This is a genomic window from Streptomyces marinisediminis, from assembly GCF_026262575.1.
In the GTDB taxonomy this organism is placed as follows: domain Bacteria; phylum Actinomycetota; class Actinomycetes; order Streptomycetales; family Streptomycetaceae; genus Streptomyces; species Streptomyces marinisediminis.
Map to the genome: position 1 here is coordinate 1 of NZ_JAPKFL010000031.1, position 57,671 is coordinate 57,671.

A 57,671-nucleotide genomic window follows, 5' to 3' on the forward strand; every position below is an offset into this window, starting at 1 on the left:
GCCAGGGGCCCCGGACTTCAGTCCGGGGCCCCTGGCTTTTCTGCGTTCCTTCACCGGCCGTTCATGTCGGGTAGCGAGCATCGTGCCCATGGGAACCTCAGAGTTGGCCGCGGCCGGCGTCGGCGCCGGGGACGAGGTCGTGCTGCCGTCGTTCGGCGGCTCACGGGTGGCCGACGCCGTGCTGGCGCTGGGTGCCGTCCCGGTCTTCGCGGACATCGAGCCCGTCGGCTTCTGCCTGGACCCGGCGGCCGCGGAGCGCGCCGTGACCGCGCGCACGGCCGCCGTCGTCCCCCTCGCGCTCTTCGGGCAGGTTCCCGACCGGCCGGGCTTCGCTGAGCTGTCCCGCCGGCGGCAGGTGCCGGTGGTCGAGCTGGGGGCGGAGCCCGGGGCGGCGTCGCTCGCGGCCGCGCGCCGCCGTCGCCTCGCCGCGCACCTCGGTGCCCGCCTCACCGGGCTCGTCACCCCGGAGCCGCTGCCGGGACGGGAGCACACCTACGCGCGGTACGTGGTGCGGGTGCCCGGCAACGGCCGTCCGGACCGGGACGCCTTCCGCCGGGCGCTGCGTGCCCGGGGCATCGCCGCCGAGGTGCCGGTGCCCGTCCCCGCGCACCGCGTCGGCCCCCGGCGCAGCGGGGCGTGGCTGCCGGAGACGGAGCGGGCCGCCGCCGAGGCGCTGGCGCTGCCGCTGCACGAGGCCATGACGCGGCGCGAGGTGCACCGGCTCGTCTCGGCCTGCCGCGCGCTGGGCGGCCTGGTGCTGGAACCGGCCTGCTGAACCGCGCGGACCGGCGCCCGCGGCCCGGCGGGCGGTGGTCCGCGCGGGCCCCGGCATCGGGTATGATCGACTCCGTCGACGCGCCCCAATAGCTCAGTCGGCAGAGCGTCTCCATGGTAAGGAGAAGGTCAACGGTTCGATTCCGTTTTGGGGCTCCACACACGCCGAAGGGCCCGACCGCGCATGCGGTCGGGCCCTTCGGCGTGTGTCACCGCCGCGGTGGAGGCACCGCGGCGGCGAGCTCACTCCGGGACGCGCATCGCGAGGATGGCCATGTCGTCCGAGGGGGCGTCGGCGGCGAAGCGCTCCACCGCGCGCATGACGCGCGCGGCGACGGCGCCGGCGTTCAACCCGGTGCAGGTGGTCAGGCACTCGGCGAGCCCGTCGTCCCCGAGCATGCGGGTGCCCTCGCGGCGCTCGGTGACGCCGTCGGTCACGCACAGCAGGACGTCGCCCGGGTCGAGGGTGAACGTCTGCTCGTGGAGTTCGAGGTCCTCCATGACGCCGAGCAGGGGCTGCGGTTCGGCGGCCGGTTCCACGCTGCCGTCCTGGCGCAGTCGCAGCGGCAGCGGGTGCCCGGCGCACACGACTTTGAGCAGGGCGCCGCCCTCCGCCTGCGGCCACAGCTCGCCGTACAGGAGCGTGAGGAAGCGGCTGCGGGCGCCCTCGTCGAGGATCGCGGCGTTGAGGCGTTCCAGGACGGCGGGCCCGGTGAACCCCTCGCGGGCGAGCAGGCGCAGGGCGTGCCGGGCCAGACCGGTGACGGCGGCGGCCTCCGGACCGGTGCCGCAGACGTCGCCGATCGCGAAGCCGTAGGCGCCCTCGCGGATGGGGAAGAGGTCGTAGAAGTCGCCGCCGACCTCGTTGCCCTCGCCGGCCGCGCGGTAGATGACCTCCACCTCCACGCCGGGCACCTCGGGCAGCTCCGGTGGCAGCAGGCTGCGCTGCAGGGACTGGCTGATCGCGGTGCGCTCGGAGTACAGCCGCGCGTTGTCCAGGGCGAGCGCGGCGCGGCGGGAGAGGTCTTCGGCCAGCTCCAGGATCTCCTGCCGGAACCGCTCGTCGGTCGGCTTGCCGAGGGTGAGCATGCCGATGACGCGGTTGCGGGCCACCAGCGGCAGGACGACGGTCTCCCCGCCGACGGCGAACGCGGTGGCCAGGGTGGCGCCGGGCGCGGCCACGGTGTCGTCGCCGAGCAGGAGGCTGCGCATCGAGGTGCGCATGGCGCTGGAGTGGGCGGCGTCGGCCGGAGCCGACCAGCCGCGGGCGCCGGGGGCGAGCACGGGCTCGGGCGGGGAGACCTTGGTGAGCAGTGCCTTCAGGTCGTCGATGCGGTCCTCGTCCTCGTGCAGCACGTAGGAGAGCTCGGGCTCGGCGTTCGGCTCGGCGATGGTGTAGACGGCGCACCAGGTGGCGAGCGTGGGGACCGTCATCTGCGCCATGAGGGCCAGCGTCTGGTCCCGGTCGAGCGTGCCGGCGAGCAGGTCGGAGGCTTCCACGAGGAAGGAGAGCGAGCCGCGCCGCAGCCGCTCCAGCTCGGTGAGGCGGGCGGACTCGACGGCCAGGGCGATGCGGTCGGCGGCGAACTGGAGCCGCAGCGCCTCTTCGTTGCTGTAGCGGCCCGGGGTCTCGGCGGCGACGCCGAGCGAGCCGGTGAGGCGGCCCTCGACCTTCAGCGGCACGGTGACCACCGCGCGCATGCCGGTGTCGTCCAGCAGGGGCGCAGCGCCGGGCACGGCGGTGACGTCGTCGTGGACGGACGGCAGCCGGGCGCTGCCGTAGCGGCCGCTGCCCGCCTCGACGGGGACGCGGGCGAAGCGCTGCCGGGCGGCGGGCAGCCCGGTGGAGGCGCGGACCTCCAGCTCCGTCTCGTCGTCGGTGGCCAGCAGCAGGAACGCCGCGTCGCCGTCGAGCATGTCGCGGGCCCGCTCGACGGTGCGCTGGAGCAGCCCGTCCAGGTCCTCGGGGGCGGGGGAGCCGATGAAGGTCTCGAAGGCGTCGGCGGTGCGCTCGCGGCTCTCGGCAGCGCCGGTCTTCGGGCCCTGGCCGGAGTCGGTGGACGGGCGCAGCGGGCTCTGCAGGACGGCGCGCTCGTGGTCGCGCACGAGCAAGCAGACCGTGGAGGGCTCGCCCTCGGCGTCCCGGATGCGCAGGTGCGAGGCGTAGACGGGGAGGGTGCGGCCGTCGGCGCCGCGCAGCCCGTAGGTGCCCTCCCAGCGCGAGAGGAGCAGTGCCTCGGCGATGCCGGTCCCGGTGCCGGGGGTGTGCGGCCAGGCGACGAAGTCGGTCAGCGGCCGGCCGGTGACCCGCTCGGGCGGCCGGCCGGTCAGGGCCGCCGCGTCGTCGTTCCACGCGGCGACGCGCCCGGCGCTGTCGACCTGGACGACGGCCACGCGCACCCGCCGGTCGGCGACGGGCAGCGCCTCGTCGGGCAGCGCGGGCCCGGCGGCCCGGGTGCCCACGGGGCGCTCGGGCAGGTCGAGGCGGAACCACACGCGCTTGTCCCCCGCGGTGTAGTCCACACCCCAGCGGGCGGCCAGCGCCGCGCACAGCAGCAGGCCGCGGCCGCCCTCGCGGTCCGGTCCGGGCGGCGCGTGGGTCTCGTCGCGCAGGGGCACCTCGCGGTCGGGGTAGCGGTCGACGACCTCGACGCGGACGCCGCCGGTGTCGCGCAGGCAGCGCACCTCGGCGGAGGTCCCGGCGTGCACGACGGCGTTGGTGACCAGTTCGCTGGTGAGGACCACGGCGTCGTCGACGACGTCGGACAGGCCCCAGCCCTGGAGGGTGTCGCGCACGAAGGCGCGGGCGGCAGCGACCGACCGTCCGACCGGCTCGAAGGTGGCTGCGGCCCGTGCCGTGATCACTGCGCTCCCCAGGGGTTGGTCGGTGTGGCCGGCCCGCGACGGGCCGCTGCCGGGGCTTCGCTGCGGCCCGACGTGCGCGGTCCGCCCCGGCCTGGTGCTCTGCTGATCCACCCCGGCCCTTCCTGTACCCGTCTTCGTGCCCGTCATCGTGCCCGCCGAACTCGCTCGGCCGCCGGAGGCAAGGGTACTGACGTTGGCCGGTCGCGCGGGGGCCGGTCGCGCGTGTTTCCCCCGCCGGAGGGGGCGGCGGGGGACGCGTCCCCTCGCGGGCCGGTCGGCGCGGGGTGTGCGATGCTGCCGAACTGTTATCGCCACCTCGGGGCGAGGTGAAACACTAGGGAAGTTGGCCCAGGCAGCCGGGCGGTATGTCGACCCTGCAGGAGGGACGCGGTGGACTCTGGCGGAGCGGTGCGCGCGAGCGCCGGTACGCGACCGAAGGGCGGACGGACCCGCAGGAGCGGGACCGTCGAAGTGGACAGGGCTGCCCTGGACCGGCTCCGTGTCGCGTTGGTGGCGATGCGGGACGGCAACTTCCGCAAGCGGCTCACCGTCGCGGGCGAGGGGCCGATGGCGGAGATCTCGGCGATCTTCAACGAGGTCGCCGACCGGAACCTGCACCTGACGAACGAGCTGTCGCGGGTGCGCCGGGTCGTCGGCCGGGAGGGCAAGCTGACCGAGCGGCTGGAGGCCGGGGCCTGCGAGGGCTCCTGGGCGGCCGCCGTGGACGCCTCGAACGCGCTGGTGGAGGACCTGGTGCGGCCGGTGTCCGAGGTGGGGCGGGTGCTGACCGCCGTCGCCGAGGGCGACCTGGGCCAGCGCATGGACCTGCGGGTGCAGGGCACGGACGGGTCGCCGCCGCACGCGCTGCGCGGGGAGTTCCTGAAGGTCGCCCGCACGGTGAACGGGCTGGTGGACCAGCTCTCGGTGTTCACCGACGAGGTGACGCGGGTGGCCAGCGAGGTCGGCACCGAGGGCAAGCTCGGCGGCCAGGCCAAGGTGCGCGGCATGTCCGGGTCCTGGAAGGACCTGACGGACTCCGTGAACACCATGGCGTCCCGGCTGACGGCCCAGGTGCGCGACATCGCGCTGGTGACGACGGCGGTCGCCAAGGGCGACCTGTCGCGCAAGGTCACGGTGCACGTGGCCGGGGAGATGCTGGAGCTCAAGAACACCGTCAACACGATGGTGGACCAGCTCTCCTCCTTCCAGTCCGAGGTGACGCGCGTCGCCCGCGAGGTGGGCACCGAGGGCGAGCTGGGCGGCCAGGCGCGGGTCGAGGGCGTCGGCGGCGTGTGGCAGGACCTCACGGACTCCGTCAACCTCATGGCGGGCAACCTCACCTCGCAGGTGCGTGAGATCGCCCGGGTGACGACCGCGGTCGCCAACGGCGACCTGTCGCAGAAGGTGATCGTCAACGCGCGCGGCGAGGTCGCCCAGCTCGCCGAGACGATCAACACGATGACCGAGACGCTGCGCACGTTCGCCGACGAGGTGACGCGCGCGGCCAGCGAGGTGGGCACCGAGGGCATCCTGGGCGGCCAGGCGCAGGTGCCCGGCGTCGCGGGGACGTGGAAGGACCTCACCGACTCGGTCAACACCGCGTTCCGCAACCTGACGGCACAGGTCCGGGACATCGCGCAGGTGACGACGGCGGTGGCCAACGGTGACCTGTCGCAGAAGGTGACGGTGGACGTCTCCGGCGAGATGCTGGAGCTGAAGAACACCGTGAACACGATGGTGGGCCAGCTCTCGGCCTTCGGCGCCGAGGTGACGCGGGTGGCCCGCGAGATCGGCGTCGAGGGCACCCTGGGCGGCCAGGCGCAGGTGCCCGGGGCGGCGGGGACGTGGAAGGACCTCACGGACTCCGTCAACACCGCGTTCCGCAACCTCACCGGGCAGGTCCGCAACATCGCGCAGGTGACGACGGCGGTGGCCAACGGTGACCTGTCGCAGAAGGTGACGGTGGACGTCTCCGGCGAGATGCTGGAGCTGAAGAACACCGTGAACACCATGGTCGACCAGCTCTCCGCCTTCGCCGAGCAGGTCACCCGGATGGCCCGGGACGTGGGCACCGAGGGCCGCCTCGGCGGCCAGGCCCGGGTGGACGGCGTCTCCGGCACGTGGAAGGACCTCACCGACTCCGTCAACTCCATGGCGAGCAACCTCACCGATCAGGTGCGGCAGATCGCGCAGGTGACGACGGCGGTGGCCCGCGGCGACCTGTCGCAGAAGATCCAGGTCGACGCGCGCGGGGAGATCCTGGAGCTGAAGAACACGATCAACACGATGGTCGACCAGCTCTCGTCGTTCGCGGACCAGGTCACCCAGGTCGCCGTGGAGGTCGGCAACGAGGGCCGGCTCGGTGGCCAGGCGCAGGTGCCCGGGGTCGCGGGCGTGTGGCGCGAGCTGACCGACTCGGTGAACGGCATGGCCGGGAACCTCACCTCGCAGGTGCGCAACATCTCGCAGGTGGCGACCGCCGTCGCGCGCGGCGACCTCTCCCAGAAGATCGCGGTCGACGCGCGTGGGGAGATCCTGGAGCTGAAGACGACGATCAACACGATGGTCGACCAGCTCTCCTCGTTCGCGGAGCAGGTCACGCGGGTGGCGCGCGAGGTGGGCACCGAGGGCATCCTCGGCGGCCAGGCCGAGGTCAAGGGGCTCGCGGGCACCTGGAAGGACCTCACCCAGTCGGTGAACGGGATGGCGAACAACCTCACCTCCCAGGTCCGCAACATCGCCGAGGTCACCACCGCGGTCGCCCAGGGCGACCTGTCGAAGAAGATCACCGTGGACGCCAAGGGCGAGATCCTGGCGCTGGTCACCACGGTGAACACGATGGTGGACCAGCTCTCGTCGTTCGCCGAGCAGGTGACGCGGGTTGCGCGCGAGGTGGGCACCGAGGGGCAGCTCGGCGGCCAGGCGCAGGTGCGCGACGTCTCCGGCATCTGGAAGAACCTCACCGACAACGTCAACCTCATGGCCAACAACCTCACCGGCCAGGTGCGCAACATCTCCGAGGTGGCCACGGCGGTCGCCAACGGCGACCTGACCAAGAAGGTGACGGTCGAGGCGAGCGGCGAGGTCGCCCAGCTCGCGGACACCGTCAACACGATGGTGACGACGCTGTCGTCCTTCGCCGCCGAGGTCACCCGCGTCGCCCGCGAGGTGGGCACGGACGGCATCCTGGGCGGTCAGGCGCGCGTGCCGGGGGTCTCGGGCACGTGGAAGGACCTCACCGAGTCCGTCAACATGATGGCCAACAACCTCACCGGCCAGGTGCGCAACATCGCGCAGGTGACGACGGCGATCGCCAAGGGCGACCTCACCAAGAAGATCGACATCGAGGCGCGCGGCGAGATCCTCGCGCTGAAGACGACGATCAACACGATGGTGGACCAGCTCTCCTCCTTCGCGGAGCAGGTGACGCGGGTCGCCCGCGAGGTGGGCACCGACGGCATCCTCGGCGGCCAGGCCCGCGTGCGCGACGTGGCCGGTACGTGGAAGGACCTCACCGAGTCGGTGAACGAGATGGCCGGGAACCTGACGCGCCAGGTCCGCGCCATCGCCGAGGTGGCCACGGCCGTCACCCGCGGCGACCACGGCGTGAAGATCGACGTGGACGCCGCCGGGGAGATCCTGGAGCTGCAGGGCTTCATCAACGAGATGATCCGCAACCTGCGCGAGACCACGCTCGCCAACCGCGAGCAGGACTGGCTCAAGGGCAACCTGGCCCGCATCTCCGGGCTGATGCAGGGGCGCCGCGACCTCAAGGACGTCGCGCAGCTCATCATGAGCGAGCTGGCCCCGGCCGTCTCCGCGCAGCACGGCGCGTTCTTCCTGGCGGTGCCCACCGGCGGCGCGGCCGAGACGGCCGGCGTCGGCGAGGGCGACGGCGCCTACGAGCTGCGGCTGCTGGGCCAGTACGGCTACGCGCCGGGCAACATGCCCGCCGTCTTCGCGCCCGGGGAGTCCCTGGTGGGCACGGCGGCGGCGGAGAAGCGGCCGATCATGATGGAGTCCGTCCCGCCCGGCTACCTGCAGATCACCTCCGGGCTCGGGCAGGCGCCGCCGGCCGACGTGATCCTCATCCCGGTCGTCTTCGAGGGCCAGACGCTGGGCGTGGTGGAGCTGGCGGCCTTCCAGCCGTTCACGCAGATCCAGAAGGACTTCCTCAGCCAGATCGCCGAGATGATCGCCACGAGCGTCAACACGATCAGCGTCAACACCCGCACCGAGATGCTGCTCAAGCAGTCCCAGGAGCTGACCGAACAGCTCCAGGACCGCTCGGTGGAGCTGGAGAACCGGCAGCGGGCGCTGGAGAACTCCAACGCGCAGTTGGAGGAGAAGGCCGAGCAGCTCGCGCAGACCAACCAGGACATCGAGATCAAGAACACCGAGATCGAGCAGGCCCGGCAGGTGCTGGAGGAGCGCGCCGAGCAGCTCGCGGTCTCGATGCGCTACAAGTCGGAGTTCCTGGCGAACATGTCGCACGAGCTGCGCACGCCGCTGAACTCGCTGCTGATCCTCGCCAAGCTGCTGGCCGACAACGGCGAGGGGAATCTCAGCCCGAAGCAGGTGGAGTTCGCCGAGACGATCCACGGGGCGGGCTCGGACCTGCTCCAGCTCATCAACGACATCCTCGATCTGTCCAAGGTCGAGGCGGGCAAGATGGACGTCAGCCCCACGCGCATCGCGCTGGTGCAGCTCGTGGACTACGTCGAGGCGCACTTCCGGCCGCTGACGGCGGAGAAGAACCTCGACTTCTCGGTGCGCGTCTCGCCCGAGCTGCCGCCCACCCTGCACACCGACGAGCAGCGGCTCCTGCAGGTGCTGCGCAACCTGCTGTCCAACGCGGTGAAGTTCACCGACAGCGGCGCGGTGGAGCTGGTGATCCGCCCCGCGCGGGCCGACGTGCCGGTGGCCATCCGGCAGCAGATGCTGGAGCAGGGCGCCCTGCGGGACGCCGACGCCGAGCTGATCGCGTTCTCGGTGACGGACACCGGCATCGGCATCGCGCAGAGCAAGATGCGGGTCATCTTCGAGGCGTTCAAGCAGGCCGACGGGACGACCAGCCGCAAGTACGGCGGCACCGGCCTGGGCCTGTCCATCAGCCGGGAGATCGCGCGGCTGCTCGGCGGCGAGATCGGCGCGGTCAGCGAGTCGGGACGCGGCTCGACGTTCACCCTGTACCTGCCGCTGAACCCGACGGAGCTGCCGCCGCCGGGCTTCGAACAGCCGGACGGGGCCCCGCTGGCCCTGCCGGGCGTCTCCGAGCCGGGCCACGCCACCCAGGCCGCCGTGCCGCCCGCGCTCCCGCAGGCCCCGGCGGCCCCGCACACCCCGCAGCTCGCCCCGGCCCCGGCCAAGGAGCCGGACCCGCGGACGGACCCGGAGGCGGACGCGCGGACGGCCGCCGAGCCGCGACCCGAGTCCGAGGCGCGGGCGGAGCCGGCGGCGGAGCCCGCGGCGCCCGCGGGGCCGACGGGGGCCGTGGACGGCACCGCCCGCCCGGCCGAGCCGGCCGAGGCCCGGGAGCGGCCCGCCGCGCCGGCCTCCGAGGGTGCCGTGCCGCCGGACCGCAGCACCTTCCAGGGCCGCAAGGTGCTGATCGTCGACGACGACGTCCGCAACGTGTTCGCGCTGACCAGCGTGCTGGAGCAGAACGGGCTCCAGGTGCTGTACGCGGAGAACGGGCGCGAGGGCATCGAGGTGCTGGAGCAGCACGACGACGTCGCCCTGGTGCTGATGGACATCATGATGCCGGAGATGGACGGCTACGCCACGACGCAGACGATCCGCAGGATGCCGCAGTTCGCCGGGCTGCCGATCATCGCCCTCACCGCGAAGGCGATGAAGGGCGACCGGGAGAAGAGCATCCAGGCCGGCGCCTCGGACCACGTGACGAAGCCGGTCGAGCCGAACCACCTGCTGACGGTGATGTCCCAGTGGATGCGGCGGGGGTGAGGCGCGGCGGGGCCGGAACGCGGCGCCGGGAGGCGGCGGGGCCGAGCCGCGGCAGGGCTGATATGTGCGGCTTCCCCGAAGGGATGTATGTTGACTGACTGTGGCCGGTTCCGGGTGGAACCGCGGTGTTCGGGGAACCTCGTGGTTCCCCGGAGCGTTCTCGCAGTGGCACAGTGACATCCCGGTGACAGGGTGTGGCGGTCCGCGGCGTGCGGCTACCATGACCGGCACAGGAACGGGCGGCGCAAGAGAGAGACGTCCCCACACGAGGCGCCTTCGGGCGCCACCGGGGCGAGGAGGACGGGCCATGGTGCAGAAGGCCAAGATCCTCCTGGTCGATGACCGGCCGGAGAATCTGCTGGCGCTGGAGGCGATCCTCTCCGCGCTCGATCAGACGCTGGTGCGGGCATCGTCAGGGGAGGAAGCGCTCAAGGCATTGCTCACGGACGACTTCGCCGTGATCCTGCTGGATGTCCAGATGCCGGGCATGGACGGTTTCGAGACGGCCGCGCACATCAAGCGCCGTGAGCGGACCCGGGACATCCCGATCATCTTCCTCACCGCGATCAACCACGGCCCGCACCACACCTTCCGCGGCTACGCGGCCGGCGCGGTCGACTACATCTCCAAGCCGTTCGACCCCTGGGTGCTGCGCGCCAAGGTGTCGGTCTTCGTCGAGCTGTACATGAAGAACGTCCAGCTCCGGGAGCAGGCCGCGCTGCTGCGGCTCCAGCTCGAGAACGGCGCGGGCGCCGAGGAGCGGCAGGACCCGGCGGGTGTCCTGGCCGAGCTGTCCGCCCGCCTGGCGGCCGTGGAGGAGCAGGCCGAGGCGCTGTCCAAGCAGCTCGGTGACCACGCGGACGCCGGCGCCGTGGCGACCGCGGCCCACCTGGAGCGCAAGCTCTCCGGGCTGCGCCGCGCACTTGACGCCCTGGAGCCGGGCACGGACGGGAGCCCGGCCTCGGTGCCGTCCCAGCAGTGACTGACGCCCCGCCGCCCTGAGCGGGCGTCAGGCCCGGCCCGTGCACCCGCGGCCGGGCGCCGTGTCCCGGCGCCCGCCGGTCCGTCCGTGCCTCGCGCGGCGTACGGCGGTAACCTCACCACCATGGCCTCACGTACGTCCGGCAGCAGTGCCGCGGGAAAGGTGCCCGCCAAGAAGGCGGCCGCGAGGCCGCCCGCGAAGAAGGCCACGCAGCGCAAGCCGCCCGCGAAGAAGGCGCCCGCCAGGAAGGCGCCGCCCAAGCCCGCGCCGTCCCCGACGGGCGGCATCTTCCGCCTGGTGCGCGCGATCTGGCTGGGCGTCGCCCACGCCGTCGGCGCCGTGCTCCGCGCGATAGTGGGCGGGGCCAGGGGGCTCGACCCGGCCCACCGCAAGGACGGGCTCGCGCTGCTGCTGCTGGGCCTGGCCATCGTCATCGCCGCCGGCACGTGGTCGGACCTGCGCGGCCCGGTGGGCGAGCTGATCACGATGCTGGTCACCGGCGCGTTCGGCCGGCTCGACCTGCTGGTGCCGGTGCTGCTGGGCGCGCTCGCCGTCCGGCTGATCCGCCACCCCGAGCGGCCGGAGGCCAACGGGCGCATCGTCATCGGCATGTCCGCGCTCGTCGTCGGCGTGCTGGGGCTGGTGCACATCGCCTGCGGAGCGCCCGGCCGCAGCGAGGGCGACGACGCGCTGCGCGACGCGGGCGGACTCATCGGCTGGGCCGCGTCCAAGCCGCTGATCCTCACCGTCACCGAGGTGCTCGCCATCCCCCTGCTCGTCCTGCTGACGGTCTTCGGCCTGCTGGTGGTGACGGCCACCCCGGTCAACGCGATCCCGCAGCGGCTGCGCCGGCTCGGCGTGCGCCTGGGCGTCGTCGCCGAGCCGGAGCCGGACGCGGAGTCCGGCGGGGCGCCGCCGCGGCAGCGCCGGGCCGATCTGCGCAAGGACACCAGCGCCGAGGAGGCGGAGAAGGCGGCCCTGGACGGGCGCCGCCGCGGCCGCCGCGCCGCGGGCGGGTCCGAGCGCCCCGCCGCACGGCCCGCGTTCGGCGCGGAGGGCGGGACGCGCCGCGACGGCAGCTCGCTGGACGCCGTCGACCTGGCCGCCGCGGCCGCCGCCGACCTCGACGGCGCCCTCCTGCACGGCGTGCAGCCCTCGCCCCTGGTGGCCGGGCTCAGCTCCACCGTCTCGGCCGAGCGCCACGACGACGCCGAGCACTCCGGCGACCTCGCCGGGGCGCCGGGAGCACGCGGGCCGAGCACCGGGGCGAGCGGCGCGGTGCCCGACCTGACCAAGCCCGCGCCCGACTCCGCCGACCGCCTGCCGCCGCGCGCGGAGCAGCTCCAGCTCGCCGGGGACATCACCTACGCCCTGCCCTCGCTGGACCTGCTGGAGCGCGGCGGCCCGGGGCGCACCCGCAGCGCCGCCAACGACGCCGTGGTCGACTCGCTGACCACCGTCTTCACCGAGTTCAAGGTGGACGCCTCGGTCACCGGCTTCACCCGCGGACCCACCGTCACCCGCTACGTGGTCGAGCTCGGGCCCGCGGTGAAGGTGGAGAAGATCACCGCGCTGACGAAGAACATCGCCTACGCCGTCGCCAGTCCCGACGTGCGCATCATCTCCCCGATCCCGGGGAAGTCCGCCGTGGGCATCGAGATCCCCAACACCGACCGGGAGATGGTCAACGTCGGGGACGTGCTGCGCTCGGCGCAGGCCCAGGGCGAGGAGCACCCGATGCTCGTCGCGCTCGGCAAGGACGTCGAGGGCGGCTACGTCAACGCCAACCTCACCCGCATGCCGCACATCCTCATCGCGGGTGCCACCGGCTCCGGCAAGTCCTCCTGCATCAACTGCCTGATCACCTCCGTCCTGATGCGGGCGACCCCCGAGGACGTGCGCATGGTCCTGGTCGACCCCAAGCGGGTGGAGCTGACCGCCTACGAGGGCATCCCGCACCTGATCACCCCGATCATCACCAACCCCAAGAAGGCCGCCGAGGCCCTGCAGTGGGTGGTGCGCGAGATGGACCTGCGCTACGACGACCTGGCCGCCTACGGCTTCCGGCACATCGACGACTTCAACGCCGCCGTCCGCGCCGGGAAGATCAACGCGCCCGAGGGCAGCGAACGGGAGCTGGCGCCCTACCCGTACCTGGTGGTCATCGTGGACGAGCTGGCCGACCTGATGATGGTGGCCCCGCGCGACGTGGAGGACGCCGTCGTGCGCATCACCCAACTGGCCCGGGCCGCGGGCATCCACCTCGTGCTCGCCACCCAGCGCCCGTCCGTGGACGTCGTCACCGGTCTGATCAAGGCGAACGTCCCCTCCCGGCTCGCGTTCGCCACCTCCTCCCTGGCCGACAGCCGCGTCATTCTCGACCAGGCGGGCGCCGAGAAGCTCATCGGCAAGGGCGACGGGCTGTTCCTGCCCATGGGGGCGGGCAAACCCACCCGCATGCAGGGCTCCTTCGTCACCGAGGACGAGATCCGCGCCGTCGTCGGACACTGCAAGGAGCAGATGGCCCCCGTCTTCCGGGAGGACGTGACGACGGGGCAGAAGCAGAAGAAGGAGATCGACGAGGAGATCGGCGACGACCTGGACCTGCTGTGCCAGGCCGCCGAGCTGGTCGTCTCCACCCAGTTCGGCTCCACCTCCATGCTCCAGCGCAAGCTGCGGGTGGGGTTCGCCAAGGCCGGGCGGCTGATGGACCTGATGGAGAGCCGCGACATCGTCGGTCCGAGCGAGGGGTCCAAGGCCCGCGACGTGCTCGTCAAGCCGGAGGACCTGGACGGCGTCATCGCCACCATCCGCGGGGAGGCGTGAGGCAGCGCCCTCCGCGGGGAGGCGTGAGGCACCGTCATCCGCGGGAGGCGTGAGGCCCCGCGGGCCGCGCCGGTGCGGGGCGGGCGGTGCCCGGGGCGGGCGGTGCCCGGGGCGCGCGGCGTTGCTCCGGGAGGGTGGAATCCGGGTGGGACCGGGGCGGAGATCCGGGGGGAACCCGGGGAATCCGAAAGAAAGGACCTGGTCGGAGCGGTACGCGCGGCCGGGCCCGCCGTCGGCGAGTCCGAGCCGTGACCGGGGCGACGCTCATCCGTAAGGAGCACACGGGCAACCGTTTCGTTATGCCTCACGTCCCGTTAGGCGGGTAAGCGGAACATCACCCGTGCCGTCGCGGCGGTGCGGGCCCGTGGGCCCGTGGGCGGTCGGCCATCCTGATGGCGTACAAACCCCTCCCGCCCGCTTGCCCGCCCCTCTCCTGACCCCCCTAGACTGAATGTCCAGCAGGTGGCTACACGCTCGAAAGGCGCCCTCGTGTCCATCGGCACTCCCGGAAGCCCCGGCAACTCCCCCGAAGAGGACCGCACTTCAGCCCTGCCCGACGAGGAACGGCCGCCGCTCGGCCGGGTTCTCCGCCAGGCCCGCCTCGACGCGGGCCTGACCGTCGAACAGGTCAGCACCGCGACCCGCGTGCGCACCCCGATCGTGCAGGCGATCGAACAGGACGACTTCTCCCGCTGCGGCGGCGACGTGTACGCCCGCGGCCACATCCGGGCTCTCGCCAAGGCGGTCGGGGTGGACCCGCAGGCCCTGGTGGCCCAGTACGACGCCGAGCACGGCGGGCGGCCGAAGCCCACGGAGGCCGCACCGCTGTTCGAGGCCGAGCGCCTCCGGCCCGAGCGCCGCCGCCCGAACTGGACGGCGGCGATGGTCGCGGCCATCGTCGTGGTCGTCGGCTTCGTCGGCTTCACCTTCCTCGGCGGCGATGACGAGGGCGGCCGCGACACCGTGGCCACCGACCAGGGCACCCCGCAGGCCTCGCCGAGCCCCACCGCCTCCGCGGCGCCCGCGCCCGAGCCGTCCGACAGCGCCATCGCGGCGGCCCCGGCGGACAAGGTCACCGTCAAGCTCGTCGCCAACGGCGGGAACAGTTGGATCTCCGCCCAGGACCACACCGGCCGCCTGCTGCACGAAGGGGTGCTGAAGGACGGCGGGAGCGAGACCTTCACCGACGACGAGAAGATCGACCTGGTGCTCGGCAACCCGAGCGCCATCGACGTCTTCGTCAACGGCAAGCGGGTCGACACCGTGGGGGAGGTCGACCAGGTCCAGCGCCTGACCTACACCAAGGGAGACCCGGCACAGGGCTGATCCGCACCGCCGCGTCCCGCACGCCGGGCCCGCCTGCCCGGCAGGGCCCGGCTCTCGGTGCGCGCGCGACGAAGTAGGGTGAGCCCATGCCCGATCGCCGTACCGTCGCCCTGGTCACCCTCGGCTGCGCCCGTAACGAAGTGGATTCCGAGGAGCTGGCGGGCCGTCTGGCAGCGGACGGCTGGCAGCTCGTCCCCGACGCCGCCGAGGCCGACGTCGCCGTCGTCAACACCTGCGGTTTCGTGGAGGCCGCCAAGAAGGACTCCGTCGACGCCCTGCTGGAAGCCGGGGACCTCAAGGGTCAGGCCCGCACCCAGGCCGTCGTCGCCGTCGGCTGCATGGCCGAGCGGTACGGCAAGGAGCTGGCCGAGGCCCTCCCCGAAGCCGACGGCGTCCTCGGTTTCGACGACTACGCCGACATCTCCGACCGGCTGCGGACCATCCTCTCCGGCGGCGTGCACGCCCCCCACGTCCCGCGCGACCGACGCAAGCTGCTCCCCGTCAGCCCCGCCGAACGGCAGGGCGCGGGCGTGGCGCTGCCCGGCCACGGGGACGCCGGGCACGCGGCCGCCGGCCCGGGGGAGGCCGCCGACCCGGCGGCCGGCGCCCCGGCCGACCTGCCCGCCGGGGTCGCGCCCGCCTCCGGGCCGCGCGCCCCGCTGCGCCGCCGCCTGGGCGGTGGCCCCGTCGCGTCCGTCAAGCTCGCCTCCGGCTGCGACCGGCGCTGCACCTTCTGCGCCATCCCGGCCTTCCGCGGCTCCTTCGTCTCCCGCCGCCCCGCCGACGTGCTGGGCGAGACCCGCTGGCTGGCCGAGCAGGGGGTGAAAGAGGTCATGCTGGTCTCGGAGAACAACACCTCCTACGGCAAGGACCTCGGTGACCTGCGGCTGCTGGAGACGCTGCTGCCGGAGCTGGCCGCCGTCGACGGCATCGAACGCGTCCGCGTCAGCTACCTGCAACCCGCCGAACTGCGGCCCGGCCTGATCGACGTGCTCGCCGGCACCGAGAACGTCGCGCCCTACTTCGACCTGTCCTTCCAGCACGCCGCCCCCACGGTGCTGCGCGCCATGCGCCGCTTCGGGGACACCGAGCGGTTCTGGGAGCTGCTGGAGACGATCCGGGCCAAGGCGCCGCACGCCGGGGTGCGCTCCAACTTCATCGTCGGCTTCCCCGGCGAGCGCGAGGCCGACTTCGCGGAGCTGGAGCGCTTCCTGACCGGGGCGCGGCTGGACGCCATAGGCGTGTTCGGCTATTCCGACGAGGACGGCACCGAGGCCGCCGGATACGACGGCAAGCTGGACCCGGAGGCCGTCGCCGAGCGGCTGGCCCACCTGACCCCGCTGGCCGAGGAGCTGACCGCGCAGCGCGCCGAGGAGCGGGTGGGCGAGCGGCTGTCGGTTCTGGTGGAGAGCGTCGACGAGGGTGAGGGCGTCCTCGGCCGGGCCGCCCACCAGGCGCCCGAGACCGACGGGCTGGTGCGGCTGACCGGTCCCGGCTGCGCCGATCTCGTCCCCGGACGTATGGTCGAGGCGAGGGCGGTGGCGGCCGAAGGAGTCGATCTGGTCGCCGAGCCGGCGACCGTCGAGGAGGCGTCCCCATGACAGGCATCCCGGCCTCCACGGCCGGGAGCGGTCCGCGGGCGGGGCGCCGGACCGCAGCCCGGCACGTGAGTCTGTGGAACATCGCCAACATCCTCACCATGCTCCGGCTGGCCCTGGTGCCCGGCTTCGTGCTGCTGATGGTCGCCGACGGCGGGCACGACCCGGGCTGGCGCTCGCTGGCCTGGGCGGCGTTCACCGTCGCCATGATCACCGACCTGTTCGACGGCGAGCTGGCCCGCCGCCGCGACATCGTCACCGACTTCGGCAAGATCGCCGACCCCATCGCGGACAAGGCCATCATGGGCGCGGCCCTGGTCAGCCTCTCCGTGCTGGGCGACCTGCCCTGGTGGGTGACGGGCGTCATCGTGGGCCGCGAACTGGCCATCACACTCCTGCGCTTCTGGGTCATCCGCTACGGGGTGATCCCCGCCTCGCGCGGCGGCAAGCTCAAGACGCTCACCCAGGGCGTCGCCGTGGGCATGTACATCCTCGCGCTCGACGGACCGCTGGCCAGCCTGCGCTGGTGGGTCATGGCCGTCGCCGTGCTGCTGACCGCCCTCAGCGCGGTGGACTACGTCCGCCAGGCCGTGGTGCTGCGCCGGGCGGGCCGGACGCGCGCAAGGGCGTCGTGACGGAGGAGACCGTGGCCGACCCCCCGCCCGACTCGGCCACCGACGCGGTCTCCCGGCTGGTCGAGCGCGGCGAGACGGTGAGCGCGGCCGAGTCCCTGACCGGGGGCCTGGTGGCCGCCGCCCTCACCGCCGCCCCCGGGGCCTCGCGGGCCTTCGCCGGCTCGGTGACCGCCTACGCCACCGAGCTGAAGCGGCGCGTGCTGGGCGTGGACGGGGAGCTGCTGGCCGCCCGCGGCGCGGTGGACGCCGAAGTCGCGCGGCAGATGGCGTGTGGGGTCCGGGAGCTGCTGGGTACCCACTGGGGCGTGGCCACCACCGGGGTCGCCGGACCCGAACCACAGGACGGGCAGCCGGTCGGCCGGGTGTACGTGGCCGTCGCCGGCCCGAGCGGTGAGCCGACCGCCCGCCGCCTGGACCTGGACGGCGACCGCGCGGAGATCCGGCGCGAGAGCGTCCAGGCCGTTCTCCGCCTGCTGTGCGGGGAACTTCTGGAGAAGGCCGGGGGACAGAGTACGGAACACCGTGGGGAAGAAGGATGTTTACAGCCCTGAGTGAACACGACATAGCTCCCCGCACGGCCACGGTTGTAGGCGGTACGGTGGGGCATGAAGGACTCAGGTTCACGGTCCGAGGAGGGAGCCACCGATGATTCTGCTCCGTCGCCTGTTGGGTGACGTGCTGCGTCGGCAGCGCCAGCGTCAGGGCCGTACCCTGCGCGAAGTCTCCGCATCCGCGCGCGTCTCGCTCGGCTACCTGTCCGAGGTGGAACGGGGGCAGAAGGAGGCTTCCTCCGAACTGCTGTCGTCGATCTGCGACGCGCTGGACGTCCCGATGTCCGAGCTGATGCGCGAGGTCAGTGACGAGCTGGCCCTGGCCGAGCTGGCCCAGTCGGCCGCGAGCGACGCGGTACCGGCGCCGATGCGGCCCATGCTCAACCCGGTGTCGGTCACCTCCGTCACCGGCCGTCCGGACGAACGCGTGACGATCAAGCGGCCGCAGGAGGCCGTGGACGTCGTCGCCGCCTGACGCCCGTCCGCACCACGCGATCCGGTGCCGAGGCCCTCGCGGCCTCGGCACCGCGCGTTTCGCGGCCCCGGGCAGGCAGGACGACGGCGGCGCCCGCCCGGCGGGGGTCAGCGTTCCGGCTGGCAGCGGGGGCACCAGTACAGCGGCCGGGGCGCGGTGCCGCGCGGGCCCGGCGCCTCGGCGCGGCGTACCGGCGTGCCGCAGCGCAGGCACGGCTTGCCGCCGCGGCCGTAGACCCACAGCATGCGGCCGCGGCGCCGGTCGCCGGTCGTGCAGCGCTCGACGCGGGCCTTGTTCGCGTCCAGCAGGCGCCGCGCCAGCGCCAGGAGGCGGTCGGGGTGGGGCACCCGGCCCACCGGTGTCCACGGGGGCAGGCGGGCCATGAAGCACAGCTCGGAGCGGTAGACGTTGCCCACCCCGGCGAGGTTGCGCTGGTCCAGCAGGGCTTCGCCGATCTCCCGGTCGGCCGCCGCCCGCAGCCGCCGCAGGGCCTCGGCCGCGTCCCAGTCGGGCCCCAGCAGGTCCGGCCCGAGGTGGCCCACGACGCCGTCCTCGGCCGAGGTCGGCAGCAGCGCGAGCACCGGCAGCCGGTAGCCGACCGCCGCGCGTCCGGCCGACGCCAGCACCGCCCGGATCTCGTGGCCCGGGCCGCCCGTCCAGCGCCCGTCCGCCGGATACACCCGCCAGGCGCCGTCCATCCGCAGGTGCGAGTGGAGCGTCAGCCCGCCGTCGAACCGGGTCAGCAGGTGCTTGCCGCGCGGTACCGTCTCCAGCACCTCGCGGCCCGCCAGCTCGGCGGTGGCGAACTCCGGCACCCGCAGCTCGCCCCGGACCAGCCGCGCACCGGACAGCGCGGCGTGCAGCCGCCGCGCGGTGCGCCAGACGGTGTCTCCCTCGGGCATACCACCAGCCTCTCAGCCGCCCGCGCCGGCGCTCACGGCCGCAGCCGCAGCCCACGCGGCGTGGCGTGGAAGCCCGCCGCCTCCAGCGCGCGGCCCAGCGGCGCCGTCAGCACCGGGGCGCCGTTGGCCCGCTCCACGGTCAGCGAGCCCAGCGTCCCGGCGCGGGCCGCCTCGGCCAGCGCCGCCGTGGCCGCCTCCAGCGCCGTGCCCTCGCCCCACGCCAGCAGGGACTTGCCGCCCCGCTCCAGGTACAGCACCAGCTCGCCGTCCACCAGCACCACCACCGCACCGGCCTTGCGGCCCGGCTTGTGCCCGGCCGACTCGGGCGGCTCCGGCCAGGGCAGCGCGGCCCCGTAGGCGTTCGCCGGGTCGGCCGCCGCGAGCACCACGGCCCGCGGTGCGCGCTCGCGCTCCCGCGCCGTGCTGACCGCCCGCAGCCGGTCCACGGCGCCGTCCACGGCGAACTGCGCGGCGCCCAGATGCTCGACCACGTACCCCCGCCGCGCCTGCCCGCTCTCCTCGAACGCCGACAGCACCCGGTAGACGGCCGCGAAACCGCCCGGCACCCCCTCGGCGGCGACCGCCCCCCGGGTGACCACGCCGTGCCGGTCCAGCAGTGTGCGGGCGGTGGCGTGGGCGCGCCGGGTGGCGTCCTCCGCCCCGGTGGCGCGCGGCGGCAGCAGGGACCAGCGCCCGGACACCGTGGGCGGGCCGTTCCGCGACACCGCCTGGCCGCCGGAGCCACCGGCGCGCAGCGCGAGCGAGCCGTAGCGGCCGCGCGGCGGGGCGCGGCGGGCCCGGTGCGCCGTCGAGCCCGCCGTCCGGCCCGAGCCGAGCAGGCTGCGCAGCGGGGCGAGGCTGTCGTTGGTCAGCCGCCCGGACCAGGCCAGTTCCCACAGGGCGTCGGCGAGCCGGGCGTCCGACGACTCCCCGAGCGCCGCGCGCACCCGTTCGGCGATCTGGCGGAAGAACAGTCCGTACCCGCCGGCCAGCGCGTCCAGCACGGCCTGGTGCAATTCGGTGAGCTCCAGCGGGTGCGGCTCGGGCAGCAGCAGCGGCGCCGTGTCGGCCGGGTACAGCGCGACCCAGCCGTCCTTGCCGGGAAGGGCGCCCGCCCCGGCCCACACCACCTCGCCCGTGGTGGTCAGCTCGTCCAGCAGCGCCGGGGTGTAGTCCGCCACCCGGCCGGGCAGCACCAGGCGCTCCAGCGCGGAGGCGGGTACGGCCGCGCCCTGGAGCTGCTCGACGGCCCTGGCCAGCCCGTCGACCCCGCGCAGCCCGCCGCCGTCCACGTGCTGCCAGCGGGGCAGGAACGCCGCCAGCGCGGGGGCGGGGACGGGCTCCAGCTCCTCGCGCAGCGCCGCCAGCGACCGCCGGCGCAGCCTGCGCAGGACCACCGGGTCACACCACTCCTGCCCGGCGCCCGCGGGGTGGAACTCGCCCTGCACCAGTCGGCCCTCGGCCGCCAGGCGGTGCAGGGTGGCGTCCGCCACGGCCTGGCCCAGACCGAACCGGGCCGCCGCCTGCTGGGTGGTGAACGGGCCGTGGGTGCGGGCGTAGCGCGCCAGCAGGTCACCCAGCGGGTCGGGCACCGGCTCGGTGAACGCCTCGGGGACGCCGACGGGCAGCGCCGCCCCCAGCGCGTCCCGCAACCGCCCCGCGTCCTCGATCGCCGCCCAGTGCTCGACGCCGCCGACGCGCACGGTGATGGCCCGCCGGGCGGCCGCGAGCTCCGCCGCCCAGCCCGGCTCGGCCCCGCGCTCGGTCAGCTCCGCCTCCGTGAGCGGGCCGAGCACGCGCAGCGCGTCGGCCACCGCCTCGACGTCCTTGACGCGGCGCTCCTGGGTGCGCCACTGGAGCTCGGCCTCCAGGCCGGCCAGCACCTCGGCGTCCAGCAGCTCGCGCAGCTCCGCACGGCCCAGCAGCTCCGCGAGCAGCCGCGAGTCCAGCGACAGCGCGGCGGCCCGGCGCTCGGCCAGCGGCGTGTCGCCCTCGTAGAGGAACTGCGCGACGTACCCGAACAGCAGGGAGCGGGCGAAGGGCGAGGGTTCGCGCGTGGTGACCTCCACCAGCCGCACCCGGCGCGCGGCCACGTCCCCCATCAGCTCGGCGAGCCCGGGGACGTCGAACACGTCCTGCAGGCACTCGCGCACCGCCTCCAGGACGATGGGGAACGAGCCGAACTCGGCGGCCACCTCCAAAAGCTGGGACGCCCGGCGGCGCTGCTGCCACAGCGGCGTGCGCCGCCCCGGGTCCCGGCGGGGCAGCAGCAGCGCCCGGGCGGCGCACTCGCGGAAGCGGGCGGCGAACAGCGCGGAGCCGCCCACCTGGTCGGTGACGATCTGGTCGACCTCGCCCTGCTCGTAGAGCACGTCCTGCGCGCCCACCGGCGCCCGCTCCGCGTCGAAGGCCCCGCCCGGCCCCACCGGCGCGGGCGGCCCCGACAGGCCCTCCGCGCCGGTCGGGCCGTCCGGGCCGTCCGGACCGTCCAGGCCCAGCAGGTCGGCGTCGGGCAGGCGCAGCACGATGCCGTCGTCGGCGTGCATCACCTGGGCGTCCAGCCCGTACCGCTCGGTCAGCCGCGCGCCCAGCGCCAGCGCCCAGGGGGCGTGCACCTGCGCGCCGAAGGGGGAGTGGACCACCACGCGCCAGTCGCCCAGCTCGTCGCGGAAGCGCTCCACGACGATCGTGCGGTCGTCCGGCACGTGGCCGCACGCCTGGCGCTGCTCGGCCAGGTACGCCAGCAGGTTGCGCACGGCCAGCTCGTCCAGGCCCGCGGCGGTCAGCCGGGCGGCGGCGGCGTCGGCGGCCAGGGCGCCCACCTCGCGCACGAACGCGCCCAGCGCGCGGCCCAGCTCCAGCGGGCGCCCGAGCTGGTCGCCCTTCCAGAACGGCAGCCGACCGGGCACCCCCGGGGCGGGCGAGACGAGCACCCGGTCGCGCGTGATGTCCTCGATGCGCCACGACGTGGTGCCCAGCGTGAAGACGTCCCCCACCCGCGACTCGTACACCATCTCCTCGTCCAGCTCCCCGACACGGCCGCCGCCGCGCTGGGGATCGGCCCCGGCGAGGAAGACGCCGAACAGACCGCGGTCGGGAATGGTGCCGCCGGAGGTGACGGCGAGCCGCTGCGCGCCGGGGCGCGCGCTGACCGTGTGCGCCACCCGGTCCCACACCACGCGCGGGCGCAGCTCCGCGAAGGCGTCGGACGGGTAGCGTCCGGCCAGCATGTCCAGCACGCCGGTGTAGGCGGACTCCGGCAGCGCGGCGAAGGGCGCGGCCCGGCGCACCAGCGTCAGCAGCTCCGTCACGTCCCAGGTGTCCATGGCGGTGATCGCCACGAGCTGCTGGGCCAGCACGTCCAGCGGGTTCGCCGGAACGCGCAGCGCCTCGATGGCCCCCTGGCGCATCCGCTCCGTCACCACGGCGGACTGCACGAGGTCGCCGCGGTACTTGGGGAAGACCACGCCCGCCGAGACCGCGCCCACCTGGTGCCCGGCCCGGCCCACCCGCTGCAGGCCCGAGGCGACCGACGGCGGCGACTCCACCTGCACGACCAGGTCCACCGCGCCCATGTCGATGCCCAGCTCCAGGCTGGAGGTGGCGACGACGGCCTGGAGCCGCCCCGCCTTCAGGTCCTCCTCCACCTGGGCGCGCTGCTCCTTGGACACGGAGCCGTGGTGGGCCCTGGCCAGCACCGGCGGGGCGCCCTCGGCCGCCCCCGAGCCACCCATCAGCTCGGCGGGGGAGTGGTGCTCGGGCAGCGGCTCGCCCGTCGCCCGTTCGTAGGCGATCTCGTTCAGCCGGTTGCACAGCCGCTCGGCCAGGCGCCGGGAGTTGACGAAGACGATGGTGGAGCGGTGGGCCTGCACCAGATCGGTGATGCGCTCCTCGACCGACGGCCAGATGGAGGGCTTGGCGGTGACCTCGTCGGCGTCGGGCACCGGGGAGCCGCCCAGCTCGCCCATGTCCTCCACCGGGACGACGACCCGGAGCGCGAACTCCTTCTCGGCCGGAGGCTGGACGATCTTCACCGGCCGCTGCGGGGAGAGGAAGCGGGCGACCTCCTCCACGGGCCGCACCGTCGCGGACAGGCCGACGCGGCGGGCCGGGGCGTCCAGCAGCGCGTCCAGGCGCTCCAGGGAGAGGGCCAGGTGGGCCCCGCGCTTGGTGCCCGCCACGGCGTGCACCTCGTCCAGGATCACCGTCTCCACGCCGCTCAGCGCCTCGCGGGCCTGCGAGGTGAGCATGAGGAACAGCGACTCGGGCGTGGTGATCAAAATGTCGGGCGGGCGGCGCGCGAGGGCGCGGCGCTCGGTGGCGGGCGTGTCCCCGGAGCGGATCGCCACCCGCACGTCCGGCTCGGGCAGGCCCTGCCGGAGCGACTCGTGGCGGATGCCCGTCAGGGGGCTGCGCAGGTTCCGCTCGACGTCCACCGCGAGCGCCTTCAGCGGCGAGACGTAGAGCACGCGGCAGCGCTTGAGCGGCTCCGCGGGCGGCGGCACGGCCGTCAGCCGGTCCAGCGAGGCGAGGAAGGCGGCCAGCGTCTTGCCCGAACCCGTGGGCGCCACCACCAGGGCGTCCGCGCCTTGCCGCAGGGCCTGCCAGGCGCCGACCTGGGCGGCCGTGGGCGCGCGGAACGCCCCCGCGAACCACGCGCGGGTCGCGGGGGAGAAGCCGTCCAGGGCGGGGTGAGCCGTCGGGTGACCCATGCCCCCATCGTGCACCGGGCCACTGACAACGGCTTCCGCAAGGCCCGGGCGTGGGGGCGGGAGCGGCGTGCGCGTGGGGGCGGCGTGCGCGTTGCGCGCGGCGCGTGCGCCGGGGTGGGACAGGGGCGGTGGGGGCGAGGGTGGGCGTACGGGTGTGCGAGGGGGGCGGAGGCGGCGCGCACAATGGACGGGTGAGCGGACGGGAGTGGGCACGGCACTGGCAGTACGAGGCGCTGCCGGGGCTCGACCTGCTGTCCGCGCACTACGTGCGGCACACGTTCGCGCGGCACGCGCACGACGGCTACGTGGTCTGCGCCGTCACCGGCGGCGTCGAGGAGGTCGGGCTGCCGGGCGGTACCGTGCGCGCCGGGCGCGGCGGCGTCGTCATGATCAATCCCGAGGTGCCGCACACCGCCCGCGCGGGCCGCCCGGAGGGGTGGACCTACCGCACGCTCTACCCGTCGGCCGGGCTCGTCGCGGAGATCGCCGCGGAGACGACCCGGCTGCGCGGCACGCCCTCCTTCGCCGCCCCCGACGCCGTGGACGCGCGCGCCTGGGCGCTGATCGCGGGCGTCCACCGGGCCGCCGAGGCGGGGAACGCGCTGGCCGCCGACAGTCTGCTGCGGCACGCCGTCGCGCGGCTGCTGCGGCTGCACGGCGCCCCCGCCGCGCTCCGTGCGCCCGCCGGCGCGGGGGCGCGGACGGCGCGGCGGGCCCGGGACGTGCTGGTCGAGCGGATGGCCGATCCGCCGACGCTCGCCCGGCTCGCCGCGGAGCTGGGCACCAGCCCGTTCGCGCTGAGCCGGGCCTTCCAGGACGCCTACGGGATGCCGCCGCACGCCTGGCTCACCGATGCCCGCGTGCGGCGTGCCCGGCGGCTGCTGGAAGACGGCGTGCCGCCCGCCGAGGCGGCGGTGGCCTGCGGCTTCACCGATCAGCCGCACCTGGGCAGGCACTTCAGGCGCATCGTCGGAGTCCCGCCGGGCGCGTACCAGCGGGCACGCGGTCGCACGCCCGGCACGCGGGCTGACTTACCGGGCGCGCGAGCCGGGCAGGGGAGCGTCGTGCGCCCGGCGCGCGGGCGGCGCGCGCCCCGGGCGGCAGCGTGCGCCGCGCCTGCGTGTACCGCGCAAGAACGTACAAGACGGCTGTCATAACGGATGGCTAGCGTGCGGGCGTGACCCAGGACCTTCCCGTCCGGAACCCGGACCCGCCCGAGCCCACCGTGCCCCCGCCCGACGCGCCGCACCGCTCCCGCGCCGACCGGGCCGTCGTCCGCGACGCCCTCGGCGTGGGCACCGCCGTCGGCCTGTCGGGCTTCGCCTTCGGCGTGACGGCGGCGGGCGCCGGCCTCAGCCTCCCGATGGCGTGCGCGCTCAGCCTGCTGGTCTTCACCGGCGCCTCGCAGTTCGCCCTCGTCGGCGCGCTCGCCGGCGGGGGAGCCCCGGCCACCGCCGCGGCGGGGGCGCTCTTCCTCGGGGTGCGCAACGCCTTCTACGGCCTGCGGCTGTCCGGCCTGCTGCGGCTGCCCGGGCGGCTGCGCCCGCTGGCCGCGCACTGGGTGATCGACGAGACCGCCGCCGTCTCCCTGGCCCAGCCGGACCGGCGCTCCGCGCGCCTCGGCTTCGCCGTCACCGGGGTCACCCTGTACCTGCTGTGGAACCTCACCACGCTGCTGGGCCACCTGGGCGCCGCCGCGCTCGGCGACCCGGCCGCCTGGGGTCTGGACGCCGCGGGGCCCGCCGTGTTCCTCGCCCTGCTCGCACCGATGCTGCGCACCGCCGGCGAGCGCGCGGTGGCCGTGCTGGCCGTGGCGCTGGCCCTGGCCACCCACCCGGTGCTGCCGGCCGGAGTGCCGGTGCTGGCCGCGGGGCTCGCGGCGCCACTGGTGCTGTGCGTCACCCGGCGGGGAGGCGGGCGATGAGCGTGTGGTGGGCGATCGCCGTGACGGCGGCCGGGTGCTACCTGGTGAAACTGCTCGGCCTGTCCGTCCCGGCCGGAGCGCTGGAGCGGCCGCTCGTGCGGCGGCTGGCGGCGCTGTTGCCCGTCGCCCTGCTGGCCGCCCTCACCGGGTTGCAGACCTTCGGCGGCCAGGCCGGGGCGCTCGCGCTGGACGCCCGCGCCGCCGGGCTCGGAGCCGCCGCGCTGGCGCTGCTGCTGCGGGCGCCGTTCCTGGTGGTGATCGGCGCGGCGGTCGTCGTGACCGCCGGGGCGCGGGCGCTGGGCGGCTGACGGGCGCGCGGGCGGTGGAGCGGGTCGCGGGGGCCGCGTGGGCCACGCGGGACGCGCGGGGCGCGCGGGACGCGTGCCCGTGGGCCGCGCGGGCGGGTATGGGCGGTGTGGGGGTGCGGGGCGGCGACGTGGGCGGTGTGGGCGGAGTGAGTGGCCGCCCGGGGGATCGCCGCGGTCGCGCGGGCAAGAGCCTTGTCAATGCCGTCGCGGCCGTCGCGGCCGTCGCGGCTGCGGGGTACTGCCGGAGTACCGCGGGGTACCGCGGAGTACTGAGCGATACTGGGGGCATGCGGCTGACGGACTTCTGGGAGCGGATGGCGGCGCACTTCGGCGGTGCGTACGCGGACTCCTTCGCGCGGGACCACGTGATGTCCGAACTCGGCGGCCGCACGGTGCACGAGGCGCTGGACGCGGGGTGGAACGCGAAGGACGTGTGGCGGGGGGTCTGCGCGGCGATGGACGTCCCCGCGGAGCTGCGCTGATTCCCTACGCGCCCCCTCTGACCAGGGCTTTTTCCGTTCTCCACACGGGCGGCGCGGCAACTTGACACGAAAATCGAACATCGATTCCCATGGGTGGCGGCGGACGGGCCGGGGCTGCCCGGACCGATTGTCAGTGGCAGCCGCTAGCGTCGGCGGACGTGAAGCGATCGAATCAGAAACCGGTGGGACCCATGGCAGGAACCGACCGCGACAAGGCGCTCGACGCCGCGCTCGCGCAGATTGAACGCCAGTTCGGCAAGGGCGCCGTGATGCGCCTGGGCGAGCGGCCGAACGAACCCATCGAGGTCATCCCCACCGGGTCGACCGCGCTGGACGTGGCCCTCGGCGTCGGCGGGCTGCCCCGGGGGCGGGTGGTGGAGGTCTACGGCCCGGAGTCCTCGGGTAAGACGACGCTCACGCTGCACGCGGTGGCCAACGCCCAGAAGGCGGGCGGCACGGTCGCCTTCGTCGACGCCGAGCACGCGCTCGACCCGGAGTACGCCAAGAAGCTCGGGGTGGACGTCGACCAGCTCATCCTGTCCCAGCCGGACAACGGCGAGCAGGCGCTGGAGATCACCGACATGCTCATCCGGTCCGGCGCGCTGGACCTCATCGTGGTCGACTCCGTCGCGGCCCTGGTGCCCCGTGCCGAGATCGAGGGCGAGATGGGCGACTCCCACGTCGGCCTCCAGGCCCGGCTGATGAGCCAGGCGCTCCGCAAGATCACCGGCGCGCTGAGCCAGTCCAAGACGACGGCGGTCTTCATCAACCAGCTCCGCGAGAAGGTCGGCGTCATGTTCGGCTCGCCGGAGACGACGACCGGTGGCCGGGCCCTGAAGTTCTACTCCTCGGTGCGGCTGGACATCCGCCGCATCGAGACGCTGAAGGACGGCACGGACGCGGTGGGCAACCGCACCCGGGTGAAGGTCGTCAAGAACAAGGTCGCCCCGCCCTTCAAGCAGGCGGAGTTCGACATCCTCTACGGCGTGGGCATCAGCCGCGAGGGCGGCCTGATCGACATGGGCGTGGAGAACGGCTTCATCCGCAAGTCCGGTGCCTGGTACACGTACGAGGGCGACCAGCTCGGCCAGGGCAAGGAGAACGCCCGCAACTTCCTGCGGGACAACCCGGACCTGGCCAACGAGATCGAGAAGAAGATCAAGGACAAGCTGGGCATCGGCGTGCGGGTGCAGGAGCCCGCGGGCGAGCCGGGTCCGGACGCCGCCGACGGCGCGCCCGCACCCGCTCCCACCGCGGAGCCCGCGGCCAAGGCCGCGGCGGTCGCCGCCAAGGGGAGGGCCGCCAAGGCCGCCAGCGCGGCGAAGAGCTGACCCGGGCGCGGCATGACACGGCGTACGGACTGGCCGGACAGCAGCCCGCCACCCCAGGACGGTGGTGCCGCCTCCTCGTCGAGGGCCGAGGAGGCGGTACCACCTGAGTACGCGAAGGCCGCAGGGGCGGGACCGGCTGAGCCGCGAGACCCGGTCGAGCGGGCCCGGGCGATCTGCCTGCGGCTGCTCACGGGCACGCCCCGCACCCGGGCCCAGCTCGCGGACGCCCTGCGCAAGCGGGACGTCCCGGCCGAGGCGGCCGAGGAGGTACTCGCCCGCTTCGAGGACGTCGGGCTCATCGACGACGCGAGCTTCGCCGACGCGTGGGTGGACTCCCGGCACCACAGCCGTGGTCTGGCCCGGCGGGCCCTGGCCCGGGAGCTGCGGACGCGCGGGGTGGAGCCGGCGGTCATCGACGGCGCTCTGGAGCGACTCGATCCGGGCCAGGAGGAGGAGACCGCCCGCGCCCTGGTGGACCGCAAGCTGCGCACCACCCGGGGCCTGCCGCCGGACAAGCGCCTGCGGCGCCTGGCCGGCCTCCTCGCCCGCCGCGGCTATCCCGAGGGCGTGGCGCTCCGCGTCGTCCGGCAGGCGCTGGAGGCCGAGGACGCGCGGTGCGCGGAGACGCTGGAGGAGTACCTGCCGGACGGCTAGCGGCCCGGCAGGCGGGCGGACGGCTCGGTGGTGCCCTCCGGGGCCGTACGGGGGAGGGTGAGGGTCACCCGCAGCCCGTCGGGGACGCCGGGAGCGAAGGCGAGGGTCGCGTCACCGGCGGCCAGGAGGGCGCGGGCGATGGACAGGCCCAGCCCCGAACCGGAGACGTTCTGGTGGCGGCTACTGCGCCAGAAGCGGTCGCCGACGCGCTCCAGCTCCTCGGCGGTGAGCCCCGGCCCGCCGTCGGCCACCTCGATGGTGACCCGGTCACCGGCGGCCGCGACGGTCACGGTGACGGTCGCGCCCTCGGGGGAGAACTTCACCGCGTTGTCCACCACGGCGTCCAGGGCGCTGGAGAGGGAGACGGGGTCGGCCCAGGCGGTGGCGGCGGCGAGCCCCCGGGAGGCCAGCGTCACGCCCTTGCGCTCGGCCACGGGACGCCAGGCGGCCACGCGCTCGGCGGCCACCTCGCCCACGTCGGTCAGCCGCAGGTCCGCGCGGCTGTGCTCGGCCGTCGCCAGGCCGAGCAGATCGTCCAGTACCCGGGCCAGCCGTTTGCCCTCCCCCTGCACGGCGGCGAAGTCCGCGCTGCCCGCTGGCAGCTCCAGGCCGAGCAGCTCGATGCGCAGCAGCAGCGCCGACAGCGGATTGCGTAGCTGGTGCGAGGCGTCGGCGACGAACGCCCGCTGCTGTTCCAGGATGTCCTCGACGTGGTCGGCCATCTCGTTGAAGGAGTGCGCCAGCCGCCGCAGCTCCGGCGGGCCGCCCGCGGCGGCCACCCGCGAGGTGAGCCGCCCGGTGCTGATGTCGTGGGCCGCCTTGTCCAGATCGCGCACCGGCCGCAGCACCCACCCCGCCAGCCGCGAGGCCGCGCCCAGCGCGAGCAGCATCGCGGCCGCCTCACCCGCCGCCAGCGGCACCCAGTCGCGCAGGATGCGGGAGCGCAGCGGCCCGGTGGGGGAGTCGGTCAGCACCACGGCGACCACGTCCCCGTCCCGGATGACCGGGGAGGCGACGGCGATGCGGCTGTCCTGCCACGGCCACACCTGCGGCGGGTCGTGGCTGCGCCGCCCGGCCAGCGCCTCCGCGAAGGCCGCGGCCCCCTCCCCGCCGGACGGCTTGCGCCACCCGTCGGGCGCGGCGGCCATCGCCCGCCCGTCGCGGTAGAAGACGCCCGCCCGGATGCCGTACAGCTCGTGGTACCGGGCGAGCTCCTCGGTCAGCGTGGCCAACCGGCCGTCCGGCCTGCTCTCGGCCACGCGGGCCTCGGCGCCCGGCTGGCCGACCGGGGCGGGCCGCTCGGTCACGAACTGCGCGAGCGCGGCGAAGCGCGCGGTGTCGTCGATCCGGTCCACCACGACGTGCTGCTGCTCGGCCGAGGCCATGCTGACGGCGAGCGGGAATCCGAGGGCCAGCAGCACACCGGCCATCAGGACGATGAGCAGCGGCAGCAGGCGGGTGCGCACCGCGGAAGGCTACCGGCTCACGCGGCCGCGGCGGCCAGCCGGTAGCCGACGCCGCGCACGGTCTCTATCAGCGCGGGCTGCCCGAGCTTGGCGCGCAGCGAGGCCACGTGCACTTCCAGGGTGCGCCCGGTGCCCTCCCAGCTCGTCCGCCACACCTCGCTGATGATCTGCTCGCGCCGGTAGACCACGCCGGGGCGCTGCGCGAGCAGGGCGAGAAGGTCGAACTCCTTGCGGGTCAGCGCCACCGGCTCGCCGTGGACGCGCACCTGGCGGCTGGCGGGTTCGATCAGCACCGGACCGAGGCGCAGCCCCGGCGCCGCGGATGCCTCGCCGCCGGCCGCTCCCGGAGCGGGGGCGGCGCTCGCCACCGGTGCTCCCGCCGCCCGCGCGCCGGCCGCCCCGGCCCCGGCCGGGTGCGCTCCCGCCGCGTCGTCGCGCCCGGTCCGGCCCGGGCCGCCCGCACCGCCCGGGCCGGCGACCGCGCGCGGGGCCCCGGCCGCGTCACCGGGGAGTGCGCGCCGGCTGACGGCGTGGATGCGGGCCAGCAGCTCACCGGTGTCGTAGGGCTTGACCACGTAGTCGTCCGCGCCGAGGTTGAGCCCGTGGATGCGGGAGCGGACGTCGGCCCGCGCGGTGACCATGATCACCGGGGTGCCGCTCTGGCGCCGGATGCGGCCGCACACCTCGAAGCCGCTCTGGTCGGGCAGGCCGATGTCGAGCAGCACGACGGCGAAGGGCGCCCCGCTGTCGTCGGGCAGCAACTGCTCCAGCGCCTCCTCGCCGGTGCGGGCGTGCACCACCCGGAAGCCGTGGCGGGCGAGCACGGCGGTCAGCGCGGCGGCGACGTGCTCGTCGTCCTCCACCAGCAGCAACCGCATGCCGCCTCCCGTCCGCGGGCACCGTGCCCGCCGCCGTCCCGATCCGTTCCCCGCCGGTTCCCATGCCGCTCACCGGCATGCCGTACGCAGCATCCACGCCGATCCGGCCGCCGCCCGTCAAGGGCGCCCGGGCGCCCTCGGCCCACCGTTATTCAGCCGGAACGCGCGCGACCGAGGGGTGTCACGCAACGTGGCCGTAGGTGTCCGGATCGTTATGCTCAATTTCCCCTCAGATGTGGTGACGTGGGTTCACGGCCGTCACTAAGGTCCCCTCAACCGACGAGGACGGAGCGAGTGACGCCGATGAGCGCAGTATCGGTGACGAAGGACGAGGACACCGCACCCGCGGCGGAGCCGCTGGTCGTCCTGGACAACGTCAACAAGCACTTCGGTGCCCTGCACGTGCTCCAGGACATCGACCTGAGCATCGCCCCCGGCGAGGTGGTCGTCGTGATCGGCCCCTCGGGGTCGGGCAAGTCCACGTTGTGCCGCACCATCAACCGGCTGGAGACGATCGACTCCGGCAGCATCTCCATCGACGGCAGGCCGCTGCCCGCCGAGGGCAGGGAGCTGGCCAGGCTCCGTGTCGACGTGGGCATGGTCTTCCAGTCCTTCAACCTGTTCGCGCACAAGACCGTGCTGGAGAACGTGACGCTCGGCCAGCTCAAGGTGCGCCGGAAGGGCAAGGCGGAGGCCGAGGAGCGCGCCCGCGCACTGCTGGACCGGGTCGGCGTGGCCAACCAGGCCGACAAGTACCCCGCGCAGCTCTCCGGCGGCCAGCAGCAGCGCGTGGCCATCGCCCGCGCGCTCGCCATGGAACCCAAGGTCATGCTCTTCGACGAGCCGACCTCCGCGCTGGACCCGGAGATGATCAACGAGGTCCTGGAGGTCATGCAGCAGTTGGCCCGCGACGGCATGACGATGGTCGTCGTCACGCACGAGATGGGCTTCGCCCGCTCCGCCGCGAACCGGGTCGTCTTCATGGCCGACGGCCGCATCGTCGAAGAGGCCACGCCGGAACAGTTCTTCAGCAACCCGCGCAGCGACCGGGCCAAGGACTTCCTGTCGAAGATCCTCGCGCACTGACCCCGCCCGCGGGCACCGGTCTCCGGGCCTCCGCTCCGCCGGCCGGCCCCCGGGCCCGCCGCCCCGGCGGCACCGCCCCAGCACCGTCGTCTCCGGCGCCGTACCACGGACGCCGCCCACCACGTCAGCAAGGGAACCCATCATGAGACTTCGCACCACCGGCGCCGCGGCCGCGGCCGTCCTCGCCCTGTCCCTCACCGCCACCGCGTGCGGCGGCGGCGGTGACAGCGGTGGCGAGGGCGGCGACGGCGAGAAGATCGCCATCGGGATCAAGTTCGACCAGCCGGGTCTGGGCCTGAAGGCCAAGGACGGTGGCTTCGAGGGGTTCGACGTCGACGTGGCCACCTACGTCGCCGGTGAGCTGGGCTACGAGCCCGACCAGATCGACTGGGTCGAGGCCCCCAGCGCCGAGCGCGAGAACATGATCTCCCGGGGCGACGTGGACTTCATCGCCGCCACGTACTCGATCACCGACGCCCGCAAGGAGAAGGTCGACTTCGCCGGGCCGTACATGATCGCCCACCAGGACCTGCTGATCCGCGCGGACGAGTCCGAGATCAGCGAGGCGACGGACCTCAACGAGAAGCAGCTGTGCTCCGTCTCCGGCTCCACCTCCGCGCAGAACGTCAAGGACGAGCTGGCCCCCAAGGCCAACCTCCAGACCTACGGCACCTACTCCGAGTGCCTGTCCGGCCTGACCAACGGGGTCGTCGACGCGCTCACCACCGACGACGCGATCCTGGCCGGCTACGCGGCGCAGCCCCAGCACGAGGGCAAGTTCAAGCTCGCCGGGCTGAGCCTGAGCGACGAGCACTACGGCATCGGTCTGAAGAAGGGCGACACCGAGCTGCGGGCGGACATCAACGCCGCCCTGGAGAAGATGGTCGAGGAAGGCGCCTGGACGGAGTCGGTGGAGAAGCACTTCGGCCCGGCCGGCTACGACCCGGGCGAGGCTCCGGAGATCACCGAGAAGAGCTGACCCACGGGCGGTTGACGGCCACCGGGCGCGCCGGGCCACCGGGCGCGCCCGCTTTCCTTGAGGTGAGAGCGCGGTAGACAGTGTTCGATTTTCTTGATCTGGAGCGGTACGACCTCGTCGGGGCGTTCTGGGTGACGGTGCAGCTCACCGTCTTCTCCGGGATCGGCGCCCTGGTGTGGGGCACCGTCCTGGCCAGCATGCGGGTCAGCCCCGTGCCGGTGATGCGCGCCTTCGGGGCCGCCTACGTCAACGTCGTGCGGAACACGCCGCTGACGCTGATCATCGTGTTCTGTTCCCTGGGGCTGCACCAGACCCTGGGCGTCGCGCTGATGGGCGGCCGGGACTTCGACACGATCAACTTCCGCCTGGCCATCCTCGGTCTGGCCGCCTACACCGCGAGCTTCGTCTGCGAGGCGATCCGCTCCGGCATCAACACCGTGCCCGTCGGCCAGGCGGAGGCCGCACGCGCCCTGGGGCTCAGCTTCACGCAGGTGCTGCGGCTGATCGTGCTGCCGCAGGCGTTCCGTTCGGTCGTGGCGCCCCTGGCGAACGTCCTGATCGCCCTCACCAAGAACACCACGGTCGCGGCAGCCATCGGAGTGGGGGAGGCCGCGCTGCTGATGAAGGACATGATCGAAAATGAGTCGGACGCGGTGCTGCTGGTCTTCGGCACCTTCGCCCTGGTCTTCATCCTCCTCACCCTGCCGACGGGCCTGCTCCTCGGCCGGGTGGGCAAGCGCGTGGCGGTGAAGCGATGACCTCCCTCCTCTACGACGCCCCCGGTCCCCTCGCACGCCTGCGCAACGTCCTCTACACGGTGGCCTTCCTGGCCCTGGCAGCCGGGGTGCTGTGGTGGGTGCTGGCCATGATGGCGGACAAGGGGCAGCTCGAAGCCGACAAGTGGCTGCCCTTCGTCGAGGACTCCCGGGTGTGGACCACCTACTTCCTCCCCGGCCTGGTCAACACCCTCAAGGCCGCCGCGCTGGCCATGGTCATCGCCCTGCCGCTGGGCGCGGTTTTGGGCGTCGCGCGCCTGTCGGACCACGCCTGGGTGCGCGGCGTCGCGGGGACGGTCGTGGAGTTCTTCCGCGCCATCCCGGTGCTGCTGCTGATGTTCTTCGCGAACACCGGCTACGCGATGTGGACCGACATCGACCGCGAGGTGCGTCCGCTGTACGCGGTCGTCACCGGTCTGGTGCTCTACAACGCCTCGGTGCTCGCCGAGGTGGTGCGGGCGGGCATCCTCTCGCTGCCCCACGGCCAGACCGACGCCGCCAAGGCCATCGGCATGCGCAAGAGCCAGGTCCTGGCCTTCGTGCTGCTGCCGCAGGCGGTCACCGCGATGCTCCCGGCCATCGTCAGCCAGCTCGTCGTCATCGTGAAGGACACCGCGCTCGGCGGCGTGCTGCTCGGGTTCAGCGAGCTGCTGCGCTCCGCCGGTCTGATCAGCGCCAACTACGGCAACACCATCCCCGCCTACCTCGTCTGCGCGGTGCTGTTCGTCGCCTTGAACTTCCTGCTCACCACGGTGGCGAACCGGCTGGAGAGCCGCCTGCGCCGGGGCAAGCGCTCCGGTGGCGCCGTCGTCGGCACCGAGCGGCTGGAGGAGCTGGACGAGGCGGGCCCGGACCGGCCGGTGACCAAGGCGGGTGGTGGCCGGGTCCGCGGGACCTGAGGGGCCGGCGTCCGGGCGCGCCCCGGGCACCCGTCGGCGGGGCGGGCGTCACTTGACGGGTGACCGACCAGTGGGTTGCATACCGGTGTGATCAAGCACCACGTCCGGACGCCCGGCCCCACCGTCCGATCCAGCGGGGCCCGTCGGCCGGACGCGGGGAGCCGGAGCCCGGTGTCGTGGAGCCGGTGATCGTGGTCGGCGCGGGCCCCGTCGGGCTCGCGCTGGCGCTCGCCCTCGCCCGGCACGAGGTGCCCTCGGTCCTGCTGGACGGCGGTGACGGCACGGCCGTGCCCCGCCCCGCGCGCACCTGTGTGCTGCGCCCGGACACCGCGGCGCTGGCCCAGCGCCTGGCGGGTGCGGCCGAGCTGTCCGGCACCCACTGGCGGGTGTGGCGCACGCTGCGCCGGCGGCAGACCGTCCACCAGGTGGACTTCGCCCCCGGCGCCGCCCCCTTCCACCTCGCCCAGCACACCCTCACCGCCGCCCTGGCCGACGCCGCGCGCCGCAGCGAGCTGATCGAGGTGGTGCCCGGTCAGCGGCTGACGGAGCTGGAGCAGCTCCCCGGGGGCGTGCGGGCGCGCACGGCGGGCGGGCCCGGCGCCACCTGGTCGGGCAGCTACCTGGTCGGCTGCGACGGCGCCCGCTCCACCGTCCGCAAGCTGCTCGGCGTCCGCTTCCCCGGGCGGACGTCCGTCGAACGCCGGGCGGTGGCCACCGTGCGCACCGCGCTGCCCTGGCCACAGGAGGCGCTGCTCCACCGCGACCTGCCCGGCGTCGGGGGCGAGGTGTCCGCCCGCTCGCTGCCCGGCGACCGCTGGCGGCTGGACTGGCGGCTGCCGCCGCGCGGCGACCTGGTCACCCCGGACGCCCTGATCGACCGCGTCCAGCGCACCCTGTCCGCCTGGTCGGACGCCGCGCCGGGCGCGTACGAGCTGCTCGACACCGGCGTGCACACCGCGCACCAGCGCATCGCCCGGCACTGGCGGGCCGGGCGGGCCTTCCTGGCAGGAGACGCGGCCCGGCTGCTGGGGGCCCTGGGCACCCAGAGCGTCGAGGAGGGGCTGCGCGACGCCGACAACCTCGCCTGGAAGCTGGCCCTGGTCTGGCGCGGCACCGCGCCCGAGGCCCTGCTCGACAGCTACGAGGCCGAGCGGCGCGGCGCCTCCGTGGCCCGGCTGCGCGCGCTCGACCAGGCGCTGCCGCTGGTCCAGGGCGGCGGCGCGCTGCGCTCGCTGCTACCCGGCGGCCGGGGCCCGCTCGGACTGCTGACCGACGGGCACGTGGGCACGGGCCCGCTCGGCGCACCCGGCGCCTACTCCCGCTCGCCGCTCACCCCCGGGCGGGCGGTCGCCGGGATCGGCACCGCGCCGGGCGCCGTCGTCGACGACGTGCCCGTGACCCCGCCGGGCGGCGCGCGCCAGCGGTTGCGCCAGCGGCTGGGCCGGGGGCTGCTGGTCGTGCTCGTCGCACCGGGGGCCGGGGTGTGGGAGAGCCGCCACTGGATGCACGCGGGCGTGATGCCGCGGCTCGCGGCGGCCGTGCGGGGGCTGCCGCTGCCGGCCGAGCTGCTGGTGGCGGAGGCCTACCCGGGGGCCGTCGCGCACACCTGCCTGCTCGTCCGCCCCGACGGGCACCTGGCCGCCGCGCTGCCCGGCGTCGACCCGGACGCGCTGCACGCCTGCGCCACCGCCGTGGCCGCGCTGGACGCCCCGGACCCGGACGCGGACGCGGACCCCGCGCCGAGCCAGGCCCCGGACACTTCGAACGCCACGGCGGCGGACGGGGCCGGGGACACCGTGGGCGCGCGCCGCCCCCCGCCGGACTGAGCACCGCCCGCGGCCGTCAGGGCTTGACGTCGCGGTAGTAGCGCCGGGCGCCCTCGTGCAGCGGGAGCGGGTCGGTGTAGATGGCGGTGCGCAGGTCCACCCGCTGGGCGGCGTGCACCTGGCGGGCGATGCCGTCCCGGCTGTTGATCAGCACCCGGGTCAGCCCCTCGGCGACGTCGGCGTCCACCCGTCGCGCCGTCACCAGCAGGTTGGCCACCGCCACCGACTCCACGCCCTCGCCGCGCTGCACGGCGGGGTAGGCGTCGGCGGGCATCACCGCGGCCCGGTAGTGCCGGGCGGCCCGGTCCTGCCCGTGCAGCGCGGGCACCAGGTCCCCGAGTTCGACCAGCCGGACGTCGGTGCGCGCCGCGAGCTGCTGGATGGCCGCCGTGGGCAGTCCGCCCGTCCAGAAGAAGGCGTCCAGCTCGCCCGACTCCAGCAGGCCCGGCATGGTGTCGATGCCCTCCCGCACGGTGGTCACGTCCGCGTCCGGGTCCAGGCCGGCCGCGCGCAGCAGCCGCCGCGCGATCGGCCGCACCCCGGACTGGAGCTCGCCGACGCCCACCCGCAGGCCGGCCAGGTCGCCCGCCGTGCGCACGGGGGAGTCGGCGGGGACGACGAGGTGCACGTAGTCGTCGTAGAGCCGCGCGCAGGCCCGCAGTGTTCCGGCCTGCGCCCCGGAGTCGGCCAGGCGGGCGGCCACCGCGTCGGCCTGCGCGATGGTGAAGTCCGCCTCACCCGACAGCACGCGGTCGATGTTCTCGACCGAGCCCTGGCTCGGCCACAACTCCACCTCCACCTCCGGCAGTTGGTCGGCGGCTCGCTCCCGCAGCAGCGCCCCGTACCGCTCGTAGACGCCGGTGGAGGTGCCGGTGGAGAACGTGACGCGGCCGCTGGGGCGGGGCCCGGCGTCGGCCAGCGCCAGCCAGCCCAGCAGGGCGAGCGTCAGGGCGAGGGCCGCGGTGGCGCCGAACGCGCGGCGCCCGCCGGGGCGGTCGCCGGACCGGGTGCCGCGGACGGAGGACATGCGCCGATCCTGCCACCCGGGCACCGCGGTGCGGGAGGGGCGCCGCGCACCCCCGCGCGGAGCGCGTACCCTGGTCGACTGAGATGACTGCGAAGACTTATGAGCTGCGCACCTTCGGCTGCCAGATGAACGTCCACGACTCCGAGCGGATGGCCGGGCTGCTGGAGCAGGCCGGGTACGTGCGCGCGCCCGACGACGCCGACGGCGCCGACGTCGTCGTCTTCAACACCTGTGCGGTGCGCGAGAACGCCGACAACCGGCTCTACGGCAACCTCGGCCAGCTCGCGCCGAAGAAGGCGGCCCGGCCCGGCATGCAGATCGCGGTGGGCGGCTGCCTGGCGCAGAAGGACCGGGACACGATCGTCGAGAAGGCGCCCTGGGTCGACGTGGTCTTCGGCACGCACAACGTGGGCAAGCTGCCGGTGCTGCTGGAGCGGGCGCGCGTGCGCAGCGAGGCCCAGGTGGAGATCGCGGAGTCGCTGGAGGCGTTCCCCTCCACCCTGCCGACCCGGCGCGAGTCCGCCTACGCCGCCTGGGTGTCGGTCTCCGTGGGCTGCAACAACACCTGCACCTTCTGCATCGTCCCGCAGCTCCGCGGCAAGGAGAAGGACCGCAGGAGCGGAGACGTCCTCGCCGAGATCGAGGCGCTCGTCGCCGAGGGCGTCATCGAGATCACCCTGCTCGGCCAGAACGTCAACGCCTACGGCAGTGACATCGGCGACCGGCAGGCGTTCGGCAAGCTGCTGCGCGCCTGCGGCCGGATCGAGGGCCTGGAGCGGGTGCGCTTCACCTCCCCCCACCCCCGGGACTTCACCGACGACGTCATCGCCGCGATGGCCGAGACGCCCAACGTCATGCCGCAGCTCCACATGCCGCTGCAGTCCGGCTCCTCGCGGGTGCTCAAGGAGATGCGCCGCTCCTACCGGCAGGAGCGCTTCCTGTCCATCATCGACAAGGTGCGCGCCGCGCTGCCCGAGGCCGCGATCTCCACCGACATCATCGTCGGCTTCCCCGGCGAGACGGAGGAGGACTTCCAGGAGACCCTGCACGTCGTGCGCGAGGCGCGCTTCGCGCAGGCCTTCACCTTCCAGTACTCCAAGCGCCCCGGCACGCCGGCCGCCGAGATGCCCGACCAGATCCCGAAGGCCGTGGTGCAGGAGCGCTACGAGCGGCTCGTCGCGCTCCAGGAGGAGATCTCCTGGGCCGAGAACAAGCGGCAGGTCGGCCGCACGCTGGAGGTGCTGGTGGCCGAGGGCGAGGGGCGCAAGGACGACGCCACGCGCCGCCTGTCCGGCCGTGCGCCCGACAACCGCCTGGTGCACTTCGCGCGCCCGCAGGAGCCCGTGCGCCCCGGCGACCTGGTCCGCGTCGAGGTGACCTACGCCGCCCCGCACCACCTGCTGGCCGAGGGGCCCGCGCTCGGCGTGCGCCGCACCCGGGCGGGCGACGCCTGGGAGGCGCGCACCGCGCCCCCGGCCGGTGCCCCGGGCCAGGGCGTGCTGCTGGGCCTGCCCACCGTCGGCGTCCCGGAGCCGCTGCCCGCGCAGCCGGGCGGGTGCGCCGCGCACTGAGCCGCGCGAGGAGCGGGTGCCGGGGCCGCTCGGTGCGCCGAGCGACGCCGGCACCCGCCCGCGGGGGCCGGGGGACGGCCCGCACCTGTTGCCGATTCCGCGCGCCCGTGCCGGATGCCGGGGCGAGGCGGCCGGACGGCGCTAGGCTGCGGCCCATGCTTGCCGCTGCCGCTGCCTGCCCCTGCCCCCCGCTGCTGGTGCCCGAGGTCGCGCGGGGCGCCGCCCACGAGATGGACGGCGCCCGGGCCGCCTGCGCCGAGGCGCTGGACGTCCTGGCCGCCGCCCGGCCCGACCGGCTGGTCGTCGTCGGCCCCGCCGACCCCGCCGCGCGCGGCGCCTTCCCGCCCGGAAGCTCCGGTTCCCTCCACGGCTTCGGCGTCGACCTCGCCGTCACGCTGGGGCGCGGACCCGGAGCGGAGCGCGCGCTGCCCGCCTCGCTCGCCGTGGCCGCCTGGCTGCTGGAGTGGGCCGGCTGGGACGCCGCGCCCGTCCACGGCCTGGGGGTGGCCGAGACGCTCGCCCCCGAGCGCTGCGCCACGACCGGCCGCGAGCTGGCCCCCGACGGGGAGCGCGTCGCGGTGCTGGCGATGGGGGACGGCAGCGCCTGCCGCACCCTGAAGGCGCCGGGCTACTTCGACGAGCGCGCCGCCGCCTTCGACGCGGAGGCCGCCCGCGCCCTCGGCACCGCCGACACCGCCGCCCTGGCGGCGCTGGACGCCGAGCTCGGCTACGAGCTCCAGTCCTCGGGGCGGGCGAGCTGGCAGGTGCTCGCCGGGGCCGCCGGAAAGACGCGGCTGACCGGCAAGCTGCTCTACGACAGCGCGCCCTACGGCGTCGGCTACCTCGTCGCCTCCTGGTCCTGACGCCCGGGGAACGGCCGGGCCGCGCCGGCCCGGCGGACACGCGTCGGCCGCGCGGCCCGGAGGCGGCGCGGCCGAAAACGCGACGGGCCGGCGGGACCGGCCCGCCTCTCAGAACCCGGGGCCGCCCGGCCGGTGCCCGCCCGAGTCGCCCCGGCCCTCGTGCCCGGGGCCGCCGGGACCGCCCTGGCCGGGACCGCCCTGGGCCCTGCGCTCCTTGTCGGCGAGCTTGGCGGTGGCCTGCTTGGCCTTCGCGCCGCCCGCGCGGAGCTGCCGACTGTACTTGCCCCTGGTCTTGCGGTCGGCCACCCGCGTGGCACGGTCCACTGCCGTGCCCACCTTGCCCTCGTGCTGCACGAGCAGGGCCTTGAGCTTGTCCAGCATGCTCATGGCGGTCACCTTCCTGGTTGGGAGCTCAGGTACGGGCGCCGTCGCCGCTCTCGGTGTCCGCGGCTTCGCCGGACGACTGCTTGGGGATCCCCACGCCGTCCGGACTCGCCTCACCCGCGTCCTTCACCGGCTCCGGCCCCGTCGGCGCGGCGGCCCCGTCCCGCGCTTCGATGGTATCGGCCGACGCCTGATCCGTCGCCGCCGCGGCCTCCGCCGCCGTCTTTGGCGCGGCGGCCGCCGCCTCCGGCTCCCGCGGTGCGGGAGGCGCGGCGTCGGCCCCCCGGGAGCCGTCGGACGGCTTGCGACGCAGCCAACTGAAAACGCCCATCATCACTCCAGAACTCGGGTGCGCCGTTCGGGCGCGACTCTGCTGGGCCAACGACGCGGCCCCCGGCGCGTCACGTCGCCCGTTCGTGCGGGCGGCGCGACGCGCCGGGGGCCGCGCGCGGTTTGCGAGACTGGCCGGTGTGAACAGCTCCGCAGCCCCCGGCCCCGTGCCCGCCCCCGAGCCGACGGCGCCCCCCGGCGCACCGCGGGTCGTCGCCGTCGTCGGCCCCACCGCGGCCGGCAAGTCCGACCTGGGCGTGGCGATGGCCCGGGAGCTGGGCGGCGAGGTGGTCAACGCCGACTCCATGCAGCTCTACCGGGGCATGGACATCGGGACCGCGAAGCTCACGCCCGCCGAGCGGCAGGGGGTGCCCCACCGGCTGCTGGACGTCTGGGACGTCACCGAGGCCGCCAGCGTCGCGGAGTACCAGCGGCTCGCGCGCGCGGAGATCGACCGGCTGCTGGCCGCGGGCCGCACCCCGGTGCTCGTCGGCGGTTCGGGCCTGTACGTGCGCGGGGCCCTGGACGCGCTGGAGTTCCCCGGCACCGACCCGGCCGTGCGCGCCCGGCTGGAGGCCGAGCTCGCCGACCTCGGCCCCGGAGCGCTGCACGACCGGCTGGCCGCGGCCGACCCGCGGGCCGCGCGGTCCATCCTGCCGGGCAACGGCCGCCGCATCGTGCGGGCGCTGGAGGTCATCGAGCTCACCGGGCGCCCGTTCACCGCCCAGCTCCCCGACCCCGACGCCCGCCGCGACGTCTACGACACCCTCTACGTCGGCGTCGACGTGGCCCGTCCCGAGCTGGACGAGCGGATCGCGCGGCGCGTGGACGTGATGTGGGAGGCGGGGCTCGTCGAGGAGGTGCGGGAGCTGGCGGCCCGCGGGCTGCGCGAGGGCCGCACCGCTTCCAGGGCCCTGGGCTACCAGCAGGTGCTCGCTGCGCTCGCGGGGGAGTGCACGCTGGAGGACGCCCGCGCGCAGACCGTACGGGCCACCAGGCGGTTCGCGCGCCGCCAGGACACCTGGTTCCGGCGCGACCCGCGGGTGCGCTGGCTCAGCGGCGCGGCCGCGCACCGCGAACACCTCGCCGACCAGGCACTCGCGCTGCTCGAACGAGCGGTCACAGCCTGATCACGTCCTGGCATCGGGTGGCCCAGCGTGCCCTGAGCGGCCGTACGGGCGTGCCATTATCGACGCTCGGAGCCGCAACACCGTGAAGTGGGGAGGGCGCGTGGCGATGGAGGCCGGCCCTCGCAGCAGCGACGACCAGACCGTGGACCCGGCGGGGGTCCTCGACCTTCCGGACGACACCGGGAGCGCGGCCCCCGAGTCCTACGCGGAACTGCGTCCGCCGCGCCGCCTGCGCCTGTGGCAGCTCGCGCCGATCGTGGGCCTGGCCGTCTTCGGCTCCCTGATGTTCGCCTTCCCGCTGGCCTTCGAGTTCGGGGACGGTGGGGCGGTCGTCGCCATGCTGGGCCTGCTGATCACCGGGTGCGCGGCGGGCTGGGGGATGATGGCCGCCCGGCGCGTCGGCCACACCTGGCCGGGCCTGGGCTCCCACGGCCGCACCGACTGGCGCGTCATCGCGCTCTACGCCCTGGTCTGCGGGACGCTGATCGCCCTGGCCCTGTGGCGCGTGGCCCGCCTGCGCTGAGCCCCCGCACGCCACCCCGCGCGCACCCGTGCCGCACGCCCGCCGCCGTCCGCCCACCGCCGCCCGTGCCGCCGCCCACGGGGCCGGACGGGTGCGCGGCGCACCACAGCGGCGCACTACAATCGCAGGGTGAGTGCCCAGCCCGCCGCGCCGGTGCCCTTCCTCAAGGGCCACGGCACCGAGAACGACTTCGTCATCCTCCCCGACGCCGAAGGCCGGCTCGACCTGTCCGCGCGGACGGTGGCCCGGCTGTGCGACCGCCGGGCCGGGGTCGGCGCCGACGGCATCCTGCGCGTCGTCCGCTCCGCCGCGCACCCCGACGCGCGGGCGCTGGCGGCGCAGGCCGAGTGGTTCATGGACTACCGCAACGCCGACGGCGGCGTCGCGGAGATGTGCGGCAACGGCGTCCGGGTCTTCGCTCACTACCTGCACCGCGCGGGGCTGGTGCGGGACGGGGAGTTCGCCGTCGCCACCCGGGCGGGCCCGCGCCGGGTGCGGCTGGGCGACGACGGCCGGGTCACGGTCGGCATGGGGCGCGCGGTGCTGCCGCCGGAGCCGCGGGAGATCACCGTGGCCGTCGGCGAGCGCTCCTGGCCCGCCCGGAACGTCAACATGGGCAACCCGCACGCCGTGGTCTTCGTCGACGACCTGGCGGACGCCGGGCCGCTGCTCGACGCGCCGCTGGTCACGCCGGCCGGCGCCTACCCGGACGGCACCAACGTGGAGTTCGTGGTGGACCGGGGCCCCGGGCACGTCGCGCTGCGCGTGCACGAGCGCGGTTCGGGGGAGACACGCTCGTGCGGCACCGGCGCCTGCGCCGTCATGGTGGCCGCGGCCCGACGGGACGGCGCCGACCCGGTGGCGGACGGCCGCCCGGCCGCCTACACCGTTGACGTGCCGGGGGGCCGGCTGGAGATCACCGAGCACGCGGACGGCGAGATCGAGATGACCGGCCCCGCGGTCATCGTCGCCGAGGGTCTCCTGGACTCCGCGTGGCTGGCGGCGGACTGACCGCAGCCCGTCCCCCGATGGGGTGATCCCACCCGCCCTCGCTCCCACCCGGTCGGCGGCGCCCCAAGCTGCCGGTAGCATCGGGCAACTGACGGTGCGACACGTTCGAGGGGGCTGTCATGAGCGCGGTGCGGAGCCTTCGGAAGCTGAGCCGGGCCGCCGTGACGGGCTCCGCCTCGCGCGGTGGCCTGCCGGACGCGCTGGAGCACGTCGCGCAGGCGCACCGCGCCCACCACCCGGGCGCCTCGCTGGAACCGCTGTGCCGCGCCTACGCGGTCGCCGAGGCCTCGCACCGCGGGCAGACGCGCAAGAGCGGCGAGCCCTACATCACGCACCCGCTCGCCGTCACCCTCATCCTCGCCCAGCTCGGCGCGGAGACGACGACGCTGACCGCCTCGCTCCTCCACGACACCGTCGAGGACACCGACGTGACGCTGGAGCAGGTGCGCGAGGAGTTCGGCGCGGAGGTGGCCTACCTCGTCGACGGCGTCACCAAGCTGGAGAAGGTCGACTACGGCGCCGCCGCCGAGCCCGAGACGTTCCGCAAGATGCTGGTCGCCACCGGCTCCGACGTGCGCGTGATGACGGTCAAGCTCGCCGACCGGCTGCACAACATGCGCACGCTGGGCGTGATGCGGCCGGAGAAGCAGGCCCGCACCGCCCGCGTCACCCGGGACGTGCTCATCCCGCTCGCCGAACGCCTCGGCGTCCAGGCGCTGAAGACGGAGCTGGAGGACCTGGCGTTCGCGATCCTGCACCCCCAGGAGTACGAGCGCACCCAGGAGCTCGTACGCCGGCACGCCGCCGGGCCCGACCCGCTGCGCGAGGTGGCCGACGCGGTGCGCGCCGTGCTGCGGGACGCACCGGTCAACGCCCGGGTGGAGATCCGGCCGCGGCACGCCCTGTCCGTGCACCGGGTGGCGAAGAAGCGCGGGCCGCTGGGCGGCTGCGACTTCGGGCGGCTGCTCATCCTGGTCGGTGACGACGCCGACTGCTACGCGGTGCTGGGCGAGCTGCACACCTGCTTCACCCCGGTCGTCACGGAGTTCAAGGACTTCATCGCGGTACCGAAGTTCAACCTCTACCAGTCCCTGCACACCGCCATCGCGGACGCCGAGGGGCGGGTGGCCGAAGTGCTCATCCGCACGCACCGCATGCACCGCGTCGCCGAGGCCGGGGTGGTGGCCCTCGGCGACCCGCACCGGCAGCCGGGGGACGGGACGGAGGCCGCCGACGCCACCGACGGCGAGCGGGCCGACCCCACCCGCCCCGGCTGGCTCTCGCGCCTGCTGGAGTGGCAGAACGACGCCCCCGACCCGGACACCTTCTGGGCGCACCTGCGCGACGATCTCGCCCAGGACCGGGAGATCACCGTCTTCTGCGCGGACCCCGGCTCGGTCACCGAGGCCGGAGTGCTGCACCTGCCCGCCGGTGCCACCTGCGTGGACGCCGCCTACGCCTGCCACGGCGCGCGGGCCCACGCCTGCATCGGCGCGCGCGTGGACGGACGGCTCACCACGTTGGGCACGGTGCTGCGCGACGGGGACGCCGTGCAGCTCCTGCTCGCCCCCGAAGGCGCCGCCTCGGGCCCCTCGCCGGAGTGGCTGGAGCACGCGCGGACGCCCGCCGCCCGGATCGCCATCCGCCGCTGGCTGGACGCGCACCCGGAAGGCAGCGGACCGCCGCAGGAGCCCGCCGCGGGCTCCGCCGACGACGAGCGGCTCACGGCGCCGCCGACCGCCCCGCGCCCCGGCGACAGCACCGCCGTGGCCGTGGGCCTGCCGCAGAGCCCCGTGCGCCTGGCCCGCTGCTGCACGCCGGTGCCCCCGGACCGGGTCACCGGCTTCGCGGTGCGCGGCGGCGCCGTCACGGTGCACCGCGAGGGCTGCGCCGCCGTCCAGCGCATGACGCGGGCCGGCCGCACCGCACTGCCGGTGCGCTGGCGGCCGGAGGCGGGCGGCTGCCGGGTGACGCTGCTGGCCGAGGCGTTCGGCAGGCCGCACCTGCTGGCCGACCTCACCGAGACCATCGCGGTGCAGGGGGCCGCCGTCATCGCGGCCGACGTGGCGCCGCCGCGCGAGCAGCGGGTGCGGCACACCTACACGCTGCGCCTGCCCGACGCGACCGCGCTGCCCGCCCTGATGCGCGCCATGCGCGAGGTGCCCGGGGTCTACGACGTCGTGCGCGCCACCCGCTCGGCGCTGTGAGACCCCCGATCGGCGGGCGCGCCTGACGCGCCGTCAGGCGCCGCGGGTGCCGTGCTGGTAGCGGTGGACCATGACCCGCGCCGCCGCCCGCTCCACCGCACCCGCCGCCCGTTCCGCCACCCGCCGCGCCCCCAGAGCCGTCCGCCGCGCTCTCGCCGGCTGCGTCTCCGGTCGCCGCGCCGTCGTCCGCCGCGCAGCCGGTCGCCGCGCCGCCGTCCGCCGCGCCCGCGTGGCCGCCGTCGCGGCGGGTTCCTGCCTGGCCCTCGTCGCCGCCGGCGGGCCGCCGCAGCCGCTGGGTGTGGGCGACCGGCTCTTCCCCACCCTGGGGAACCCCGGGTACGACGTGCTGCACTACGACATCGCCCTGACCTACGGCGGCGACAACACCGCGCCGCTGGAGGCCAGGACGCGCATCGAGGCGGAGGTGACCGACGAGCGCCTGGAGACGGTCAACCTCGACTTCGCGGGCGGCACCGTCCACTCGGTCCGCGTGGGCGGCGCCGCGGCGCCGTGGACGGCGGCCGGGGAGGACCTCGTGCTCACCCCGGCGCGCCCGCTCACCCGGGGGGACGCCCTGCGCGTCGACGTCCGGCACACCAGCCCCACCGGCGGCTCCGTGCCCACCGGGTGGGTCCGCACCCGGGACGGCGGGCTGGCCATGGCGAACCAGGCGGACGCCGCGCACCGCGTCTTCCCCGGCAACGACCACCCCTCCGACAAGGCGCGCTTCACCTTCCGCGTCACCGCGCCCGAGCGGTTCACCGTCGTCGCCAGCGGGCGCGCCGTCTCGCACCGGGCGCGCGACGGCGAGGCCACCTGGACCTACGCCACCGCGCGTCCCCTGGCCACCGAGCTGGCCCAGGTCGCCGTCGTCCCGGCCACCGTGCTGCGCCGCCAGGGGCCCGGCGGCGTCCCGCTGCGCGACGTCGTGCCGACCCGGCACCGCGCCGCGCTGGAGCCGTGGCTGGAGAAGACCCCCGGGCACCTGGAGTGGCTGACACGCCGGGTGGGCCCCTACCCGTTCGAGACCTACGGGGTGCTGGTCGCCGACGCCGACCTCGGCTTCGCCCTGGAGACGCAGACCCTCTCCCTGTTCTCGCTGGACTTCTTCACCGGGGGCGGCTACACCGACTGGCACCGGGAGGCGGTGATGGTGCACGAGCTGGCCCACCACTGGTTCGGCAACAGCGTCAGCCCGCACCGGTGGAGCGACCTGTGGCTGAGCGAGGGGCACGCCACCTGGTACGAGTGGTCGTACGCCGCCGAGCACGGCGGGCCGCCGCTGGCCGAGCGCGTCGAGCGGGCGTACGCGTTCTCCGACCGCTGGCGCGAGGCCTACGGGCCGCCCGCCCGGCTCACCCCGCCGGCGTCGGACGGGGCGGACAGGCTCGACATCTTTCAGCCGATCGTGTACGACGGGGCCGCCGTCGTCCTGTACGCGCTGCGGCAGCACATCGGACCGGAGGCGTTCGACCGGCTCCAGCGCGCCTGGGTGGACCGGTACGAACACGGCGTGGCCGGCACCGCCGACTTCGTCGCCCTGGCCGGTGAGGTCGCGGGCCGGGACCTGACGGGCTTCCTGCACGACTGGCTCCACGGCGAGCGCACCCCGGCCATGCCCGGCCACCCGGAGTGGTCGGCCCTCCGCTGAGGCGCCCGCGGTGCCCGCCGTCGCGGCGCGCCGTTAACGGGGTGACGGCGCGGCCCGGACGTGCCACCATCGTGTGACGGACCACCGCGTCTCGCGTCCGGCCGGCCCCGGCGGCCCGCGGCCCGGGAATGAACCCCGCGCGCCGGGCGTTGGACGGACCAAGGGTTCCCGGGCCCCTGCCAAGGGTTCCCGGGCTCCTCCCTCTCCATCGACGTAAGGACAGCATTGACCTTCTCTTCTTCTCTTCCGCACCTCGGCCAGCGCACCGAACCGGCTACGCGTCGCGCCGACGCCTTGATGGAGGAGGACGTCGCGTGGAGTGAGGACGTCGACGCCGCGCGCGACGGCGACCAGCTCGACCGGTCCGAGCGCGCCGCACTGCGCCGCGTCGCGGGCCTGTCGACGGAACTGCAGGACGTCACCGAGGTCGAGTACCGCCAGCTCCGCCTGGAGCGGGTCGTGCTCGTCGGCGTGTGGACGTCCGGTACCGCGCGGGACGCGGAGAACTCGCTCGCCGAGCTCGCCGCCCTCGCCGAGACGGCCGGCGCGCACGTGCTCGACGGCGTGATCCAGCGCCGCGACAAGCCCGACCCGGCCACCTACATCGGCTCCGGCAAGGCCGAGGAGCTGCAGGGCATCGTCCTGGAGACCGGCGCCGACACCGTCATCTGCGACGGCGAGCTGAGCCCCGGCCAGCTCATCCACCTGGAGGACGTCGTCAAGGTGAAGGTGGTGGACCGCACCGCGCTGATCCTCGACATCTTCGCCCAGCACGCCAAGTCCCGGGAGGGCAAGGCGCAGGTCTCGCTGGCCCAGATGCAGTACATGCTGCCGCGGCTGCGCGGCTGGGGCCAGTCCCTGTCCCGGCAGATGGGCGGTGGCGGATCCGGTTCCTCCGGTGGCGGCATGGCCACGCGCGGCCCGGGCGAGACCAAGATCGAGACGGACCGCCGGCGCATCCGCGAGAAGATGGCCAAGCTGCGCCGCGAGATCGCCGAGATGAAGACCGGCCGGGACGTCAAGCGGCAGGAGCGCCGCCGCAACCAGGTGCCGTCGGTGGCCATCGCGGGCTACACCAACGCGGGCAAGTCCTCGCTGCTCAACCGGCTCACGGGCGCCGGGGTGCTGGTCGAGAACGCCCTGTTCGCCACGCTGGACCCGACGGTCCGCCGGGCGGAGACGCCCAGCGGCCGGCAGTACACGCTGGCGGACACGGTCGGTTTCGTGCGGCACCTGCCGCACCATCTGGTCGAGGCGTTCCGCTCCACGATGGAGGAGGTCGGCGACTCCGACCTGATCCTGCACGTGGTCGACGGCTCCCACCCGGTGCCCGAGGAGCAGCTCGCCGCCGTGCGGGAGGTCCTGCGCGACGTGGGCGCGGTGGACGTGCCCGAGGTCGTGGTGATCAACAAGGCGGACATCGCCGACCCGGACGTCCTCGCGCGGCTGCTGCGCGCCGAGCCGCACGCCCTGGCCGTCTCCGCCCACTCCGGCGCGGGCGTCGAGGAGCTGCTCGCCCTGATCGACGCGGAGCTGCCCCGCCCGGCGGTCGAGGTGCGGGCGCTGCTGCCCTACACCGAGGGCGCGCTGGTCTCGCGCGTGCACTCCGAGGGGGAACTGCTCTGCGAGGAGCACACCGAGACGGGCACCCGGGTCACCGCGCGCGTCCACGAGGAGCTGGCCGCCGCGCTGTCGCCGTACACCGCCTGACCGCGCCGTCCGGCGTCCCGCCCCCGTCCGCCACCGTGCGGGCGGGGGCGGTGCCGTGTGCGGGGGCGGGACGGACGGGGCCGCCGCGGGGCCCGGCGGCACGCCCGGGCAGCGCGTCGCGGTCGGACGGCGCCGTGCGTTCCCGGCCGGAGGGGGTACCCGGGACGAGGAGGCGGCGCGGGCCCTCGCGCGTGCCTGAGGCGAGCGCCGCGTCCGGCCGGAACCGCAGACCCGTGCGGCGCCCCGAGGGGGCACTCTGGAGGCAGTGACCGGAGCGGCCCCCGCCCGTCCGGGCCCCGAGCACAGCGATCGGAGCGTGACCATGACGAAGCAGACGGCCTCGCAGGACACCGACCCGCGACGGGGCCGGGCCCGCGGCGACATCGGGCGGCGTATCGCCCGGCGGCGGGAGGAGCTCGGGCTCAGCCGCGAGGAGACGGCGCACCGGGCCGGAACCGCACCGGGCTATTTGGAGTACCTGGAGGAGCGGCCCAGCGCGGCCCCGGGCAGCGGCGTCCTGCTGCGCATAGCCAACGCGCTGGAGACCACGGTGTCCGCGCTGCACGGCGGGGAGACCGACCTGCCGCCGGGAACCGGCCGCGCGTCGGCACACGCGCGGATGCGGGAGCTGAGCGACGAGGAGTGCCGGGAGCTGCTGTCCACCCACGGGGTCGGCAGGCTGCTGACGGCCACCCCCGACGGCCCGGCCATCACCCCGGTGAACTACAGCGTCGTCGACGACGCGATCGTGTTCCGCACCGCGCTCGGCACCGGCCCGGCCGACGTCGTCAACCAGGACACCGCCTTCGAGGTCGACCGGATCGACGACGCGCTGAGCCAGGGCTGGAGCGTGCTCGTGCGCGGCGTCGCCCGTGAGGTGACCGACGCGGAGCAGGTGCGCCGCCTGGAGGAGACCGCCTACAGCCGTCCGTGGCCGCAGGGCCGGCGGGACGTGTGGGTGTGCCTCGTGCCGCGCCTGCTCACCGGCCGCCGCATCGACACGCCCTGACGCGCCCCCGCCGGGACGGCCGGAAGACCGGGGCGGCCCGGGCGGTTCGTCCGCGGAAGGCTCCCGGGCGCCCACCGTGCCCGCCGCTGGCCGCCTGCGCGCCGGATCGGGAACGGGCGCACGCCGCGGGTCCCGGAGGGCGGGCGCGGTGTGCCGAGGCGCGGCCCGCCGTGTGGCAGGGCCGCCGTCCGCGCCGGGTCAGCGCTGTGGCGCGCGGGCGACGTAGACGGTGTTGGCCGAGGTGCCCCCGTGCAGCGGGTTGTCGAACGTGACGACGTGGCTCTCCGGCTCCGCGAACACCTTCGCGAGCCGCTGCTCGAAGTCCGCGCTCGGCGGATCGTCCGACCACAGGGCGAAGACGCCGCCCGGCCGCAGGCGAGCCGCCAGCGTGCGCAGCCCCGCGGGCTCGTAGAAGGGGGCGTGGCCGGGGTCGAGCACGTGGTCCGGGGTGTGGTCGATGTCCAGCAGGACGGCGTCGAAGAGGCGGCCCGGCTGGTCGGGGTCGAACCCGGCCTCGCCCGTCATGGCGAAGAAGTCGCCGTGCACCAGGCGGCAGCGGGGATCCGACGCGAGCTCCGCACCGAGCGGCACCAACCCCCGCCGGTGCCACTCGATCACCTCGCCCAGCGCCTCGACCACCAGCAGCGAGCGCACCCGGGCGTCGCGCAGTGCCGTCCGGGCGGTGTAGCCCAGGCCCAGGCCGCCGACCACCACGTCCAGTCCGTCTCCGGGCGCCCTCTCCAGCCCGAGCCGCGCCAGGGCCTCCTCACCGGCCGTGAACAGGCTCGACATCAGGAACTCGGCACCGAGCTTGACCTCGTAGACCTCCGCACCCGAGGCCGGCTCGCGCCGTCGCCGCAGGCTGATCTCGCCCTTGGGCGTGGACCGCCAGTCGAGCTCCTGGAACCGTGCGCTCACGCCTCTCCCGCCTTCTCCTCGGCCATCGGGCCATCGGGCCATCGGGCCATCGGGCCATCGGGCCATCCGGACACCCGGGCCCCGACACCCGGACATCCCGCTCGGTCGTCCGCGGCGGGCGGGCGCCGCCCGGGGCGTCCCCGCCCGGTCCGTCGCCACCGGGGCCCACCGTCCCACGGCCGTCCCCGGCACTCGGCCGCCGGGCGGCCGCCCGTGGGCCACGGTAGGTCACCGTAAGCCACCGGTGGGCACCACGGGGTCGGCGGCACCCGCGCCGGGCCGTCGGCGGGCGCTGTGTTCCCCACCACAGGACCGCACGGGAGCGGGGTGCGGGGCTGTGGCGGGTCCCCGCAGGTCGCGTAGGCTGGCGCCGTCGTCGCGGCAGGGGAGGGCGAGGGGTGGCCGACTTCGCTCGAACAGGCGGGCGGTGCACCGTGAAAGTCGGACCACCGGCCGGCGTCGGGCCCCGGGCCACCCGGGGGAATGCTCGCCGCGCCGCGAGTCGTTCCAGTCTAGGAAACCGCACTTGACCTGCGTCGACGCAGGCAGGGAGCAGAGATCCGGGAGTACCTCGATGATGCGGACCATGTTCAAGTCCAAGATCCACCGAGCGACGGTCACCGAGGCCGACCTGCACTACGTGGGATCGGTCACCGTCGACGCCGACCTGCTGGACGCCGCGGACCTGCTCCCCGGCGAACTCGTGCACATCGTGGACATCACCAACGGCGCCCGCCTGGAGACCTACACCATCGCGGGGGAGCGCGGCTCGGGCGTCGTCGGCATCAACGGCGCCGCCGCACACCTGGTGCACCCCGGCGACCTGGTCATCCTCATCAGCTACGGGCAGATGGAGGACGCCGAGGCGCGCGCGTACCGGCCGAGGATCGTGCACGTGGACGCCGACAACCGCGTCGTCGACCTCGGCGCCGACCCCTCCGCCCCCGTCCCCGGCACGGACACCGCCCGCAGCCCGTACGCGGTGGCCTCCGCCTGACGCGCCGCGCAGGCGAACGCCCCGGGGCCCGGCACGCCACGTGCCGGGCCTCGGGGCGTTCGCCTGCGGTGTGTCACGTCCCGCTCCCGCCCCCGCCCGCCGGGCGGGGGCGCGGGCGTCAGGAACCGGAGAGGGCTTCGAAGACCGCCTTCGCCTCGGGGCCCAGGCGGGGGCCGGCCAGCCAGGTCGCCGTGGTCGGGCCGATCGACGTCACCGAGTAGAGCTCGTCGGCGCCGTCCGGACCGGGTGCGACCCAGCCGCCGCCGGACGAGCCGCCGGTCATGGTGCAGCCCACCCGGTACATCGTCGGCTGCGCCGTGTCGATCGTCAGGCGCCCGGGAGCGTCGGCGCAGCCGAACATCGCGCTGCCGTCGAAGGGCGGCGCCGCGGGGTAGCCGCGGGCCGTCAGCTCACTCAGCGTGCCGACCGGCGGCAGACTGAAGTTGACGGGCACCGCCGCGCCGACGGTCTCCTCCAGCGAGGCGGCGCCGCCGTTCTCGGGGCTGACGGCCAGCACCGCGAAGTCCTGCGCCGCGCCCGCGCCACCGGTGTCGGCCCCCGCCTCGCGCCAGTGGTCGGTGGTCGCTGCCTCCGCGGCCCACCAGATGCCGTGCGGGAGCACGTCCTCCTCGGGAGCCGTCTCCAGCCGCTCGGCCGGCAGCCCCGCGTTGTTGTACCCGGGCACGAAGACGACGTTGCGGAACCAGCCCTTGCCCTGCCCGCCGTGTACGCAGTGGCCGGCCGTGGCCACCAGGTTGGACTTCCCCGGGCTGGCCGGGTCCCGCACCACGGTGCCGGAGCAGACCATCTGGCCACCGGGGGTGTCCATGAAGACCTTGCCGTAGGGCGCCGCGTTCTCGGTGTACGGGGTGCGGACCGGCGCCGCCTCGACGGGCGCGGGCTCCGGGTCGGTGACGCCCTCGTCCTCCGTCGCGCCGGAGCCGTCACCGTCGGGCGTGCCCTCGATCTCGTCCTCGTCGACCTCCCGCTCCGGCTCCTCGGCGTCCTTCATACGCTGCCGGTCCCAGAGGTCCTCGATGACCGGGTTGATGAACTCCTTGGCGTCCCCCAGCCAGCCGTCCGGCTCCCAGTCGTCCCACTCGCCCTCCTTCCAGCGCTTGAGGTCGTCGAGGCTGAAGGACAGGTCGTCGGGCAGGCCCAGTTCCCCGGGGTCCAGGTTGCCGGGGGCGGACGCGCCGGGATTGGCGTCGTCCGGCCCCACCTCCTCGGGACCGCAGGCGGTGGCGGCCACCGCGAGCGCGGCCACCAGTGCGACCGAGGCCAGCGCCGGACGGCGCCGGACGGCCTTGGGCATGGCTGACATGTACGGGCTCCCCCTGGGAACGGAACGTCCTGGAACGGATCGTCGTGCGAACGGTTTGTCGGGTGTACGGCCTGTCGTGCCCACGTTGTGCGTGGGCGCGGTTGTGCGTGCGGTTCTGCGTACGGCTTGTCATGCACCGCGCTGGAGCGAGGCGCCCCCCACTATGCCGGTGCCGCCTACGACGGCGGCTGGTGGGTCCGCGGTTCCGCCGCCGCCCGTCCCGCACACCCGCCGGGCGGGCGGATCGCGGTCGGCACGCCCGGCACGTCCGACGGCACGCCCGGTGCGTCCGGTACGGGCCGGTCCGGCCGGATCGGCGGGCGCGTGCGCCGCGCGACCCGCGCCGCCGCGCCGAGCATTTTCGGCCCCGGCCGTGATCCCCGGGCCGCCGCGTCGTTACTCCCTGCGGGCTGCTCAGCGGCTCCCGCACGTTCAGGGAGGTCTTGTGGACGAACGCGCCGAACCGGCCGCCGAACCCGGGACGGGGGACGCGCCCGCGGCCCCGCCGCCCCACGCCCGGCTGCTTGAGGACCCGACGGTCCCGCGCCAGGCGCGCCGCACGGTGGCCGGACGGCTCCCCGGCGGCGCCGGGCCCGACCCGCTGGACGCCCCCGACCCCGCCCGCGCCGCCGACGCGGCCGGGGTGGAGAACCTGCTGCGCTGCTGGCTGCGGGAGACGGGGGTCGGCGGCCCGCCGCCGGGAGACGTGCTCTGCGTGCCGCTGCCGGCCACCGGCACGGCCGTCCACGTCCCGGTCCGCTACTGGTCGCCCACCGGCTGGCACCGCTTCGGCCCGCCCCGCCTGGCCGACGCCCCGCGCGACGCCCCCGACGTCGACGCCGTCACCCTGGCCGCCCTGCTCGCCCGGGAGGCCGCCCGCCAGCACACCGGCACCGCGGGGGACGGCGCCGACCTGGTGGGCCGCGTGGCCGACTCCGTCCGCCGCACCGCCCGCTTCGTGGCCGCGCGCCGCGCCGCCCCCGACGACCCGGCGGACACCGGACACTTCCTGGCCGGGGAGCAGTCGCTCGTGCTCGGCCACCCGCTGCACCCCGCGCCCAAGAGCCGCGAGGGGCTCACCGAGGAGGAGGACGAGCGGTACGCGCCGGAGCTGCACGGCGCCTTCCCCCTGCACTGGTTCGGCGTCGACCCCTCGGTGCTCGCCTCCGACTCCGCCTGGACGGAGCGCGGGCGCTGCCTGCCCGCCGCCCGGCTGGCCACCCGGCTCGCCGCCGGGCTCCGGATGCCCGGGGACGCCGTCGTGCCGCTGCCGCTGCACCCGTGGCAGGCCCGCGAGGTCCGGCACCGGGCGGCCGTCCGCGCCCTGCTGGACGCCGGCCTGCTGCACGACCTGGGACCGCACGGCGTCCCCTGGCACCCGACCTCGTCGGTGCGCACCGTCGCCCGGGCGGACACGGCGGTGATGCTCAAGCTCTCCCTGGGCGTGCGCATCACCAACTCGCGCCGGGACAATCTGCGCAAGGAGCTGCGCCGGGGGGTGGACGTGCACCGGCTGCTGCGCAGCGGGCTGGGCGAGCGATGGCGCGCGGCCCACCCCGGGTTCGACATCGTGCGCGACCCCGCCTGGCTCGGCGTCGACGGCCTGGACGGGCAGCCGGTCCCGGGGCTGGACACCGTGCTGCGGCACAACCCGTTCGCCCCGGGCGACGACGCCCTCTGCGTCGCGGCCCTCACCTCGCCCCGCCCCTGGCCCGGCGTCCCGGGCCACCCCACGCGCTCCCGGCTCGCCGACGCCGTCGAGGGGATCGCCCAGCGCAGCGGCCGCGCCCTGACCGCCGTGGCCGCCGAGTGGTTCCTGCGCTACCTGGACGTCGTCGTGGCCCCGGTGCTGTGGCTCGACGCCCACGCGGGCGTCGCGCTGGAGGCGCACCAGCAGAACACGGTGGTCCTGCTGGACGCCCAGGGCTGGCCCCGGGGCGGCCGCTACCGCGACAACCAGGGCTACTACTTCCGCGCCTCCCACCGTGCCGCGCTCCAGGCCCGGGTGCCGGGTGTCGGAGAGGCGAGCGACTCCTTCGTCCCGGACGCCGTCACCGACGAGCGGTTCGCCTACTACCTGGGCATCAACCACGTCCTGGGCCTCGTCGGGGCCTTCGGCTCCCAGCTCGGCGTCGACGAGGCGCTGCTGCTCGCGGCGTTCCGGCACTTCCTGACCGGGCGGGCGAGGAGCACCGGGGACGAACCGTGCTCGCCGCTGCCCGCCCTCCTGCTGGACGCGCCCGCGCTGCGGTGCAAGGCGAACCTGCTCACCCGGCTGCACGGCATGGACGAGCTGGTCGGGCCGGTCGACACCCAGTCCGTGTACGTGACGTTCCCCAACCCGCTCGCCGCACGCTAGCGCGTCCAGCCGAGAGGAGGCGGCGTCGTGCCGTCCACCGATCCCGCCACCCACCTCCGCCAGCCGCCCCCCGCACCGCCCGGTGTCGGCAGCGGCACCGGTGTCGGCAGCGGCCCCGGCACCGGCCGGGGCGGCGACGGTTCGGGCGGCGGGCTCGACCCCGGCTCCGGCGGCGGACCCGAACCCGGACCCGGTTCCCGGCCGGGTGCCGGTTCCCGGCCCGGGGCCGACCCGGACGAGGACGACACCCTCGACCTCCACCTCCCCGCCGAGTTCCTCGCGGGCCCCGGCCGGGGAGCGCCGCCGCCCCCCGGCGGCACGGCCCGGCCCCCGGCGGACGCGGACCGCTTCGGTGCCGGGAATTCCGCCTCCGGCACCGAACTGCTCGGGGACGTGGCCGACTGGCCGCCCGTCGACGCGGCCGTGGGCGTCTTCCAGCTCGTGCCCGTCCGCGTCGAGCGGGACCTGGCGATGATCAGCGGCTGGATGAACGAGCCCGGTGTGGCCGCCTACTGGGAGCTGGCCGGGCCGCCGGAGACCACCGGAGACCACCTGCGGGCCCAGATCCGCGGAGACGGCCGCAGCGTGCCCTGCCTCGGCGTGCTCGACGGCACGCCCATGAGCTACTGGGAGCTCTACCGCGCCGACCTCGACCCGCTGGCCCGGCACTTCCCGACGCGGCCGCACGACACCGGCGTGCACCTGCTGATCGGTTCGCCCTCCCGGCGCGGGCGCGGTCTGGGCACCGCCCTGCTGCGCACCGTGGCCGACCTCGTGCTCACCCACCGGCCCGTCTGCCACCGCGTCCTCGCCGAGCCGGACGTGCGCAACACCGCGTCCGTCGCCGCGTTCCTGCGGGCGGGCTTCCGCCTGGCCGCCGAGGTCGACCTGCCGGACAAGCGGGCCGCCCTCGTCGTCCGCGACCGCGTGCCGCCCCCGCCGTAGGACCGGCCCAGCACGTCGTTCCCAGCGGTCCTGCCCCTCCGCCCTCGCCGCCCCCGCCGGGGACGTGGCGACCGGAAGGACCGGAGCCACCCGCCCGCCCCGGCTTCGCACCCCGAGGAGAACGCACTTGCCACCGATACCCTCCGCGCCGGGCGCCGCCTGGCACGCCGCCGCCCGGCGGCTCTTCGCCAAGCTGCTCGGCGAGTACGCCTACGAGGGCGTGCTCACCCCCGAACCCCTCGTCCCGCGCCGCGACCTCGCCGCCGCCGACGGCCCGGCCACCGACCTCGACGCCGCGGCCGGGGCCGCGGCCGCGCCCCGGCCCTACCGGCTGGCCGTCCCCGGCGGCCACGACTACCGGTTCACCGCGCGGCGCGGGGCCTACGGGCACTGGGAGGTCGACCCCGCCTCGATCACCCCCGCCGCCGACCCGCTCGCCTTCCTCGCCGACGCGCACGACACCCTGCTCCACCTGCCCGGCGACACCCTCGGCCACCTCCTGCGCGAACTCACCGCCACGCTGGCCGCCGACGTCCGCATCGCCCGGGCCGCGCCCACCGCGGCCGCGCTGGCCGACCTCGGGTACGCCGAGCTGGAGGGCCACCTCACCGGGCACCCGTGGCTCGTCGCCAGCAAGGGGCGCCTGGGCTTCTCCGCCGCCGACGCCGACCGGTGGGCCCCGGAGGCCCGCACCCCGGCGCGGCTGCCGTGGGTCGCCGTCCACCGCGAGCTGGCCCGCTACCGCGGCACCCCGGCCCTGGCCACCGCCGACCGGCTCTACGCCGACGAGCTGACCCCGCGGACCCGGCAGGTCTTCGCCCGGACCGTCCTGGACCGCCGCCGCGACCCCGCGGACTACCTGTGGCTGCCGGTGCACCCCTGGCAGTGGGACGAGACGATCGTGCCCCTGTTCGCCGCCCAGCTCGCGGACGACCTGATCATCCCGCTGCCACGGGACGAGGACCTGCGGCTGCCGCAGCAGTCGGTGCGCACGTTCCTCAACGTCAGCCGCCCGGCGGCCCGCACGGTCAAGCTGCCCCTGTCGGTGCTCAACACCCTCGTGTGGCGGGGCCTGCCCACCGAGCGCACGCTCGCCGCCCCGGCCGTCACCGGGTGGATCCACCGGCTGCGCGACACCGACCCCTTCCTGCGCGACGAGACCCGCGTCGTCCTCCTGGGGGAAGTGGCCTCGGTGACCGTCGAACACCCGCTGTACGACCGGCTGCCCGGCGTGCCGTACCAGTACCGCGAGCTGCTGGGCTGCATCTGGCGCGAACCGGTGGGCCCGTACCTGGCGCCGGGCGAGCGGGCCCGCAGCCTGGCCGCCCTGCTGCACACCGACCCGGCCGGCCGGTGCCTGACCACCGAGCTGGTGCACCGCTCCGGGCTGCCGCCCCGCGTCTGGCTGCGCCACTTCTTCCAGGCCCTGCTGCCGCCGCTGCTGCACTTCCTCTACCGCTACGGCACCGTCTTCTCCCCGCACGGGGAGA

At 75.2% G+C, this 57,671-nt stretch carries 43 protein-coding genes and 1 tRNA gene (1 of these 44 running past the window's edge); 34 read left to right on the forward strand and 10 right to left on the reverse strand.

Translation table 11 applies throughout. The features are described from left to right. Positions 1–88 precede the first annotated feature (88 nt). Positions 89–775: a DegT/DnrJ/EryC1/StrS family aminotransferase gene (locus OSB71_RS21145; protein ID WP_265950332.1), complete on the forward strand. Its 687-nt coding sequence runs from the start codon at positions 89–91 to the stop codon at positions 773–775. Between the two features lie 82 nt (positions 776–857). Further along, positions 858–933 (forward strand) — tRNA-Thr (locus OSB71_RS21150). Positions 934–1,017: 84 nt separating this feature from the next. Here the strand turns inward: OSB71_RS21150 and OSB71_RS21155 are convergent. Further along, entirely contained in the window at positions 1,018–3,639 is a 2,622-nt protein-coding gene (locus OSB71_RS21155; protein ID WP_265950333.1) for a SpoIIE family protein phosphatase, read from the reverse strand. A 390-nt stretch (positions 3,640–4,029) separates the two neighbouring features. On the opposite strand from OSB71_RS21155, the gene OSB71_RS21160 reads away from it, so the two are divergent. The 8 genes from OSB71_RS21160 (at position 4,030) to OSB71_RS21195 (ending at position 17,999) form a co-directional block, all read left to right on the forward strand. After that, entirely contained in the window at positions 4,030–9,606 is a 5,577-nt protein-coding gene (locus tag OSB71_RS21160) for a HAMP domain-containing protein (RefSeq protein WP_265950335.1), read from the forward strand. A 307-nt stretch (positions 9,607–9,913) separates the two neighbouring features. Beyond that, positions 9,914–10,588: a response regulator gene (locus tag OSB71_RS21165; RefSeq protein ID WP_265950336.1), complete on the forward strand. Its 675-nt coding sequence runs from the start codon at positions 9,914–9,916 to the stop codon at positions 10,586–10,588. 123 nt (positions 10,589–10,711) lie between these two features. Continuing rightward, positions 10,712–13,414, forward strand: coding sequence for a DNA translocase FtsK (locus tag OSB71_RS21170; RefSeq protein ID WP_265950338.1), 2,703 nt, complete (start codon positions 10,712–10,714; stop codon positions 13,412–13,414). Between the two features lie 489 nt (positions 13,415–13,903). Then, the gene (locus OSB71_RS21175) at positions 13,904–14,740 is read left to right on the forward strand and encodes a helix-turn-helix domain-containing protein (RefSeq protein ID WP_416237305.1); all 837 of its coding nucleotides are present in this window, start codon (positions 13,904–13,906) and stop codon (positions 14,738–14,740) included. An 86-nt stretch (positions 14,741–14,826) separates the two neighbouring features. Beyond that, positions 14,827–16,341 (forward strand): 30S ribosomal protein S12 methylthiotransferase RimO, encoded by a 1,515-nt coding sequence (gene rimO / locus OSB71_RS21180; RefSeq protein ID WP_265950340.1) that lies wholly within the window; start codon positions 14,827–14,829, stop codon positions 16,339–16,341. Beyond that, the gene (pgsA, locus tag OSB71_RS21185) at positions 16,338–16,973 is read left to right on the forward strand and encodes a CDP-diacylglycerol--glycerol-3-phosphate 3-phosphatidyltransferase (protein ID WP_265950342.1); all 636 of its coding nucleotides are present in this window, start codon (positions 16,338–16,340) and stop codon (positions 16,971–16,973) included. Before rimO ends, pgsA begins: the two co-directional genes overlap by 4 nt. A gap of 56 nt (positions 16,974–17,029) precedes the next feature. Further along, positions 17,030–17,524, forward strand: a complete 495-nt coding sequence (locus tag OSB71_RS21190; RefSeq protein WP_416237307.1) for a CinA family protein — start codon at positions 17,030–17,032, stop codon at positions 17,522–17,524. 94 nt (positions 17,525–17,618) lie between these two features. Continuing rightward, complete coding sequence (locus OSB71_RS21195) at positions 17,619–17,999, forward strand: helix-turn-helix domain-containing protein (RefSeq protein WP_219045694.1); 381 nt, start codon at positions 17,619–17,621, stop codon at positions 17,997–17,999. A 107-nt stretch (positions 18,000–18,106) separates the two neighbouring features. On the opposite strand, the gene OSB71_RS21200 is transcribed toward OSB71_RS21195, so the two are convergent. Together OSB71_RS21200 and OSB71_RS21205 are read right to left on the reverse strand one after the other, a co-directional pair. Next, a complete protein-coding gene (locus tag OSB71_RS21200; protein ID WP_265950347.1) occupies positions 18,107–18,901 on the reverse strand; it encodes an Fpg/Nei family DNA glycosylase in 795 nt (264 codons plus the stop codon). 32 nt (positions 18,902–18,933) lie between these two features. Further along, positions 18,934–23,613: an Lhr family ATP-dependent helicase gene (locus tag OSB71_RS21205; RefSeq protein ID WP_265950349.1), complete on the reverse strand. Its 4,680-nt coding sequence runs from the start codon at positions 23,611–23,613 to the stop codon at positions 18,934–18,936. Positions 23,614–23,765: 152 nt separating this feature from the next. On the opposite strand from OSB71_RS21205, the gene OSB71_RS21210 reads away from it, so the two are divergent. From OSB71_RS21210 to recX, 6 genes are all read left to right on the forward strand, one after another. After that, a complete protein-coding gene (locus OSB71_RS21210) occupies positions 23,766–24,770 on the forward strand; it encodes an AraC family transcriptional regulator (RefSeq protein WP_323055325.1) in 1,005 nt (334 codons plus the stop codon). Positions 24,771–24,790: 20 nt separating this feature from the next. Beyond that, positions 24,791–25,537 (forward strand): AzlC family ABC transporter permease, encoded by a 747-nt coding sequence (locus OSB71_RS21215; RefSeq protein ID WP_416237306.1) that lies wholly within the window; start codon positions 24,791–24,793, stop codon positions 25,535–25,537. Then, complete coding sequence (locus tag OSB71_RS21220) at positions 25,534–25,845, forward strand: AzlD domain-containing protein (protein WP_265950352.1); 312 nt, start codon at positions 25,534–25,536, stop codon at positions 25,843–25,845. The genes OSB71_RS21215 and OSB71_RS21220 overlap by 4 nt, the downstream gene beginning before the upstream one ends. 287 nt (positions 25,846–26,132) lie before the next feature. Continuing rightward, the gene (locus OSB71_RS21225) at positions 26,133–26,327 is read left to right on the forward strand and encodes a DUF3046 domain-containing protein (protein ID WP_265950354.1); all 195 of its coding nucleotides are present in this window, start codon (positions 26,133–26,135) and stop codon (positions 26,325–26,327) included. 191 nt (positions 26,328–26,518) lie between these two features. After that, complete coding sequence (gene recA, locus OSB71_RS21230; protein WP_265950355.1) at positions 26,519–27,658, forward strand: recombinase RecA; 1,140 nt, start codon at positions 26,519–26,521, stop codon at positions 27,656–27,658. Positions 27,659–27,670: 12 nt separating this feature from the next. Then, positions 27,671–28,312 (forward strand): recombination regulator RecX, encoded by a 642-nt coding sequence (gene recX, locus OSB71_RS21235; protein WP_265950357.1) that lies wholly within the window; start codon positions 27,671–27,673, stop codon positions 28,310–28,312. Here the strand turns inward: recX and OSB71_RS21240 are convergent. Together OSB71_RS21240 and OSB71_RS21245 are read right to left on the reverse strand one after the other, a co-directional pair. After that, positions 28,309–29,778 carry a sensor histidine kinase gene (locus OSB71_RS21240; RefSeq protein WP_265950359.1) on the reverse strand — a complete coding sequence of 490 codons (1,470 nt, stop codon included), beginning with the start codon at positions 29,776–29,778 and terminating at the stop codon, positions 28,309–28,311. The two genes, recX and OSB71_RS21240, sit on opposite strands and share 4 nt — an antisense overlap. A gap of 17 nt (positions 29,779–29,795) precedes the next feature. Continuing rightward, positions 29,796–30,656, reverse strand: coding sequence for a response regulator transcription factor (locus OSB71_RS21245; protein WP_265950361.1), 861 nt, complete (start codon positions 30,654–30,656; stop codon positions 29,796–29,798). 303 nt (positions 30,657–30,959) lie between these two features. On the opposite strand from OSB71_RS21245, the gene OSB71_RS21250 reads away from it, so the two are divergent. The 5 genes from OSB71_RS21250 (at position 30,960) to OSB71_RS21270 (ending at position 36,222) form a co-directional block, all read left to right on the forward strand. After that, on the forward strand, positions 30,960–31,742 hold the full coding sequence (locus OSB71_RS21250) for an amino acid ABC transporter ATP-binding protein (RefSeq protein ID WP_265950363.1): 783 nt from the start codon (positions 30,960–30,962) through the stop codon (positions 31,740–31,742). A gap of 142 nt (positions 31,743–31,884) precedes the next feature. Beyond that, the gene (locus tag OSB71_RS21255; protein WP_265950364.1) at positions 31,885–32,721 is read left to right on the forward strand and encodes a glutamate ABC transporter substrate-binding protein; all 837 of its coding nucleotides are present in this window, start codon (positions 31,885–31,887) and stop codon (positions 32,719–32,721) included. Between the two features lie 80 nt (positions 32,722–32,801). After that, positions 32,802–33,479 carry an amino acid ABC transporter permease gene (locus tag OSB71_RS21260; RefSeq protein WP_265950366.1) on the forward strand — a complete coding sequence of 226 codons (678 nt, stop codon included), beginning with the start codon at positions 32,802–32,804 and terminating at the stop codon, positions 33,477–33,479. Further along, complete coding sequence (locus tag OSB71_RS21265; protein WP_265950367.1) at positions 33,476–34,396, forward strand: amino acid ABC transporter permease; 921 nt, start codon at positions 33,476–33,478, stop codon at positions 34,394–34,396. Before OSB71_RS21260 ends, OSB71_RS21265 begins: the two co-directional genes overlap by 4 nt. Positions 34,397–34,572: 176 nt before the next feature. Continuing rightward, positions 34,573–36,222, forward strand: coding sequence for an FAD-dependent monooxygenase (locus tag OSB71_RS21270; protein ID WP_265950369.1), 1,650 nt, complete (start codon positions 34,573–34,575; stop codon positions 36,220–36,222). Positions 36,223–36,238: 16 nt separating this feature from the next. On the opposite strand, the gene OSB71_RS21275 is transcribed toward OSB71_RS21270, so the two are convergent. Further along, positions 36,239–37,249, reverse strand: coding sequence for a TAXI family TRAP transporter solute-binding subunit (locus tag OSB71_RS21275; protein ID WP_265950370.1), 1,011 nt, complete (start codon positions 37,247–37,249; stop codon positions 36,239–36,241). An 83-nt stretch (positions 37,250–37,332) separates the two neighbouring features. Here OSB71_RS21275 and miaB point away from each other — a divergent pair, with 83 nt between their 5' ends. Together miaB and OSB71_RS21285 are read left to right on the forward strand one after the other, a co-directional pair. Next, positions 37,333–38,820, forward strand: a complete 1,488-nt coding sequence (gene miaB / locus OSB71_RS21280; RefSeq protein ID WP_265950372.1) for a tRNA (N6-isopentenyl adenosine(37)-C2)-methylthiotransferase MiaB — start codon at positions 37,333–37,335, stop codon at positions 38,818–38,820. Positions 38,821–38,975: 155 nt separating this feature from the next. Next, positions 38,976–39,683, forward strand: coding sequence for a class III extradiol ring-cleavage dioxygenase family protein (locus tag OSB71_RS21285; protein WP_265950375.1), 708 nt, complete (start codon positions 38,976–38,978; stop codon positions 39,681–39,683). Positions 39,684–39,791: 108 nt separating this feature from the next. On the opposite strand, the gene OSB71_RS21290 is transcribed toward OSB71_RS21285, so the two are convergent. Beyond that, a complete protein-coding gene (locus OSB71_RS21290) occupies positions 39,792–40,070 on the reverse strand; it encodes an antitoxin (protein WP_265950376.1) in 279 nt (92 codons plus the stop codon). 25 nt (positions 40,071–40,095) lie between these two features. Next, entirely contained in the window at positions 40,096–40,401 is a 306-nt protein-coding gene (locus OSB71_RS21295; RefSeq protein ID WP_265950378.1) for a hypothetical protein, read from the reverse strand. 163 nt (positions 40,402–40,564) lie between these two features. On the opposite strand from OSB71_RS21295, the gene miaA reads away from it, so the two are divergent. From miaA to OSB71_RS21330, 7 genes are all read left to right on the forward strand, one after another. After that, positions 40,565–41,527, forward strand: coding sequence for a tRNA (adenosine(37)-N6)-dimethylallyltransferase MiaA (gene miaA, locus OSB71_RS21300; protein ID WP_265950410.1), 963 nt, complete (start codon positions 40,565–40,567; stop codon positions 41,525–41,527). Between the two features lie 106 nt (positions 41,528–41,633). After that, positions 41,634–42,050 carry a hypothetical protein gene (locus OSB71_RS21305; RefSeq protein ID WP_265950412.1) on the forward strand — a complete coding sequence of 139 codons (417 nt, stop codon included), beginning with the start codon at positions 41,634–41,636 and terminating at the stop codon, positions 42,048–42,050. 129 nt (positions 42,051–42,179) lie between these two features. Beyond that, positions 42,180–43,061, forward strand: a complete 882-nt coding sequence (gene dapF, locus OSB71_RS21310; RefSeq protein WP_265950380.1) for a diaminopimelate epimerase — start codon at positions 42,180–42,182, stop codon at positions 43,059–43,061. Positions 43,062–43,180: 119 nt separating this feature from the next. After that, complete coding sequence (locus OSB71_RS21315; RefSeq protein ID WP_265950382.1) at positions 43,181–45,268, forward strand: RelA/SpoT family protein; 2,088 nt, start codon at positions 43,181–43,183, stop codon at positions 45,266–45,268. A gap of 70 nt (positions 45,269–45,338) precedes the next feature. Beyond that, entirely contained in the window at positions 45,339–46,919 is a 1,581-nt protein-coding gene (locus tag OSB71_RS21320; protein ID WP_265950384.1) for a M1 family metallopeptidase, read from the forward strand. Between the two features lie 225 nt (positions 46,920–47,144). Next, positions 47,145–48,629, forward strand: coding sequence for a GTPase HflX (hflX, locus tag OSB71_RS21325; protein ID WP_265950385.1), 1,485 nt, complete (start codon positions 47,145–47,147; stop codon positions 48,627–48,629). Between the two features lie 322 nt (positions 48,630–48,951). Beyond that, entirely contained in the window at positions 48,952–49,638 is a 687-nt protein-coding gene (locus OSB71_RS21330) for a helix-turn-helix domain-containing protein (protein WP_265950387.1), read from the forward strand. A gap of 198 nt (positions 49,639–49,836) precedes the next feature. Here the strand turns inward: OSB71_RS21330 and OSB71_RS21335 are convergent, their stop codons facing one another. Continuing rightward, on the reverse strand, positions 49,837–50,556 hold the full coding sequence (locus tag OSB71_RS21335; RefSeq protein WP_265950389.1) for a polyamine aminopropyltransferase: 720 nt from the start codon (positions 50,554–50,556) through the stop codon (positions 49,837–49,839). Positions 50,557–51,130: 574 nt separating this feature from the next. On the opposite strand from OSB71_RS21335, the gene panD reads away from it, so the two are divergent. Next, positions 51,131–51,553, forward strand: a complete 423-nt coding sequence (gene panD / locus OSB71_RS21340) for an aspartate 1-decarboxylase (RefSeq protein ID WP_265950391.1) — start codon at positions 51,131–51,133, stop codon at positions 51,551–51,553. A gap of 118 nt (positions 51,554–51,671) precedes the next feature. Here panD and OSB71_RS21345 read toward each other — a convergent pair whose 3' ends face one another. Continuing rightward, positions 51,672–52,877 carry a trypsin-like serine peptidase gene (locus tag OSB71_RS21345; RefSeq protein WP_265950393.1) on the reverse strand — a complete coding sequence of 402 codons (1,206 nt, stop codon included), beginning with the start codon at positions 52,875–52,877 and terminating at the stop codon, positions 51,672–51,674. Between the two features lie 445 nt (positions 52,878–53,322). Here OSB71_RS21345 and OSB71_RS21350 point away from each other — a divergent pair, with 445 nt between their 5' ends. The 3 genes from OSB71_RS21350 to OSB71_RS21360 form a co-directional block, all read left to right on the forward strand. Next, positions 53,323–55,236 carry an IucA/IucC family protein gene (locus tag OSB71_RS21350; RefSeq protein ID WP_265950395.1) on the forward strand — a complete coding sequence of 638 codons (1,914 nt, stop codon included), beginning with the start codon at positions 53,323–53,325 and terminating at the stop codon, positions 55,234–55,236. Between the two features lie 27 nt (positions 55,237–55,263). Beyond that, the gene (locus OSB71_RS21355) at positions 55,264–56,181 is read left to right on the forward strand and encodes a GNAT family N-acetyltransferase (protein ID WP_265950397.1); all 918 of its coding nucleotides are present in this window, start codon (positions 55,264–55,266) and stop codon (positions 56,179–56,181) included. Between the two features lie 127 nt (positions 56,182–56,308). Next, positions 56,309–57,671, forward strand: the 5' portion of a protein-coding gene (locus tag OSB71_RS21360; protein ID WP_265950398.1) for an IucA/IucC family protein. The gene runs 461 nt beyond the window's last position; the window shows 1,363 of its 1,824 coding nt (coding positions 1–1,363); it begins with the start codon at positions 56,309–56,311; its stop codon lies beyond the right edge, outside the window.

Coding starts and splice junctions, on each gene's coding strand:
- OSB71_RS21145 (WP_265950332.1), top strand. CDS start 89: ATGGGAACCTCAGAGTTGGCCGCGGCCGGCGTCGGCGCCGGGGACGAG.
- OSB71_RS21165 (WP_265950336.1), top strand. CDS start 9,914: ATGGTGCAGAAGGCCAAGATCCTCCTGGTCGATGACCGGCCGGAGAAT.
- OSB71_RS21170 (WP_265950338.1), top strand. CDS start 10,712: ATGGCCTCACGTACGTCCGGCAGCAGTGCCGCGGGAAAGGTGCCCGCC.
- rimO (WP_265950340.1), top strand. CDS start 14,827: ATGCCCGATCGCCGTACCGTCGCCCTGGTCACCCTCGGCTGCGCCCGT.
- pgsA (WP_265950342.1), top strand. CDS start 16,338: ATGACAGGCATCCCGGCCTCCACGGCCGGGAGCGGTCCGCGGGCGGGG.
- OSB71_RS21195 (WP_219045694.1), top strand. CDS start 17,619: ATGATTCTGCTCCGTCGCCTGTTGGGTGACGTGCTGCGTCGGCAGCGC.
- OSB71_RS21200 (WP_265950347.1), bottom strand. CDS start 18,901: ATGCCCGAGGGAGACACCGTCTGGCGCACCGCGCGGCGGCTGCACGCC.
- OSB71_RS21205 (WP_265950349.1), bottom strand. CDS start 23,613: ATGGGTCACCCGACGGCTCACCCCGCCCTGGACGGCTTCTCCCCCGCG.
- OSB71_RS21220 (WP_265950352.1), top strand. CDS start 25,534: ATGAGCGTGTGGTGGGCGATCGCCGTGACGGCGGCCGGGTGCTACCTG.
- OSB71_RS21225 (WP_265950354.1), top strand. CDS start 26,133: ATGCGGCTGACGGACTTCTGGGAGCGGATGGCGGCGCACTTCGGCGGT.
- recA (WP_265950355.1), top strand. CDS start 26,519: ATGGCAGGAACCGACCGCGACAAGGCGCTCGACGCCGCGCTCGCGCAG.
- recX (WP_265950357.1), top strand. CDS start 27,671: ATGACACGGCGTACGGACTGGCCGGACAGCAGCCCGCCACCCCAGGAC.
- OSB71_RS21245 (WP_265950361.1), bottom strand. CDS start 30,656: ATGCGGTTGCTGCTGGTGGAGGACGACGAGCACGTCGCCGCCGCGCTG.
- OSB71_RS21250 (WP_265950363.1), top strand. CDS start 30,960: ATGAGCGCAGTATCGGTGACGAAGGACGAGGACACCGCACCCGCGGCG.
- OSB71_RS21255 (WP_265950364.1), top strand. CDS start 31,885: ATGAGACTTCGCACCACCGGCGCCGCGGCCGCGGCCGTCCTCGCCCTG.
- OSB71_RS21265 (WP_265950367.1), top strand. CDS start 33,476: ATGACCTCCCTCCTCTACGACGCCCCCGGTCCCCTCGCACGCCTGCGC.
- OSB71_RS21275 (WP_265950370.1), bottom strand. CDS start 37,249: ATGTCCTCCGTCCGCGGCACCCGGTCCGGCGACCGCCCCGGCGGGCGC.
- miaB (WP_265950372.1), top strand. CDS start 37,333: ATGACTGCGAAGACTTATGAGCTGCGCACCTTCGGCTGCCAGATGAAC.
- OSB71_RS21285 (WP_265950375.1), top strand. CDS start 38,976: ATGCTTGCCGCTGCCGCTGCCTGCCCCTGCCCCCCGCTGCTGGTGCCC.
- OSB71_RS21290 (WP_265950376.1), bottom strand. CDS start 40,070: ATGAGCATGCTGGACAAGCTCAAGGCCCTGCTCGTGCAGCACGAGGGC.
- OSB71_RS21295 (WP_265950378.1), bottom strand. CDS start 40,401: ATGATGGGCGTTTTCAGTTGGCTGCGTCGCAAGCCGTCCGACGGCTCC.
- OSB71_RS21305 (WP_265950412.1), top strand. CDS start 41,634: ATGGAGGCCGGCCCTCGCAGCAGCGACGACCAGACCGTGGACCCGGCG.
- OSB71_RS21315 (WP_265950382.1), top strand. CDS start 43,181: ATGAGCGCGGTGCGGAGCCTTCGGAAGCTGAGCCGGGCCGCCGTGACG.
- OSB71_RS21320 (WP_265950384.1), top strand. CDS start 45,339: ATGACCCGCGCCGCCGCCCGCTCCACCGCACCCGCCGCCCGTTCCGCC.
- OSB71_RS21330 (WP_265950387.1), top strand. CDS start 48,952: ATGACGAAGCAGACGGCCTCGCAGGACACCGACCCGCGACGGGGCCGG.
- panD (WP_265950391.1), top strand. CDS start 51,131: ATGATGCGGACCATGTTCAAGTCCAAGATCCACCGAGCGACGGTCACC.
- OSB71_RS21345 (WP_265950393.1), bottom strand. CDS start 52,877: ATGTCAGCCATGCCCAAGGCCGTCCGGCGCCGTCCGGCGCTGGCCTCG.